Source organism: Nonomuraea sp. NPDC001699 (genome assembly GCF_053596455.1).
The window spans coordinates 485533-538520 of the sequence record NZ_JBSFGF010000004.1 but is presented as its reverse complement, the minus strand read 5'-3'; the positions used below and the strand labels follow the sequence as shown (position 1 = coordinate 538520).

Sequence of the window (52988 nt, the reverse complement as noted above, 5' to 3'; positions counted from 1 at the left end):
TTCACTCTCACGGGGTGCTTCGCTACCCGATCGCCGGCGATTATGCGCCGGCTTTACGAATGACCAGGTCAGGTCGTGGTTCGCCCGCTGCGTCCGCCGCGTCCGATGCCCAGCCGCGTCACCAGGAGCACGCCGACCACCGCCAGCACGAGCTGGAGTATGTGTTCGAGCCAGTCGATGCCCTTGGTGTCGGCCCAGCCGAACGCCTGTGCGATCAGCGTGCCGATCAGCGCGGCCACGATACCCACGATGAGCGTCAGGCCGATGGACATGTTCTGCCTGCCGGGCACTATCAGCCGGGCCAGTGCACCGACGATTGCGCCGATGACTACTGCGGAAACGATCGCGCCGATCATGTGTAGCTCCCCCCGAGACGTTCACATGTCTTAGAGGTGGACATACCCGACACCTGGGAAAACTACCCCCGGAAGGCGGCGGTCCGTACCGCGCCAGTGACGAACCGCCGCCCCCACAGTTGGCGGGTTCGGCGACGACCCGCCGGGACACCCTCACGTATCCCACACATATGACGCGGAACGCCTAGGAAAGGTTGGCCACGACAGCCGTCGCGATGGCGGCGATCCCCTCGCCGCGCCCGGTGAGCCCGAGCCCGTCGGTAGTGGTGGCCGAGACGCTCACAGGCGCCCCCACGGCGCCGCTGAGCGCCAGCTCGGCCTCGGTACGCCGAGGAGCCATCTTGGGACGGTTGCCGATCACCTGGACGGCCACGTTGCCGATCTCGAAGCCCGCCGCGCGCACCTGGCGGGCGGTCTCCTCCAGCAGCGTGACCCCTGAAGCGCCCGCCCAGCGAGGGTCGGACGTGCCGAACAGCCCGCCCAGGTCGCCCAGGCCGGCCGCGGACAGCAGCGCGTCGCAGGCGGCATGCGCGGCGACGTCGCCGTCGGAATGGCCGTCGAGCCCGATCTCCGTCGGCCAGTGAAGGCCGGCGAGGCTGAGCTCACGCCCCGAGTCGGCAGAAGCGAACGGGTGGACGTCGACTCCGACGCCCACCCGTGGAAGATTCGTGTTCAGGAGTTGAGAACCTCGTCGAGCAGGGCCTCAGCCTTGTCCTCGTTGGTCTTCTCGGCGAGCGCGAGCTCGCTGACCAGAATCTGACGAGCCTTCGCGAGCATGCGCTTCTCACCCGCTGACAGGCCGCGCTCGCGGTCGCGACGCCACAGGTCGCGAACCACCTCCGCAACCTTGTTCACATCGCCGGACGCGAGCTTCTCCAGGTTCGCCTTGTAACGGCGCGACCAGTTGGTCGGCTCTTCCGTGTGCGGCATCCGAAGAACATCGAAAACCCGCTCAAGGCCTTCCTGGCCGACGACGTCGCGCACACCGACGAGTTCCGCGTTTTCTGCTGGCACCTGGACGGTAAGGTCGCCCTTGTCGACCTTGAGCACCAGGTAGGTCTTTTCCTCACCCTTGATGGATCGCGTCGTGATTGCTTCGATCCGAGCAGCCCCATGGTGGGGGTAGACGACAGTGTCGCCGACCTGGAAAGTCATGTGACAAGTACCCCTTCCGCTGTACTCCAGGGTACCACGCGTCCACAGGCTCCCGGAACAGTGAAATCCTCATAACTGCAGGTCAAAGCCGCATATTGGGGCTTGACAAGTCCTCGACTGTATGAATCGCATTTCCGGACATAGCGAATGACCTGCAGGGGTGCGGATATGACCATGGATTCAGGTGGATATGGTAGGCGCTGCCCAACACGCATGCGCCTTACCGCGCAAGACCAAGGAGAACCCGCACGTGACCAGCCGTCGCTGGATTGTCGTAGCCGCCGCGTTCTTGGCAGCCCCCGTGCTCGCGGGCTGCGGGGCAGGATTCGACGCCAACACCAACAAGCCGTACGCCCCTAACGAGGCGGTCGCACTCATCGACCAGGGTGCTTATGGCACGCGCGGCATTCACATCCCGCAGGCGTTCATCCTCGGCCCCGACTCCGGCGCCCAGCTCGCCTGGCGTGGTTCGGCCCCGATCTACCTGAACATCCTCAACACCGCGAACGCCGCCGACACCCTCCAGGCCGTCTCCGCGGGCTCGGTCGGGGCCGTGAAGGTCGCCACGCCGATCCAGCTTCCCCCGAACCAGCTCGTCAACACCGGCAAGCCGCAGCCGCAGCTGATGCTGGAGGGCATCTCCACGAGCCTCAGAGGCGGCGAGAGCATCCGCCTGGACCTCCAGTTCGCCAACGCCGGGACAGTGTCCCTGACCGTCCCTGTGGTCACGCGCAGCCGTGAGTTCAAGGACTACCCCGCCGCCCCCAACGCCACCCCGGCTCCGACGCCCTCGGCGTCCGCCACTCCCGAGGCCACCGAAGAGGCCCACTGACGGCATGAAAAAACCCTTGTTCTGGTACGAACCCACGTACCAGAACAAGGGTCGTTCATTCCTCGGCGGCGTCGAACTTGTAGCCCAGACCGCGCACGGTGAGGATGCAGCGCGGGTTGGACGGGTCCGCCTCGATCTTGGCGCGCAGGCGCTTGACGTGGACGTCGAGGGTCTTGGTGTCGCCCACGTAGTCGGCGCCCCAGACGCGGTCGATGAGCTGGCCGCGGGTGAGCACCCGGCCGGCGTTGCGCAGCAGCACCTCCAGCAGCTCGAACTCCTTCAGCGGCAGCTGCACCTGCTCGCCGCGGACCGCGACGACGTGCCGGTCGACGTCCATACGCACCGGGCCGACGGCCAGGACGGCCGTCTCCAGCTCCTCCACCACGTCGCCCTGACGGCGCAGCACCGCGCGGATGCGCGCCACCAGCTCCCGCGAGGAGAACGGCTTCGTGACGTAGTCGTCGGCGCCCAGCTCCAGGCCCACGACCTTGTCGATCTCGCTGTCCTTGGCGGTCAGCATGATGACCGGCACCTTCGAGCGCTGCCGCAGCGAGCGGCACACCTCGGTGCCCGGCAGGCCGGGCAGCATCAGGTCGAGCAGGACGAGGTCGGCGCCGTTGCGGTCGAAGGTGTCGAGCGCCTCGGGCCCGGTCGCCGCGACCGACACCTCGAAGCCCTCCTTGCGCAGCATGTAGGACAAGGCGTCGGAGAAGGACTCCTCATCCTCAACCACTAGGACTCTGGTCATTTTGCGGCCTCCAGGGGAATCGAGGGTGGTACTGCCACCGCCGTGCCGCCGAAGGCGGGCAGACGGAGGGTGAAGGTGGAGCCGGAGCCTTCCTTGCTCCAGACGGACACCTCGCCCGCGTGGGCCGCGGCGACGTGCTTGACGATGGCCAGGCCGAGCCCGGTGCCGCCGGTCGCCCGTGATCTGGCCGCGTCTACGCGGAAGAAGCGCTCGAAGATGCGCTCCAGAGACTCCTCGGGGATGCCGATGCCCTGGTCGCTGACGCTGATCTCGACCGAGTCGCCGGCCGGACGGACGCTGACCACGACCCGCGTGTGCTCGGGACTGTAGGCGACGGCGTTGTCGATGAGGTTGCGCAGGGCGGTGACGAGCAGCTCGTCGTCCCCCCAGATGCGCAGCCCCTCGGTGCCGCCGGTGACCAGCGTGATGTCCTTGGCCACCGCCTTGGTGTTGCAGTGGTCTATGGCGTCGTGGATGGCCTCGTCGATGGCGACCTGGCCCGGGGTGGGGATGGGTTCGGCGCCCTGGATCCTGCTCAGCGTGATCAGGTCCTGGACCAGGTAGGTGAGCCGGGCGGCCTCGTGCTGCATGCGCCCGGCGAAGCGGGTGACCGCCTCGGGGTCGTCGGCGGCGTCCTGGATGGTCTCGGCCAGCAGGCTCAGCGCGCCCACGGGCGTCTTCAGCTCGTGGCTGACGTTGGCGACGAAGTCGCGGCGCACGGCCTCGACCCTGCGCCGTTCGGTCTGGTCCTCGGCCAGCACCAGCACCTGGCCGTAGGAGCCGAGGGGGGCGACGCGGACGGCGAAGTTCGTCGTCTCCTGGCCGAACTTGTGACCGGCGACGTCGATCTCGCTCTCGCGGATCTCGCCGTCGCGGCGTACCTGTCTCGCCAGTGCGAGCAGCTCCGCGGCCATCAGCCTGTCGCCCTTGACCAGCCCGAACGCGCGCGCGGCCGAGCTGGCGCGCAGCACGCGGTCGTGCGCGTCGAGCACGACGGCGGACGAGGGGAGCACGGCGAGCACGGAGGCCACGCCCTGCGGCAGCGCCGCTCCGGTCTCGACGCCGTCGGCTGGATCGGTCCTCTTCGGAGCCTCGATCTGGTTCCTGTAGAACAGGACCGCCAGGGCTCCCACGACGAACCCGGCCAGGGCCGCGAAGCTCATGGCCATCTCACTCATGCCTCCGATGGTAGGTGGCGAAGTCCAAGGGACAGACCTCTCACCTGCGGATGAACGGCCCTTTCCTGGAAAGTTCATCTCGCAGTAGAGGTTCGTTCATCAAGCGCCACGTACGGTGACGACATGCGCGACGCGTACCATGAAGAACTTGATCTCCTGACGGGCAAGCTGGTCGAGATGACGAGGCTGGTCCGCTCAGCCATCTCCCGTGCCACCACGGCCCTCCTCGACGCCGACCTCCAGCTCGCCGAGAGCGTCATCTCCCGCGACCAGGAGGTGAACGCCATCTTCGCCGACATCGAGACGTCGATCTTCGAGCTGATGGCCAGGCAGCAGCCGGTGGCGGTGGACCTGCGAATGGTCATCACGGCGCTGCGCATGGGCACCGACCTCGAACGCATGGGCGACCTCGCCGTCCATGTGGCCAAGGTGGCCCGGCTGCGGCACCCCGACTCGGCGATTCCGCCCGAGACGCGCTCGACCATCGTGGAAATGGGGCAGATCGCCGAGAACCTGGTCACCAAGGCCGGCAGCTGCGTGGCGTCCAGGGACGTCGAGTCGGCCCTTGAGCTGGAGCAGGACGACGACGCGATGGACCGGCTGCACCGGCGGCTGTTCCGCAACATCCTGGCCAAGGACTGGCAGCACGGGGTGGAGCCCGCGATCGACATCACGCTGATCGGCCGGTACTACGAGCGGTACGCCGACCACGCGGTGCGCGTGGCGGGGGACGTCGTCTACATGGTCACCGGCGCCCGTCCCAGCTAGCCGCTTCCCGAAGCCGGGCGGCACCATCCGGGGGGGTGCCGCCCGGCTTCGCCTGCCCTTCGGCGTGGGAGTCACGGGACGCGCGATCCGGCTGGACAAACAGCGGCGAGCGCGCTCAGATACCTGTGAAACGCCCCGCGTCCTGGGGAAAAGCGGGTGCGGCGTGGTCTCCGCCTGTGGCAGGCTCCGCCGGTGAATCGTGAACAGATCTCCCGACTCGCCCATGCGGATCATCCGATCGCGGCTCCGCTCGACGACGACTCGGTGCGCCGCCTTCTGGACCGCGCCCTCCCCCAGGGCGACTCACGCGTGCTCGACCTCGGCTGCGGCGGCGGCGAGTGGCTGCTGCGCGCGCTGGGGGCGTACCCCAAACTGCAGGCGGAGGGCGTGGACGTCGCCGAGGGCGCGCTGGCCCACGCCGCGGAGAGCGCGGAGGCGCTCGGCGTCCGGGACCGTCTCGTCCTCCATCGTGAAGACGCCGCCGAGTTCAGCTCCCCGCACGCGTTCGACCTGGTGATCAGCGTCGGGGCGACGCACGCGTTCGGCGGCCTGCTGCCCACGCTCGCGGCGGCGCGCGAGCACCTGGCTCCCGGCGGACGCGTCCTGGTCGGGGACGGTTTCTGGGCCCGTGAGCCCTCGCCCGAGGCGGTGGAGATGCTGGGCGAGCTCACCGACCTGCCGACCCTGATGGACCGCGTCACCGCCGACGGCTGGATGCCGGTGCACGGCCACATCAGCACGCGCCAGGAGCTCGACGACTACGAATGGGCCTGGACGGGGTCGCTGGCTTCATGGGCTCTGGACAATCCCGACCATCCAGACCGGTGCGAGGCGATCACAACGGCCAACACCCACCGCGCCGAATGGCTGCGCGTCTACCGGGACGTCTTCGGGTTCGTCAGCCTGGTCCTGCGCCCGACGTTCTGATCCCGCGTCCGACGTTCTGGTTGACGAGCGTCTCGCCCTGATCACGTCACGAGACCGCCTGCCCGGCTCCTGCACACATGCCGCCGCGCCAGTTCACCCCAAACCGCGGCGGCCCGGGCGTACGGCCCCCTGGCGGTCTCCTCGTAATCCCCTCGCTCGGCGACCCGCCGTACGAAGAACTGCGCCGCTTCGAAGCACAGGACGTACTCCTCACAACAGGACGCTTCGACCACGCGTACGAGTCCGCGCGAGACGTGGGGCTCCCACATGGGCACGGTCAGACCGTCCCGCCTGGAACGCCGGCTTCACCGGGGGAAGGAAGAGGGCAGGAGCGCTCAGCCCTGGCAGAGGTGCTCACATCCCCGAAAGCATAGGCACCTTGGCGCAGAACGTCCCACACATTTCACTGTCCGGCATCAGTGACATAGCTTCCCGCTCCGACGGCCCACTCGCCCACAGCTTCGAGCCCTGCCCTGGATCGGACGTCCGGGCACGTCAAGCCGGCCGTGGCAGCCTGATCCGTCCTGACCCGGCCGACGGGCGCACCCAGGCCAACGCCGGGGAACGCGAGGGGACGGGAGTCCCCTCGCACGGGGGTGCGGGGCTTGCCCTCGTAGAAGAGTGCCGCGCAGCGCCCCAGGGCGAAGCCCCTGGCTTGAGGGCCGGGGGCTTGCCCTCGGGACGTGTCAGCGGCCTTGGTTGGCGACTGCTTCGATGGCGGACTTGGCGGCCTCCGGGTCGAGGTAGCGGCCGCCCCGCACCTTCGGCCGGAAGTCGGCGTCCAGCTCGTACGCCAGCGGAATCCCCGTAGGGATGTTGAGCCCCGCGATCTCCTCGTCGCCGATGCCGTCGAGGTGCTTGACCAGCGCCCTGAGGGAGTTGCCGTGCGCGGCCACCAGCACGGTGCGCCCGGCCGCCAGATCGGGCACGATCTCGTCGTACCAGTACGGGAGCATGCGGTCGACGACGTCCTTCAGGCACTCCGTGCGCGGCATGAGCTCCGGCGGAAGGAGGGCGTAGCGGGGGTCGCCGACCTGGGAGTATTCGTCGTCGTCCGCGATGGGCGGCGGCGGCACGTCGTACGAGCGGCGCCAGAGCATGAACTGCTCGTCGCCGAACTCCTCGCGCGTCTGGGCCTTGTTCTTGCCCTGCAGGGCCCCGTAGTGGCGTTCGTTCAGCCGCCAGCTGCGCTTGACCGGGAGCCAGAGCAGGTCGGCCTCGCCGAGGGCGAGCTGGGCCGTCTGGATGGCCCGGGTCATGAGGCTGGTGTGCAGGACGTCCGGCCGCAGACCGGCCTCCTGCAGGAGCCGGCCGCCGCGCCGGGCCTCGTCCTCGCCCTTGGCCGACAGGCTGACGTCCACCCAACCGGTGAACAGGCCCTTCGCGTTCCAGTCGCTCTCACCATGCCGTAGCAGCACCAAAGTCGCCATGCGGCAATCCTATGGCCGCCGTGCCGGGCGGCAGGAGGTCACCGTCCGGGGTCGGCGAAACGGGCGAAGGCCTGCAGGTTGGCCAGGGATTCGCCGCGTTTGGCGCGCCACTCCCACTCCCGCCTGATGGACGAGGCGAAACCCAGCTCCAGCGCCCGGTCGAACCAGTCGTCGGAGTACGTCAGCACGCAGCCGAGCAGCCGGTCGACCTCCTCCTCGCTGACGGCGGCCAGCGGCACCCGGCCGACGAGGTAGACGTCGCCGACGGGGTCGAGGGAGAAGTGCACGCCGTACATGCCGCCGTTCTTGCCTAGGAGCCAGCGGTAGAACTCCTCGTGGTTCTCGTCCGGCTGGCGGCAGAAGAACGCCTCGACGTGCAGCACCCGCTCGCCGACGATCAGCCAGGTCATGGTGGCGAGCTTGTGCTGTCCGGGCAGTTTGACCAGGAACGCCCCAGGCCGCGGCTCGTCGTAGGAGACGTCCGCGGCCTTGAGCGCGGCTTCGACGACATCGCGCATGGGATACAGCTTAGGAGCGCGCGCCGTACGGCCATGAGGCCCGCTAGAAGTTGAGCGCCACGGGCACCTTGTGCAGATTCGCGACGGCGCCCGCGTACACCTCCATGAGCCGTCCCGCCGTCGCCTGCCAGCCGAAGGCGGCCGCGTGCGTACGGGCCCCCCTCGACAACTGCTCCCGCCATTCCGGCGTGGTGACCAGACGATGCAGGACACGGGCCCATTCGTCCGGATCGTGCCCGTCCACCAGCACCCCGGAGACACCGTCGTCCACCGCGGTGCGCAGTCCGCCCACCGCCGCCGCGGCGACCGGCGTCCCGCACGCCTGCGACTCCAGGGCCACCAGCCCGAACGACTCGCTGTACGACGGCACCACGGTCACGTCCGCCGCCCGGTACCAGTCGGCCAGTTCCTCCTGCGGAGCCGGCGGCACGAGCCGGACGACGTCGGAGATGCCCAGCTCGCCGGCCAGTTCCGTGAGGATGGACGGCCGGGCGAGCCCGTTGCCGGACGGCCCGCCGACGCACGCCACGACCAGGCGGCCGCGCAGCGAGGGGTCGTCGATGAGCATGCGCGAGGCCGCGCGCAGCAGCACGTCGGGGGCCTTGAGCGGCTGGATGCGGCCCACGAACAGCAGGACGCGGGCGTCCTGCGGCAGGTCCAGCCGCTGCCGGGCGGCGCCCTGTGAGGCGGGCTGGAAGACGGTGAGGTTGACGCCGGGGTTCACGACGGCCACGCGCTGCTTGGAGGCGCCGTACAGGTCCATGAGCTCGCGGGCCTCGTCGGCGGTGTTGGCCACGAGGCGGTCGGCGATCTCGACGACCTGTTCCTCGCCCACCACGCGGGCCTGGGGCTCCGGCTTGTCGTCCTGGGCGAGCAGCAGGTTCTTGACCTTGGCCATGGTGTGCATGGTGTGCACGAGCGGCACGCCCCAGCGCTCCTTGGCCAGCCAGCCGACCTGCCCGGACAGCCAGTAGTGGGAGTGGATGACGTCGTAGCGGCCGGGGTCGTACATGGCCTCGGTGCGCAGCACCTCGGACAGGAACGCGCAGAGCTGCCCGGGCAGGTCGGCGCGGTCCATCTCCTCGTACGGCCCGGCCGTCAGGTGGCGCACCAGCACGCCGGGGGCGAGTTCGGCCACGGGCGGCTGGTCGCGGGCGGTGGCCCTGGTGAAGATCTCCACCTCCACGCCGAGTTGCGCCAGTCTCCTGGCCGACTCGACGATGTACACGTTCATGCCACCGGCGTCGCCCGTGCCGGGCTGGTCCAATGGCGATGTGTGCATGCTGATGGTCGCGACCCGGCTGACCCGTCGTCGCCTCACTCGACATCACCTCCAAGCGGAATACAACTATCCAGATTTTTTCGACATTCCCTGCCGCGGTTCGCACCGCGTTCGCCCTGGCAGGATGAGGGCATGCAGAGAACGGCAGTGGTGACCGGGGCGAGCGGCGGGATCGGCGAGGCGACCGCGCGGCGGCTCGCCGCTGAAGGCTATGCGGTGGTGGCGGGCGCACGGCGCCGCGACCGGCTGGACAAGCTGGCCGCGGAGGTGCCCTCGATCAGGCCGGTGACGCTTGACGTGACCTCTCAGGAGTCGGTTGACGCGCTGGTCGGCTCGCTCGACCGCTGCGACGTGCTGGTCAACAACGCCGGTGGCGCGCTCGGCATGGAATCGGTCACGGACGGCCTTCTCGACGACTGGCAGCAGATGTACGACACGAACGTACTCGGCTCCCTACGCATGACCCAGGCGCTGATCCCCAAACTCGTGGCGTCCGGCGACGGCGTCCTGGTGATGCTGACCTCGACCGCGGCCCTGGTCTCGTACGAGGGCGGCGGCGGCTATGTCGCGGCCAAGCACGCCCAGTCCGCGATGGCCGAGACGCTCCGCCTTGAGCTGGTCGGGCAGCCGGTCCGGGTGGTCGAGATCGCGCCGGGCATGGTGAGGAGCGAGGGCTTCGCGGTCACCCGCTTCCGCGGCGACGAGACGGCCGCCGCCCGCGTGTACGAGGGCGTCCCCGGCCCGCTGACCTCCGAGGACGTGGCCGATGCCATCGCCTGGTGCGTGACGCGCCCGTCCCACGTCAACATCGACCGCCTGGTGATCAGGCCGCGCGCCCAGGCCGCCCAGCACAAGGTGCACCGCGTCAGCGGTGGCTGAGCCGGATGGCCAGACCGGTCGGCGCGATCACGCGCGGCACGACGTGGCACAACCGGCTGCGCCGGGTCGACCGCTGGACGGCCGCCGTGCACGGCCCGGCCCTGCGCGCCGCCGTCCGCCCGCTCGTCGTCGACCTCGGCTACGGCGCCTCGCACACGACCACGCTTGAGCTGTTCACCCGGCTGCGCGCGGTCGCGCCCGACGTCGAGGTGGTCGGCATCGAGATCGACCCGGCCAGGGTGGCCCTGGCCAAGCCGTACGAGCGGGAGGGGCTGAGCTTCGCGCTCGGCGGCTTCGAGCTGCCCGTCCCCCGCCCGCCGACGCTGGTACGCGCCTTCAACGTGCTGCGCCAGTACGGCGAGGCGGAGGCGTGGCACTACTGGGACGTGCTCTGCGGCAGGCTGGCCCCCGGCGGCGTCCTGGTCGAGGGCACCTCCTCCGAGACCGGACGGCGGGCGATCTGGGTGGGCCTGTCCCCCGACGGCCCGCACACCCTGACGTTCTCCGCCCGTTTCGACGCCTTCGAGCGGCCTTCGGACCTGGCCGACCGCCTGCCGAAGACGCTCATCCACCGGAACGTGCCGGGTGAGCGCATCCATGCGTTCCTGCGCGACTTCGACCACGCGTGGGCGGTCAGCGCCCCTTATGGGGTGCACGGGCTGCGGCAGCGCTGGCTGGCGTCCGTACGGCTGCTGGCCGGGCAGTGGCCGGTGGCGGTGCGCCCGCCGCTCGGCGGCCCAGCGAGGTGGCGGCTCGGCGAGCTCACCCTGCCCTGGTCGGCGGTGGACCCGCGCTAAGAGGAGAGCTGCCCGCGGCGGACCCGCGCTGAAGACGGAGAGCCGGGCGCGGAACACCTCGGCTATGAGGAGAGCTCCCCGCGGAACACTTCGTAGGCCGCGGCGTCGAACAGCACGAACCTGACCTCCTCGACCGACGTCCCGGCCGCGCGCACGGCGGTCACGGCGATGCGCGCGGCGTCGGCGAGCGGCCAGCCGTAGATGCCGGTGGAGATCGCGGGGAAGGCCACCGTCCTGGCGCCCAGCGCGTCCGCCACCCGCAGCGACTCGCGGTGGCAGGAGGCCAGCAGCTCGGAGCGGTCCTGCGACCTGGAGTAGACCGGCCCCACCGTGTGGATCACCCAGTGGGCCGGCAGCAGCCCGGCGGTGGTGGCGACGGCCTGGCCGGTCGGCAGGCCCCCGCCGAGGTGCCCGGCGCGCAACTGCCTGCACTCCGCCAGGATCTCCGGCCCGCCGCGCCGGTGGATGGCGCCGTCGACGCCTCCGCCGCCGAGCAGGGAGGAGTTGGCCGCGTTCACAATCGCGTCGGTCCGCTGCTCGGTGATGTCTCCCTGCACCAACGTGACATTCATCTCACCCAGCCTGCCAGCCGCGGTTCCGCGTCGCCACTTGCCGCTCCCGGATGCCAGCTCGACGCTTTGTAGAGCTACCCTGAAGGGCGTGAAGGGTCTTGGCGAGCTTGAGCGCAGCATCATGGACATCCTCTGGGCGGAGCACAGCGCGTTGACCGCCCGCGAGGTCGGCAGGCTCATTGCCGATCGCGACCTCGCCCCCACGACGGTGATGACCGTACTCGACCGCCTCACGCGCAAGGGCTTCCTGGATCGGACCAGGGACGGCCGCGCGTGGCGTTACGAACCGGCCGCGAGCCGTGACGCCTACATCGCCGAGCTTATGCTTGAGGCGTTGGACCTGACGGGCGACCGCTCGGCCGCCCTGACCCGCTTCGCCCAGGCCGTGTCGGGCCCGGAGGCGGAGATCCTGCGGAGAGCTCTCACGGAGCTGGAGGAAGAGTGATCACGGCAGCGGTGCTAGCGGCGCTCGCCACGGCGTGCGCGCTCGGCTCCTGGCGTTTCACGACGGCCCGGTGGACCTCCCGCGCCCCGAAACTCGCCATCATCGTCTGGCAGTCCCTGGGCGTGGCCTGGGGCCTGGCCACCACCGGCGCCATGCTGGCCTACGCGGTCACGCCCTACGACGTGGGCGTGCTGCCGGGGCTGATCGCCTTCGCGCGCGGGGAGACGCCGTCCGAGGCGTGGGACCCGCTGCACGTGCTGGCCATGATCGCCGGTCTCACCTCGCTGGCGGTGCTGGTCGTGGTGCTGCTGACGGCCGGCGTGCAGGCGTTGCGCGCGCGGCGGCGGCATCGTGTGCTGCTCGCGCTCATCTCCCGCGACGATCCCGGCGTTCCCGGGGTGCGGGTGCTCGACCATCCGAGCGCGGCGGCGTACTGCGTGCCGGGGTTGCGCTCGCAGGTCGTGGTCAGCGCGGGCGCGCTGGAGCTGCTGTCGTCTGACGAGATGGCGGCCGTGCTGGCGCACGAGGCCGCCCACGTGCGCGAGCGGCACGACCTGGTGCTGCTGCCGTTCGCCGCGCTGCGCCGGGCGCTGCCCTGGTCGAAGGTGGTGGCCGACGCGCAGGCGCAGGTGGAGCTGCTGATCGAGATGGCCGCCGACGACCGTGCCCGCCGCTACTGCTCACCGCGCAGGCTGGCCACGGCGCTGCTCAGGTTCGGTACGGCCGGCGCCATGCCGACCCCGCAGGGCATGCTCGGCGTGCACGCGCACCACGTCATGGCCCGGGTGGACCGCCTGATCAAGCCGGCGCCGGAATTGTCAGCATCTGTCCGGTACGGCTACCTCGCCCTCTCTGTGAGCTTGCTCACCGCCACACCCTTCCTGTGGGTCTACCAGCTCTGACTGCTTGCTGGTGTTAGCCATTCCGTTTGCAATTGCAAGCACGGGACGGCAGACTGTCGGTATGGCACTACCGAAGGTCGGCTCGATCGGCGAATACATCCGCGAGCAACGGCAACAGGCGAAGATCTCGCTTCGCCAGCTCGCGCAGGCGGCAGGGGTCTCCAACCCCTACCTCAGCCAGATCGAGCGCGGGCTGCGCAAGCCGAGCGCGGAGATCCTCAACCAGATCGCCAAGGGTCTGCGGATCTCCTCGCAGGCGCTCTACGTGCAGGCCGGCCTCATCGAGGACCGGGAGCCGCCGAGCGACGTGATCACCGCGATCAACGCCGACACCTTGCTCACCGAGCGCCAGCGCCAGGTGCTGATCGACATCTATGAATCGTTCCGCAAGGAGAACCGCACCGAGGGCGAGCAGACCTCCCAGAACGCCCGCCCTCAGCACGACTCCACCGCGGACGACGAGCCGCCGCTGCCCGAGGAGTATCTCGCCGCGCTTGAGCCCTACGCGGCCTCCCCCGGCAACGGGACCGTCACCCAGGAAACCAAGGAAGGTTAACCCATGACGCTCGCCACCGAGGTCAAGAAGCTCACCGACTCCAAGCCCTTCTACGCGTTCGCGGGCGCCGGCGACTTCGCCGTGGAGAAGCTGCGCGAGCTGCCCGAGCAGCTCCGCCAGCTCCAGTCCCGCCGCTCGGAGCTGGCCAAGGACCTGCCGGAGAAGACCCGCGCGTACGCCGACAAGGCCGAGGGCTTCGTCCGCGAGTTCCCCGAGAAGGCCCGCGAGTACGCCGACCAGCTGAGCAACAAGGCCACCGAGGTCTACGAGGACTTCGCCAGCCGTGGCCGCAAGGTCGTCAGCAAGACGACCGGCGAGGCCGCCCTTGAGCTGGAGGAGGTGTCGGAGGCCGCCGAGCCGCCCGTCGCCGAGCCCGTCAAGAAGACGACCCGCGCCCCTCGGGCCAAGGCCTGACCGAGCGAAAGGGCCCGCCTCCCCGGAGGCGGGCCCTTTTCTCTTCCGGTGCCCGATTGTCGGGGACGCCTATTAGGCTGGGGCCGATTTCTTCGCGGCGTTGGGTGGAGCCAGCAACATGAATATGATCAACGGCGTTTTCAACTTCCTCTTCTTGGTGCTCGCCGCCGTCATCTTCGGCATGTCGGTCTACGCGCTGGTCCACGCGGCGCGGGTGCCGACCAACGCGTTCGTCTCGGCGGGCAAGCTGCAGAAGAAGATCTGGCTGCTCATCCTCGCGCTGGCGACGTTGCTCTCCGGCGGCGGCGCGCTGGGTTACTTCAACGACTTCATGCTGGTCGGCGGCTTCAGGTTCATCGGGCTCAACGGCATCGGCCTGTTCTCCATCCTGGCCGTCATCGCCGCCACCATCTACATCGTCGACGTGAAGCCCGCCGTCAAGGGCATGGGCCGCGGCAACAGCGGCCCCTACGGCCCCTGGTAGATCAGGCCAGCTCGCCCGCCAGCCACGCGGCGATGCGCTCGTGCCCGGCGAACGTGGGATGCACGCCGTCGGGCAACACCGTCTCCGACGGCCTGCCGGTCACCCATTTGCGGCGCATCGGGTCGAGGAACGGCACCCCCGCGGCGTCCGCCACCTCCGCCAGGGCGTCGCGCACGCGATAGGCCTTGGCCGGGGTGTCCTCCAGCCAGATAGGGCCGACCATGACGACCTTGGTGACCGGCCAGCGGCGGCGCACCTCGGCGAGCAGGCCGGCGGCCGCCTCGCGCACCTGCCCGGTGCTCCAGCGCTGGTCGTTGTGGCCGCCGGAGATGACCAGCACGTCGGGGGCCGGCCGCCAGGCCAGTTCCTCCTCGAACGACCGCCGGAACGTGCGGCCCACCTTGCCCTCGTTGAGGTAGCCGGTGCCACCGGCGCCGGCGATCACCGGCTGCCAGCCGAGCAGGCGCGCCGACTCCGAGGCGTAGGTCCGCCAGGGCGGCACGGGCCCTGAGCCGACCGTGAAGCTGTCACCCACGAACATCATCACCGGGACCGCCGGGCGGGCCGGAGGGACGGCCTCGGGCGCCCGCTGCGGCGGCGTACCGGCCACTGCACTACTACATGCCGAAACTCCAGCAAAAATCCCCATTATCGCGACGACCGGGGCGATTCTTCCTCGAAGCATCAGGCCACGCATTATCACCCCGGGGCACTAGGCTGCCGATATGACCGCCGACCTCCACGGACGCACGCAGCGGCTCGAACTGTCCGACCAGAGCCTGCGGGACTTCGAAGCCGTCGTGCTGGACGCGACGCCTGAGGGGATCGTGCTGAGCAGGTCGGCATTCTATCCAGGCGGGGGCGGCCAGCCGGCCGATCACGGAGTTCTGGTCTGGCAGGGTGTGGAGACGCGCATCGTCGGGGTGCGCAAAGGCGACGACCTCTTCCTGATCCCCGCCGAGGGCGACCCGATCCCGCCCGCCGGCACGGTGGTGGAGGCGGCCGTGGCCGACGCCCGCCGGTCGGCGCTCATGCGTACGCACTCGGGGCTCCACGTGCTGTGCGGCGTGGTGTTCAGGGACTACGGCTGCCTGGTCACCGGCGGCAACATGGACGAGCTGAGCGCCCGCATGGACTTCAACCTGCCCGAGGTGCCGCCCGGCTTCAAGGAGGCCGTCGAGGACGCCTGCAACGCCGAGATCGTCGCCGACCGGCGCATCGACGTGCGCGTGCTGCCCAGGCGGGAGGCGTTCGAGATCCCCGACATCATCCGCACGGCCACGAACCTGGTGCCCGAGGCCGTCCAGGACGTGCGCATCGTCGACATCGTGGGCCTCGACACGCAGGCCGACGGCGGCACCCACGTGGCCTCGACCAAGCAGATCGGCCGCATCAAGGTGGCCAAGATCGAGAGCAAGGGGCGCGGCTTCCGCCGGCTGCGCATCGCGATCTCCGACTAGCGCCCTTCGACCAGCCCGGCGAGCCCGTCGAGCAGCGCGTCGAGGCCGAAGGCGAAGAGCCGGTCGAGGTCGAGGTCGAACTCGCCGCCCAGCTCCTCGACGACGCCGGTGAAGGCGGTCAGCCGCCCCGACTCCGCCAGCGCCTGGAGCTCCCCTTCCCTGCTGGTCATCCATTCGTCGGCGGTCAGGCCGGTCGCGGCCTGGGCCTGCTGCTCCATCTCGATGTTGGCGGCCAGGCCCTGGACGAAGCTGAACAGCAGGGTGTGCACGTGCATCTTGCTCATGGGGTCGAGGGGCGAGCCCTCCAGCGTGCGCATGACCCACTCGGTGTGGGCGATCAGGCTGGCCGAGGGCAGCGGCCTGGTCAGTGACGTGACCCTGGCCATCCACGGGTGGGTGCGGTAGCCCGCCCACTGCACCCGGGCGGCGGTCTCCAGCCTGGCCCGCCATCCGTCGGGCGGCGGGTCGGGCAGCGGGAACTCGCGGATCACGTAGTCGATCATGAGCATGACCAGGTCGTCCTTGCCGCCGACGTGCCGGTAGAGGGACATGGTGGCCACGCCGAGCCGGCCCGCCACGCCGCGCATGGTCAGCTCGGCGAGCCCGTCGGCGTCGGCGATCTCGACGGCGGCGGCCACGATGCGGTCGCGGGTCAGGTCGTCGCCGGACGGGACGGGGGCCCGCCGCGCCCCGCCGCCGCGGATCTCGGCCACGACCGTGCCGACGCGCGGCTCGGCCACCACCACGCCCTGCTGGGCCAGCACCGTCAGCGCCTTGGCCGCCGTGGCGAGCGCGACCTCCCAGTCGCGGGCGAGCTGCCTGGTGGAGGGCACCCGGTCGCCGGGCCGCAGGCGGCCGTCGGCGATGCGCCGCCTGATGTCCTCGACGATGCGCGCGTAAGGCGGAGCGGTCATCTCGTCCCTCTCTCTGTACTAGTACAGATCTTATCAGCGCAGTCTTGTGAGCTGCTGTATGTACGTCGTACATTCAGTTCTGCGTACAACGTCAACAGCAAGGAGCGCATCATGAAGGTTCTCGTCTCGGGGGCGAGCGTCGGGGGTCCCGCCCTGGCCCACTGGCTGCGGCGGCGCGGCTTCGAGGTCACGCTCGTCGAGCGCGCCCCGCGCCCGCGCAAGGGCGGCCAGGCCGTCGACCTCCGGGGCGCCGCCCTGGTCGTGGCCGACCGCATGGGCATCCTGGAGCAGGTCAGGGCGGCCCGGACGACCATGCGCGGCATGTCCATGTACGACGGCGACGGCAACGAGATCATGCGCAGCACCGAGGAGACCGTCAGCGGCGGCCGGCTCGACAGCCCGGACGTCGAGATCGCCCGCGACGACCTCACCGCCATCCTCGACGCCGTCACCGACGCCCCCTGCCGGTACGGCGACTCCGTCGCCACCCTCAACCAGGACGACGAAGGCGTGGACGTGACCTTCGACAGCGGCGTCCGGGAACGCTACGACTACGTGATCGGCGCCGACGGCCTGCACTCCAACGTCAGGAAGCTGACCTTCGGCCCGGAGCAGCCCTTCCTCAAGCACCTCGGCATGTACGTCTCCATCTACACCGCCGACAACTTCCTCGGCCTGGACCACTGGCAGGTCTGGCACCGGGAGGGCGAGGCCGGGTTCGGCCTGTTCAGCGACCGGGACACGGCGGTGATGAAGGTCAACATGGGCTTCGCCGCGGGCCCGCTCGACTACGACCACCGCGACGTCGAGCAGCAGAGGCGCCTGGTCCAGGAGCACTGCTCGGGGCTGCGCTGGCAGGCGCCCAAGCTGCTGGAGGCCATGTGGCGGGCCGACGACTTCTACTTCGACGCCATGGCCCAGGTCGAGATGGACCGCTGGTCGAAGGGCAGGGTTGCGCTGATCGGCGACGCCGGCTACTGCCCCTCACCGCTGTCGGGGCAGGGCACCAGTCTGGCCCTGGTGGGGGCGTACGTGCTGGCCGAGGAGCTGGGCCGGGCCCCCGAGGGGGCGTTCGACCGGTACGAGCGGCGCATGCGGCCCTACGTCGCCCTCAACCAGGCTCTCGCCCTGGAGAACCCCGGCATGGCCGCCTCGCCCGAGAGCGTGCGCCGGGCGGCCGACGGCATCACCCTGGATTGACACCCGCAACCGCTACGATGTCCCGCCATGACGGGTTTCAGACTCACGTTGGCCGCCCTGGGAGCCACCGCGCTGACGTTGCTGGCCACCCCCGCCCTGGCGGAGGCCGGGATCACGGACCAGGTGACGATGACGCTCGCCAAGGACGGCACGCTCCACGTGGTCGAGAAGATCACCGGAGGGTCCGGCGGCCTCAAGCGCACCCTCCTCACCAGGACCCGCTACGACGACGGCAACGACCGCGTCTACCAGGTCGCCAACGTCAAGGGCGGCAAGCTCGACGGCGACGTCCTGACGGTGACGGGCCAGACCGTCGAGTACGACGTCAAGGGCGCGGTGACCACCTCCGGCGGCGTCGAGGAGCTGCGCTGGTTCGCCGTCAGCGGCTGGAACGTCGCCGTGGCCAAGGCGACCGTCCAGGTCCACGGGCCCGGCCAGGTGCAGAACCTGTCGTGCTTCGCCGGCGACCTGACCTCGGCCATCGGCTGCACCGCGGCCACGATGGACCACACCGGCACGCAGGCCGACTTCGAGCAGGAGAACCTCGCGCCGGGCCAGGCCCTGACGGTGGTCGTCGGCTACCCCAAGGGCTCCAGCTCCGGGGCGCCCATCCTGGAGAGGCGCTTCTCGCTGGCCTCGGCGTTCACCCTCGACCTGGTCACCGGCGGCGCCCTGGCCGGCCTGCTGGTGCTGCTGCTCGGCGGCGTCGGCCTGCTCTACTGGACGCGCGGCCGGGACGCCCGGGTCGCGGGCCACGAGAAGGGCACGGTCGATCCCATCCAGAACGGGCACTTCACCCCGCCGGACGGCGTGCGTCCCGGCCAGATCGGCACGCTGGTGGACGAGCAGGCCGACGTGGTCGACGTCACCGCCACCATCGTCGACCTGGCCGTCCGCGGCTACCTGCGGATCGACGAGCAGCCCCGCCAGGCCTACGACGCTCCCGACTGGATGCTGGTCAGGCTGCCGAACGCGCCGGTCAACGCGCTGCTGCCGTACGAGCGGGCCCTGTACGACGCCGTCTTCGACGGGCGCGACACGGTGCTGCTGTCACAGCTGTCCGGCTCGTTCACCGGCCATCTGGGCAAGGTGCGCGACGCGCTCTACACCGACGTGGTCGCGCAGGGCTGGTTCGCCCGCCGTCCCGACACCGAGCGCACCCGGTGGACGACGATCGGCGTCGTGCTGATCGGGCTGGGCCTGCTGGCCACGGTCGGGCTGGCCTGGTTCACCACGTACGGGCTGCTGGGGCTGGCCCTGGTCATCGCGGGCGGCGCGCTGGCCGTCGGCGGCCAGTACATGCCGGCCAAGACCGCCAAGGGCTCGGCCGCGCTCGCGCACACGATGGGCTTCCGCGAGTACCTGTTCTCCGGCGACCTGGGCGAGGTGCCCGAGCAGCACCGGGTGGAGCTGTTCTCGCGCTACCTGCCGTACGCGGTGATCTTCGACGGGGTCGAGCACTGGGCGCGGGTGGTGGCCTCGGTGACCGGCAACGGCCACCAGGCCGACAACCTCTACTGGTACCACGGGCCGGCGGAGTGGGACCTGTCCAAGTTCGCCGGGTCGATGCGCACGTTCACCACGACGACCTCGGGGGCCATCTCCGCCAGCCGCCAGTTCCGCAGCCTCTAGCGGATCCGCAGCTCGCCCACCGGCCGGCCGCCGCCCAGCAGCGCCGGCCGGGCCAGCTCGGCCAGCTCGGGGGCGTCCAGGCCGAGCGAGCGCAGGGCCGCCACGGTGACGGGCACGCGGGCCCGCGTGGAGCCGTCCTCGACCTTGATCGTGCCGGCCCGGCCGTCCTCGAACGCGAACGCGTCGAACGCCTCCGCGCCCGCCTTCAGCATCAGCCCGGGGATCGCCCGCATGATCCTGGCCTCGGGCCGGTCGGTGCCGGACGTCCACTCGGGGTAGGTCCGCATGGCGTCGAAGATCCGCCGCTCGTGCGAGCCCTCCGCGGCCAGCGGGAACGCCCTGAACGCCTTGGTGACGCCGAGCATCGACACGAAGAACAGCGGCGCGCCGCAGCCGTCCACGCCGGAGGCGGCCACGCGCTCTCCGGTCAGGTCCTCGACCGTCGCGCGGATCGCACGCTGGAGCGGGTGCGCGGGCTCCAGGTACGTCGTGAGCGGCCAGTCGTTGAGCACACAGGTGGCCAGCATGGCGGCGTGCTTGCCGGAGCAGTTCATGTAGACCCTGCCGAACTCGATCGAGGTGCGCTCGAACGGGTGGTCCTCCGGACACAGCAGGGCGGACTCATCCAGGCCCGCTCCGGCCAGGATGTTCCGCACGCCGTCCACGTGGAACGCCTCACCGGAGTGCGAGGCGCAGGCCAGCGCCAGCAGCTCCCCCTCCAGCTGGAGGCCGTTGCGCATCATGCCGAGCGCCTGCAGCGGCTTCATCGACGATCGCGGCGAGGCCGGCACGTGCACCGCTCCCCGCGTCTCCACGGGCACGCCTCGCGCGTCCACGGTCAACATGCGGGCCTGATGCGTGGACTCCACGAACCCCGACCGGACAACCTCGACAATCAGCGACATAACGCGCCCCCTTTCGGCACGAGTCTACGAACAGTTCTTTCTGCGCCAGAATGGGATGCCATGCGAGCAGTCGTACAACGAGTGAGCTCGGCCTCCGTCGAGGTCGAGGGGCAGACGGTCGGCGCGGTCGACGAGCCTGGGCTGCTGGTCCTGGTCGGCGTGACGCACACCGACACCCGCGCCGAGGCCGCCAAACTCGCCGCCAAGCTGTGGGGCCTGCGCGTCCTGCACGGCGAGAAGTCCTGCTCCGACGTCTCCGCCCCACTCCTGGTGATCAGCCAGTTCACCCTCTACGGCGACGCGCGCAAGGGCAGGCGCCCCACCTGGCAGGCCGCGGCCCCTGGGCCGGTCGCCGAGCCGCTGGTGGAGGCCGTGGTCGAGGAGCTGAGGACGCTCGGCGCCCATGTGGAGACCGGCCGTTTCGGCGCCGACATGAAGGTCTCGCTGGTCAACGACGGGCCGATCACGCTCGTCCTCGACATCGACGCCTGACGGGTCAGCGGATGCGGCGGCGCAGCGAGGGGTCGATGGCGACGTTGCGGCCGGCGTCGGGGGGCACGACGACTTCCTGGGCGGCGGCCACGCCACCGGCCAGCAGCGGCGCGTCGACCGGAACCGTGCGCTTGACCACGGCCAGCGCGATCGGGCCCAGCTCGTGGTGGCGGGCGGCCGAACCGACGACGCCGACCTCCTGGCTCTCGAAGATCACCGGGTCGCCGTGCACCGGCAGGGTGTCGACGCTGCCGTCGAGGTGCAGGAACACCAGGCGGCGCGGCGGGTGGCCCAGGTTGTGGACGCGGGCGACCGTCTCCTGGCCCCGGTAGCAGCCCTTGCTCAGGTGGACCGCCGAGCCGATCCAGTCGACCTCGTGGGGGATCGTCTTGTGGTCGGTCTCGAAGCCGAGCCGCGGCCGGTGCGCCTCGATGCGCAGCGCCTCGTACGCCCACAGCCCCGCCAGGGGCCGGCCCAGATGGTCGGCCAGCTCCGCGCGCGGCACCAGGAAGTCTTCGGTGGCCGTGGAGAGCACCGCCAGGTCGTCGGCCCGCGACACCTCCACGCGCAGCATGAACCGCATGCGGTCGAGGTAGTCGATCAGGCTCTGGGCCGTGCCGGGCTCGACGTGCGCCAGCACGCTCTCGCCGTCGTCGACCAGCGTGAGGTGGTGCAGCACGCGGCCCTGGAGGTCGAGGTCGAGCGTCTGCGTCCACTGGCCGGGCGGCAGCGCGTCGAGCTTCTGCGAGGTCAGGTCGTTGAGCCATTTCAGCCGGTCGACGCCGGAGATGCGGACCACCTCGCGGTTGCTGCGGTCGACGACCGCCTCACCCTTGGCCAGCGCGCGCTGTTCGGCGAACAGGTCGCCATAGTGCGCGGCTACGTCGGCGTCCGGCCCGTCGGCCGCGACGGCGCCGGGGAGATCGAGCAGAGGGCTACGCATGCCCTCAAGGCTATCCGCCCGCGCGACGGCGCCCGACGCCGGTGCCGCGGGTCAGCGGCAGTTGCTGCACCGGCCGAACACCGTGAGGTGATGGACGTCGGCCGCGAACCCCAGCTCCTCGTCGAGCCCCTTCACCAGCCCCTCGGCCAGCTCGGGACGCACCTCGAAGACCTCGTCGCACCCCCGGCACACCAGATGGACGTGGTCGGCCTCGGCCGCCAGGTGGTAGGTCGGCGCGCCGTGGCCGAGATGGGTGTGGGTGACCATGCCGAGCTCTTCGAGCAGCTCCAGCGTGCGGTAGACGGTCGAGATGTTGACCCCGCGCGCCGTCTCGCGGACCTTGGTGCAGATCTCCTCGGGCGTCGCGTGCTCCAGATCCTTGACCGCTTCGAGCACGAGCTGCCGCTGCGGGGTGACCCGGTAGCCCTTGGCGCGGAGTTCCTCGTGCCACTGCGTCTCGGTCATGCCCCGAGTGTAAAGCGCACGATCGCCTGTTCGCGGCCGTCCGATAATTACTTGCCCCCGGCGCGCGCGACCGCATAGCTTCATGAGTACGCGGAAAGGAGGTGGTCCGAATAATGGATAGTCATAGTCGGGCTAGCGAGGTGGTTGTCCGCTAGCGCTGCGGACTGTTGTCTCGTGTCGCAAGCGAATCCGAGGCAACCACCGGGGCCCCTGGCAGCCGGAGGGCGGGATGACGCATCCCGGCCATGGTCCATCCGGCCCGTCTGCTCGGCAGGCGGAGTGTTGCCCGGGGCCCTCTTTGTTTCTCCGATCGATTCTTCCCTCAGTGTTCGCCGTGCGGCTCGATGCCCAGCTCGGCGCAGGCCGCCCGGTAGAGGCGCACCACCGCCTTGCGCACCTGGGCGCGCTCGGTCAGCGTCTCGCCCCACGGCACGCGCACCCGCTCGCCGCCGTCGACCGTGAACTCCATCGCCTCGGCGTCGACGTCGCTGGTCACCGCCGAGGTGGCCCCCGGCCGGCCGCCGAGCCCTCGGACGATGACCAGGGCGTCGCCGGTGTGGTCGTCGTTCATGTGGCGCTTGATCGCCTCGACGGCCTCGGGGGGAAAGGGCGAGGTCATGCTCAGGACACCTTCTTCAGCTCGGCCGACATGTGGTCGGTGAGCGGGTGGCCCATGGCCGCCATCTCGTAGGCCCACATCAGGTTGCCGTTGACCAGGCCGTAGAGGCGGTGGCCCGCGGTGTACTCCTTGGACGTGGAGGTGCGGGCCACGACGTCGGTGCGCAGCTCGATCTTGTGGAAGACGACCTCGCCGATGTAGATCTCGACGATGCCGGTCGGGTGCGCGAGCACCACCTCGATCTGCCGGTCGGGCTGCGCCCGCCAGTAGCCGGACTCGGTGGCCAGCGGCCTGACCCGGTTGCCGTCGTTGTCGAGCAGCCAGGTGCGGCTGACGTACGTCAGGAACGGCTTGCCGTTGTGGCCGAACTCGATCTCCTGGCCGAAGTTGAAGCTCTCGATCGTCGGATAGCCGCCCACGCCGGCGCCCTCCCAGCGGCCGAGCAGGAACGCGATCTGCTCCAGAGCGGGATGCACCTCAGGTTCTTCCATGCTCACCAAGCCTAGCGCCGGTGGCTAACCTTCTGGATCGGGGAGACGTTCCGTCGGGGGGAGCCGCGATGCTGGATGCCTGGGCCGTGCCGCCGCACGTCGACGTGCTGTTCGTGGGCGCCCATCCGGACGACGAGTACCAGTCGCTGTCCACGTTCGGGCAGTGGCGCGAACGCCTGGGGCTGACCACCGGCGTCGTGACGGTCACCCGCGGCGAGGGCGGCGGCAACGCCGCCGGGCCGGAGAAGGGCGCGGCGCTCGGCCGGATCAGGGAGGCCGAGGAGCGCGAGGCGGTCGCGCACGCGGGCATCCGCGACGTCTTCTACCTGGACAGACCGGACTTCTGGTACACGCTGTCGGCGCCCCTGACCGCCCGCGCGTGGGGGCCGGACACCCTCAGGCGCATGGTCGAGACGATCAGAGCCACCACGCCCACGACCGTCGTCACGATGGACCCGCGGCCCTTCAACCAGCACGGCGGGCACCAGCTCGCCGCCCGGCTGGCCGTCGAGGCGTTCCGGCTGGCCGCCGACCCCGCCGCGTTCCCGGGGACGGGCGCGCCCTGGCGGGCCTCCCGGCTGCTGACCCAGAACTGGGGGCTGCGCGGCCCCGTGGGCCCCGGCTGCGCGACGGCCGGCCTCCGCGACCTGGCCACCGGGCTGCCGCAGCTCGGCGTCTGGGAGGGCGTCCGATCGCCGCGCCACCGCGGCACGTGGGCCCAGCGGGAGCGCGACGCCGAGCGCGCGTACCGCACGCAGGGGTTCGCCTCCCGGCCGGCGAAAGTGGCCGGGCCGTTCGGGTGCGACTGGTTCTCGGTCGTCTTCGACGGCGGGCGGCCGGTGCCCGCCCCCGTCGTCGAGCAGGCCGGTCTTCGCCCCCTGTACGCCGAGTTCCGCGACTGGGCGCGCGCGGTCGGCCTGCCCTGGCTGGCCAACAGGGCACAGCCGGACTATCCCGAGCCGCCCGCCACCACGCTGCCGGTCGCCGGGCGCGCTCCCGTGCTCGACGGCGTCGCCTCCCCCGGCGAGTACGCCGGCCCCGCCCTGCGCCTGGCGCACTGGGAGGGCGAACGCTGCGCGGCGGCCGACTGCGCCGCGACCGCCCGGCTGGCCCGCCACGGCGACGACCTCTACGTCCAGGTCGAGGTCACCGACGAGGCCCGCGGCGCCGCCCTCGGGGAGTGCGAGCGCCACTGGCGCACCGACGCGGTCGAGATCGCCCTCGACCCGCGCGGCGACTCCGACGACACCTCGACCACGTTCAAGCTGGGCGTCCTGCCCTACACCGCCCGGGGCGGGCCGTGCGCCGCCCGCGACGCCGACGCCCGCCAGGGCCCCGCCCCGCGGGTACGCGTGGCCGCGGCGGCCCACCACGGCGGCTACGGCGTCGAGGTGCGCATCCCGCTCGCGCTGCTGCCCGCCCCGCCCACCGCGCTGAGAGCGAACGTGCTCGTCTACGACTCCGACACCAAGGACAGGACCGGGCAGACGCGGCTCGCCTGGTCGCCGTTCGGCAGCGCCCAGGCCGATCCGTACGTGTGGGGTCAGGTGCGGCGGGGTTAGGGTGACGGCATGGCACGTTCATTGGTGATCAAGGTGACCGCGGGGGCGGACGCCCCTGAGCGATGTAACCAGGCCTTCACGGTGGCGGCGGCCGCGCTGGCGAGCGGCGTGCCGGTCTCGCTCTGGTTGACCGGCGAGTCGTCCTGGTTCGCCCTGCCGGGCCGGGCCAAGGAGTTCAGCCTGCCGCACGCCGCGCCGCTGGCCGACCTGCTGGAAGCCGTCCTGGCGGCGGGCCGGGTGACGCTGTGCACGCAGTGCGCCGCCCGCCGGGACATCACGGTCGACGACGTGATCGAGGGCGTGCGCATCGCCGGCGCGCCCGCGTTCGTCGAGGAGGCGGTCAGCGAAGGCGCCCAGGCCCTGATCTACTAGGCCGTCAGCCGGACAGCACGGTGTTGAGCCGCTCCTGGCGCAGGGCCTCGTAGCGGGAGTCGTCGAGGGGCGTCAGGTCGCCCACGCGCCACGACAGCAGCAGGTCGGCCAGGGCGGGGTTGCGCGCCAGCGCGGGGCCGTGCAGGTACGTGCCCACCACGTGGCCCGCGTAGCAGCCCTCGAAGCCGTCGCCGTTGCCCACCCCGGCGACCGTCTTGGACAGCGGCCGCACGCCCTGGCCCAGGTGCGTGACGCCCATGTGGTTCTCGAAGCCGGTCAGCGTGGGCAGGTTGAGCGCGGCGTCGACCTCGGCGACCAGCTCGCCCACGGCCCGCGCCGGGCCGCGCGAGCTGGCGATGTCGAGCAGGCCGATGCCGTCGACCGGCTGGCCCTCCTCGCCGCCGAACGTGCTGCCCATGATCTGGTAGCCGGCGCACACCGCCAGCATCGCCGCGCCCCGGGCGATGGCCCGCTGGAGCCCGCCGTCGCGGCGCAGGCGCTGGGCGGCCAGGATCTGCGGGCGGTCCTCGCCGCCGCCGATGAGGTAGATGTCGCCGCTCTCCGGCACGGGGTCGGCCGAGCGGACGTAGACGGTCTCGACCTCGATGCCCCTGCGCTGCGCACGCTGCTCCAGGACGAGCACGTTGCCCTGGTCGCCGTACGTGCTCAGCAGGTCGGGGTAGATCCAGACGATGCTGAGGGCGCTGTCAGAGGGCACGTCCGAACTCCGATCGGATCAGCTGGAAGGCGGTGTAGTTGGCGATCACGTCGACCCGGCCGGGCGGCTGCATGGCCAGCGCCTCGGAGAACGAGCTGCACAACGTGAACGGCACGTCGGCCACGTCGAGCCGGAGCGCCAGGTCGAGCCGTCGCTCACCGGTGACGAAGACCGGACGGCCGCGCAGAATGCGGTAGTCGACGTCCCACAACCACGAGGTGTCGCGGCCGTCGGGGCCCTGCGCGTTGACCGAGAGGATGATCGGCAGCTGCGGGTCGGCGACGTCGAACGCCTCCAGCCAGCCCGCCGGGTTCTTGGCCAGCAGCAGCCGCGCGTGGCGGCCGTCGCGCTCGACCGTGGTGTAGCGGCCGGCCACCGAGGTGACCTCGCGCAGCCGGGGCAGCGCCCGGTCGACCGGCAGCCCGAACGCGTCGGCCACGGCCAGCGCCATCACCGCGTTGGAGCGGTTGGCCAGGCCGGGAAGCTGGATGTCGAGCAGCCAGCGCTGCCCGCGCGGGTCGACGGCGACGTCGTCGTCGAGCATCCACTGCGGCTCGGGACGGTGGAAGGTGCACTCACGGCAGGACCAGTCGGCGTCTTTGCGGTCGAGGGGGCCGCCGCACTCGGGGCAGCACCAGGAGTCCTCCTTCCAGCGCTGCCCGCCCGCGACCCAGGTGACCTTGGCGGCCGTGGAGGCCCCCCAGGTGACGAGGGGGTCGTCGCAGTTGGCGATGACGTGGGTGGGCCTGCCGGACAGCGCCCTGCGCCACTTCTGCGCGAGCAGCCAGATCTCGGCCGCGCGGTCCATCTGGTCGCGGCTGAGGTTCATCAGGCAGACGACGCCCGCGCCGGTGGTGTCGAGCACCTCCGGCAGGTACTTCTCGTCGACCTCCAGCACGCCGTAGGGGGCGCCCTTTTGCTGGGAGAGCGCCGAGACGTGGCCCGCCGGCATGTTGGCGCCGAAGGCGTTGGTGGCCACCTCGCCCATCTCCAGCAGCGCGGAGGTGATCAGCCTGGTCGTGGTGGTCTTGCCGTTGGTGGCGCTGACCAGGGCCAGCTTGCGGTCGCGGGCCAGCTTGCGCAGGAGGTCGGGCTCAAGCAGCAGGCCGACCCTGCCGCCGATCACCGAGCCGTCACCGCGCCCGGTCATCCGCGAGAGCGTGGCGGCGCTGCGTCCCAGGGCGCTGGCGAGCTGAGCCCGCAGAGGAAGCTGGGTCATGCCCAAGGATCCTAGTCGCCGTTGAGTCGTACTCTGGAGTTGCACACGAAAACGCGGCCCGGTTGGTAGCCCGGGCGAAGCCTCACGTATCCGCCCTTCCAGGGATGTCCGGTGTGCCGGAAGCGGCCTGTCCAGGTCGTTTTCCCGGCATGTCTGGATGAAGGGCGGAGAAGATGGTCACGTTGTCGGTCTACCTGGACGGCCCGTTCTGGGTCGGGGTGCTGGAGGTCGCCGAAGGCGGGCGGCTGCGGGCGACCCGGTTCACCCTCGGGTCCGAGCCCACCGATCCCGAGCTGCACGCGTTCCTGATGCGCCATGGCGTCCCCCTGCTGGAGCAGGCCCATGCCGCGCCCGCCGTGGCCGCCGGGGAGCGGGTGCGGCGGGTCAACCCCAAGCGGGCGGCCAAGCTGGCGGCGCGGGCCGCGGCGCAGGTGTCCGTGCGGAGCACGACCTCCCAGGAGGCGATGCGGCTGGAGCTGGAGAGCCGCAGGCAGGAGGCCGCGCAGGGGCGGCGGGAACGGCGGCGCGAGCTGGCCGGGCACAAGCGCGAGGTGGCCCGGCGCAAACGCCTCGAACGCCGCCGCGACCGCTAGCCGTGGCGCCCCGGGGCGTCAGGACGAGGGCGCCTCGACGAAGGCGATCTCCGGGGCTCCCCCGTGCTCGAACGGCAGGACGAACCGCTGCGGCCACGACAGCACGCCCTCCAGCCAGCCCGCGCCCATCGTCTGGCCCACGTGCCTGATCCTGGCCGACGCCTCGATGCCGATCGCCACGTTCGTGATGTCGCGCTGCACGTTCTCGTTCTCGTCGTCGCCCAGGATCACCCGCCAGGCCAGGGCCCGGTTGTGGTCCACCTCCATGGACAGCGGGTGGTGGCGCAGGGCCTTGGCGCGGTGGCCGAGCAGCTCGGCGTGCACCAGGTCGGCGCCGCCGTTGCCGTTGGCCCCGCGGAACAGGGCGTACTCCATGGGCGGGGCCGGGCTGCGCAGGTTGGGGGCGGGCTGGCCGTACGGGAAGAGCCGGTCGACCTCGTGCAGCCAGCGCACCTGCGGGATCACCCACGACGCCCCGGGACGGTCGCCGCCGGCCTCGGCCCCGGACAGCAGCCGCGCGGCGACCTCGGCGGCCTTCTCGGTGAGCAGCGCCGGGTCGAACCAGCTCCGCAGCGACCAGGCCCGCCGCTGGACGGCGCGTTCGACCAGGGTGGCGAGCAGGCACTCGCGGCGGCGGGCGGGCAGCTCGGCCCAGGACGCCGACAGGGCGCGCGGCACGCCGGGCAGCGGCCGGTTGCTGACGAAGGCGAGCACGACCGTGTCGCACCAGATGCGCAGCCACGCCCAGTCCGGCCCGTCGGCGAGGACGTCGGCCTCCCTCAGCTCCACCAGGGTGCACGCCTGGCCGGTACGGCACTGCGCCCCGCAGGCGGCCGACCTGCGCCCGCGGATGGGCGGCTGTGGGCCCGGCAGCGGCTTCTCCCGCGACTCGCCCAGCGGGACGCGCACACGCAGCGGCCGGTCCATGCCGTCGGCGAACACCGCGGCCGAGCCCGGCTGGAGCGACACGACGTGCCTGGACTGCTCGTCGCTGAGGTTCATGGCCGCGCCGACGAGCTTCCTGTCGTCCTCGGCGGGCAGCCGGTGGACGACCTTCAGCGCGGTGTTCTTCACGACGTCGGAGACGAGTTTGGTCGGGATCTGCTCGGCCACCACGATGCCCTCGCCGTACGCCCTGATCTCGGCGAGCAGGCCGGCCAGCAGCTCCACGGCGTGGGTGGAGGCCCGCCCGTGGCCGCGGTCGCGCAGCAGCCGGTGGGCCTCCTCGATCACGATGACGTGCCGCAGCCCGGCCGACTTCTCCTTCCTGGCCCGCATGCGCAGGTGCTCGACGATCCGGATGATCAGCGTGCCCATGAGGAACGCCTTGTCCTCGTCGTTGGCGACGTCCTCGATGGCGAGGACGACGTTGCGCTCCAGCAGGCCGCCGATGTCGGCCGGGTGGCCGCCCTCGAAGAAGCGCCCGGCCGAGCCGACCCGCAACGACCGCAGCCTGAGCGAGATGAAGCCCTCGACGTCGGCCTGGACCTCGCGGCCGTAGCCGATCTCCTTGATGACGTCCATGGCGTGCTGCTGAAGCTGTTCGAGCGTCGGCACGCTGGGCGGGACGTTCGAGCCGGGCACGGCGCCGCCGGTGACGACGTCCCAGCCGGTGGCCTCGTAGACCCGTTGCAGGGACAGCGACATGATCTGCGGGAACGGCTCCTCGGCGTCGAACGCCGCCATGAACAGCGCCCTGATCATGTCGATGTGCGCCTGGACGGGATAACCGGGCTCGGGTTCGAGCGGGTTGACGCTGAGCGGCACGCCCTCGGGCGCCGAGGGATTGATCACCGTCACCGGATCGGCGATGCGGCCGGCCATGGCCGCGTACTCGGACTTGGCCGGCTCGATGGCCAGCCAGGGGATGCGCGCCTCGCTGAGCTGCTCCAGCAGGTGCCGGACGGTCTGGGACTTGCCCGAGCCGGTCGCGCCGGTGACGAACGCGTGCCTGTTGAGCGTGGCCAGGGGCACCCGGAAGCTGCCCACCCCCCTGTCCTGGCCGTCGAGGATCTCGCCCAGCTCCAGCTCGCCGCCGTCGGCCTCGGAGGTCACGTCGAAGAAGCCGGAGTCGAGCACGCGTACGCCGGGGACCTCGCGCCGGGGCAGCCCGGCCAGCGCGGCGAGCGCGCCCGCGGTGGCGGCGAAGGGCGCGGCGGCGCTGTCGGCCGGGTCCTGCATGGTGATGGCCAGGGCCTCCGACAGCGCGTAGACCGCGCCGTGCGCGCTGCGCAGCCGGTAGGGGTGGTGGCTCATCTCGACGGACCCGACGAGCACGGGCGCGATCTGCCGCAGCTCCTCGGCGGTGGCGCCGCCGGCCAGCACCCGCACGTTCCACAGGCCGGCCTCGCGGAAGGCGTCGAGCTCCTGCATGCGGCGCTCGGCCCGTTCGGCGTCGAACCGGGAGCGCTCGGAGGCGTCGCCGTACTGCCGCAGGACGTTGAGCTGGGTGCGCAGGTGCGCCACCTCGGCGTCGAGCAGGTCGGTCGGCTCGGCCACGACCAGCCAGGCGAACGGCCGCGACATGAGCGTGACCAGCGTCGACTCGAACAGCGTGGGCCGCCTCAGCTCGTCGGGGTCGGACCCGGCGAACTCGCGTCCCCGCCCGCCCAATGGCGGCGCCTGGCGGCCGGGGCACGGCGTCCAGACCAGGTCGGCCAGGTCGGCCAGGTACTCCTCGTCCAGCTCGATGCCCCGCGCGCCGCCGGGGAACAGCAGTGGCTGCGGCCCGGTCGGCAGGCCGGGCACGTCGGTCGCCCGGCGTGGCTGGCGCGGCGGCGAGAGCGGGCCGGCGTTGGTGATCAGTTCGAGCGGCGCGCCGGAACCTCGCGACAGCCACCCGATGACGAACGGCCGGTCACGCTGCGCCGCCGACAGCACGGCGGGCAGCACCGTGACGAAATCCCATTCCGCCGACGAGCTTCGCGAGGGTGCGGCGATCGACTGGATCCGATACCAGGGCCCGCTCAGCGAGACACTCGGCTGCATCTTTCAATTCCCCCACAGTCGGTTCTCAGTAAAGTCCCGCCGATCGTCAGCTCCTCACCACGCCCTTGACCAGGTCATTGCCTGCCCTTGCGCCAGTCAAGGCGTGGCGGTGGTGGCCCGAGGTTGGGTGGCGGCTCTCCGTCGGCGCCCTCGTCGCCCGCCTCAAGGGCCAGCACGGCCTCGCGCACCTCCTCCAGATCGCCCAGCGTGGTCTTGGGGAAGGTCAGGATGGCCGGGTTGGCGTCGGCCAGCCGCACCCGCCGGCCCTCGGCGGTCGCGTCGGTGACGATCACGGACGTCGTGGGGAGCTGCTGGAGCTGGTGCGGCTCGACCAGGAACTCGCGCGAACGGTGCAGCACGCGCTCGGTCTCGGAGATCTTGTCCGCGGTCCTGCCCCACTCGGTGGACTCGGTGATGTCCTCGACCAGGTCGGCGTGGCCGTCGCCGCGGTCGTGCCGGTCGTCGTCGACCTGGGAGATGGTGGAGGTGTAGCCGCCGTCGAGGCCCGGCAGGGCGTCGCTGATCGTCTCGGTGAGCTGGGCCAGCTCCAGCCGGTGCTCGGTGCCGACGTGCTCGCTGGCGACCCGGGCGTCCTCGGCGTTGCCGAGGCGCATGAACGCCACCGCCGCGTGGCCGCGCCCCAGGCGCTCCTTCACGGTGGGGGTCAGGCTCCGGTACGTCAGCACCAGCCCCGTACGGGAGGTCTCGCACGCGTCCATGAGCCGGTCGAGCACGTCGCCGCGGAGCTTGTCGGCGCCCGCCACGATGATCGTGTGGTACCAGGGCCGGTCGGAGGCGGGCGACTGGCGCAGGATGTGGGTGAGCGCGGTGGCCACGTACGTGCCGAGCACGCGGTTGCCGAACACGCCGGCCTGCCGGTCCATGCTCACCACCCGCAGCCGGGCGGGCGGCAGGCGCACGGCCTGGGTACCGAGCGTCTCCAGCTTGCGCAGCTGCGACTCCAGGGCCCAGGCGCGCTCGATCACCACCCGGTCGCTCACGCCGCGGCCGAACAGCGTGCCGATGCGTTCGAGCTGGGTCGCGGTGATCAGGCCGAAGCGCAGGTCGTCCCGCGGGTCGCCGACCTGCGCCAGGGCCCGCAGGGCGGCGGTGACCTGGCTGATGGTGGCGTTCTCGCCGAGCACTTCGAGCACCCGCTCCAGGATGGCGTTGTCGAAGCTGAGGTCGCGCGTGGTGCGCTGCTCCTCGCTCACGCTGACCACGTGGGCCAGCACGTCGGCGAACGCCTCCGGCTTCAGCGTGGCCCCGAGGTCGAGCTTGGGCAGGTCGACCGGCAGCACCCAGACCAGCGGGTCGTCGCCGCCCTTGCGGGCCAGCTCGATCAGGTCCTTGGCGATCGCGCCCTCCGACAGGTCGAGCACGGTGAGGTGGCCGCCGCTGTAGAGCCGGGTGGCGCCGAGCAGCGTGATCAGCGCGGACCAGCCCGGCAGCGTGCCGCCGGCCACGTCGATGCGGTCGATCTCGTCGGGGACGGCGACGGCGTACCAGGTGAGCTGGCGTTCGTGGCGCTCCTTGGACTCCTGCCACTCGCGGTAGCGCCGGGCGTGCTCCTCCTGGGCACGGAACAGTTCTTTGTCACGTTCCTGACGTTGCCGGTCGTCCCTGGCCTGCTGTTCGAGCACCCTGAAGCGCACCGCCCGGTCACCCTGGAGCAGGGCGTAGGTGCAGATGCCCGCCACGCCTCCGGCCGCGACCAGCCCGAGGATCGCGAACGACCACCCCAGGTAGCCGCTGAACGCGGCCACGAGGATCAGCACGGACACGGTCAGGCTGATGGCCCGGATGACGCGTACGGGCCGGTTGAGCATGTCCTCCTGGAGCCGCTCGCGGCGCAGCGCCTCGGCCGCCGCGCGCTCGGACGACTCCGCGGCCGGCGCGGGCTCCTGGACCGGCGAGGGCCGCTTGGGCGGCGGTCCGGGGTCGGGATGCAGCAGCATGTACTGCCACCCCAGGTAGATGCGGTCCGCCTGGAGCTGGGCATGCTCGGGATGCACGTCCGCCACGTGACCCTCCGGCCGCGATATGTCGTTAGTTGCAGGGGCCAGCCCTTTTCCGCTCCGTGACAGCGTATGAGCTTCCACCCCCGTAGCGGCAGGGTTCGCGGCAATTCCACCCACCAGAAGGGAGCATTGCGGCAGATGGGGCAAGCGTGACCTATTACCATCCATACCCATGACGGAACCCTCCGGCGACACGAGGCCCAGACGCCCGGTGGCGGTGCCCATCGTGGCTCTCGTGGCGGTCACGGCCGTCGGCATCACCGCCTTGCTGGGCGGGCTGAACGAGGCCCCCGACAAGGGCCCGGACCTGCTCGCCCAGGGCGCGACCCTGGACCAGGGCCGTTACTCCACGCGCTTCGTCGAGTCGCGGGTCAAGGTGGAGAAGGCCGAGACCCAGTTCGACGAGGACAAGCGGTTCGTGGAGCTGGTCTTCGAGGTCACCAACAAGGGGGACGAGACGTCCAGCGTCGGCCTGCCTCCCGACCCCGCCAAGCCGGAACAGGCGTGGCTCGGCGAGTCCTTCGCCGACTCGCTCGTGGCCATCAGCCCCAAGTTCCCCAAGGAGTCGGGGCCCTTCGTCTACGCGGTGAACAAGGGCGACGAGACCCGGCAGCTCCATCCGGGCGTGACCAGCCAGGTCCTCGTCCGCTACCGGCTCGGCGCGACCGAACGGCCGCCGGACAAGGTCACCGTCGACGTGGCCACCTTCGAGTACGTCCCCGGCTTCGAGGACCAGCGGCTGCGCTGGCAGATGATCGCCGAGGAGAAGGACGACAAGTTCTTCCCCGAGGTGAAGGCCCGCGTGACGATGCCGGTCAAGGCGGGTGAGGGGGCATGACCGCCACCCAGCCGCGTTCCTCCGCCGTCCCGGACCGCCCCGGCCGTCCCGACCGCCACGCCGGACACGGGCGCAAGCGGGGCTCGACGCTGCTCAACGCGTGCGCCGGGCTGCTGCTGGCGGCCGCCGCCGTCGGGCTCCAGACGTTCCACCTGTCCGCCAACGAGGCGAGCGCCAAGGTGACGTACAAGGGCGTCAAGGGCGAGAGCGTGGACGCCCGGCGGTTCACCGTACGGCTCGACTCGTTCGTGGCCGCCAAGACGATCCAGAACAGCGACCAGACCATCGCGACGGACAACCTGTTCCTGGTGGTCACCGCCTCGGCCAAGTCGAGTCTCAAGCCGTACCACCTGGGCCAGCCGGAGCTGCTGACCACGGACGGCAAGAAGTTCGACGCCACCGACCGCGTGGCGAGCCCTCTGACGCTGGCCAACACGTGGGTGCAGCCCGACATCTGGGTCAGCGGGCGGTTCTTCTTCGAGGTTCCTCCATCGGCGTTGCCGGGGGCGCGGGTGGTCTTCGGGCTGCCGGCCGAGGTGGTGGTGGAGCCGTTCCAGCCGGAGGTCGAGGTCGACCTCGGGCTCGACGAGGAGGCCGCGCGCAAGCTCGCGGCCTCGCCGCAGGCCGTCTACTCCACCGTCAAGAAGTGATCGCACTGTGAGCACGAACGAGCGCGACTGGTTCGCCCCCAGGAACGACCAGCAGGCCGAGGACCCTTCTCCTTCGGCCTTCCCGCCTCCTCCGCCGCCACCGGGCCCGGCGACGCCTCCGGGACCGCCTGCGGCTCCGGCGTCCCCGGCGTTCCCCGCGCCCGGGCAGGCGTCCGCGCCGGAGCCGCAGGCGCCCCTGCCGGCCAGGCCGCCCAGGCCCCGCCGCCGCCGTACGGCCTCGCCGCCCCCGAACCACCCCACGCCGCCCCCTGGGTACGGCATGTCCGGCGCGGGAGCGCCCGGTGGCCCCCGGATGCCCGAAGCACCGCAGAACCCCGCACAGGGGCCTTTCGGGCAGGGCACGCCCGCGGCGGGTGCCGGGTTCGGGCAAGGGGCGTCAGGGGCCGGGTTCGGGGGGCAGCCGTCCGCCGGGCACGGGTTCGGGCAGCAGGGGCCGGAACGCGGCCGGTACGTGCACCCCGATCAGCAGGTCTGGCCGCCCGCCCCCCGGGAGTCCTCCGGAGGCCGCAGCACGCAGCCGTTGCCCGCCATCCGCCCCGGCATGACCATGCCGTCCCCGCAGCGGGCCCCCGGCGCGGCTCCCGGCCCGGCTCCCGGCGCGGGCTCCGTGCCGCCGGAGCAGCCGCCGGCGCCGCAGGAGCCCCCGCAGCCCAGCCGCGGCCGGCTGGTCCTGGTCGCCGTGGGCGCCGTCGTGGCGTCCGTCGTCGCCATGGGCCTCACCACGTACGACGGTTACGTCTTCTACGACACGACCATCACCGACGGCATCACGGTCAGGGAGATCTCCGTCGCCCCCGGCCAGTCGGGCAAGCTCCACGACATCGAGTGGAAGGCCGCGCTGAGCACCGTCCCGGCCCCTCAGGGCAGCAAGCACGGCCCCGAGGTCACCTGGCTGAAGGTGGACATCACCCAGAAGCTGCTCGACGAGGGCAGCGCGACCATGACCGCCGCGCCGGGCAAGGTCAAGCTGGAGGACCGCGCCGGCCGGAGCTGGACGGTGGAGTTCGAGCCGGGCGATCGCCCGACGGACCGGCTGGAGCTGGGCAAGGAGTACAAGATCGAAGGCATGGCCATCGTCCCGACGCCGGTCGCGAACGAGGTCGAGCTCTCCTTCACGCCCAGCGACTACCGCTCCGACACCCCCACGGCGGACTTCTTCAAGCGCGAGAAGGCGGGCAAGCCGGAAGCGGACGTGCTGCGGTTCAGACGTCGGTGAGCGGCTCGCCCTTGAGCCTGGCCCGCGTGGCGGCCAGGTCGTACGTGGCCGCCAGCAGCGCCATGGTGAGCACGGTGACGACCATCTCGCGCACGAACGTCACCGGCCCCTGCTTGTACGTCCAGGCCCACTCGGCCTGCGAGCCGACGAGCGTCACCACGGCGCGCTCGGCGTACTCGGCGCCCACGGTGAGGATGACGTAGCACAGGCACATCATGCCGAACAGCGGCGCGCCACCCTTGATGATCATCCGCAGGGAGTTGGCCAGCGGCAGCCAGCGGTCCCGGAAGCCGCCGGTGAGCTGGTCGAACGACCTCTTGGTGAGGTCGTGGCTGCCCTCCAGCCGGTCCACGCCCCGTTCGAACCGGGTGCCCTTGAGCAGGCTGCGGGTCTCGTCGGAGTAGGCGCCGAACACGAGCATCGCGATGGTCAGCCAGGCCAGCGGGACGGCGACGCCGTCGATGAAGTACGGCCAGAAGTCGCCCACCGCGTCCGTGACCGTCTTCCACAGCGGCACGCTCTTCTCCGCCTGCTCCACCAGGTCCTCGGTGCCGGCGACCACGCTGCGGTGCTCCACCCAGTCCGAGCGCAGCCCGGCGATGGCGACGGTGGCGTTCAGGCCGTAGAAGACGAAGGCGAACTCGGAGAAGGCGGCGCCGAAGCCGAACAGTTTGCCCTTGCCCTGCTCCACGAACTTGGCGAACAGCCACTTCAGGCCGAACAGCACGACCATCGCGCCCAGCGACACCCGCCAGTCGAGGTCGGTCAGCCCCTTGCCGACCTGGGTCTTCTCACCGAACCAGGCCGCCGACGTCATGTCGTAGAAGTGGTGGTTCAGGTCCATCCGCTGGAGGGCGCGCGCGTCCTCCACGTGCCAGCCCCATGAGAGGTAGAGCACCGCGAAGGCGGGGGCCACCCGGTCGAGCACCCTGAAGAAGCGCTCGTCCTCGACGCCCTCGCTCCTCCGGGCACGCATCTCCCACAGCGCGCCGCGCAGGGTGTAGAGCATGCCCGTGGTGACCGTCATCACCGCGAGGACGATCATGGTCAGGAACGTGACCGTGCCCACCAGCCGGACCTGCCGGAAGTCGCCGTAGGCGAGCTCGGTGGCGGCGTACAGCAAGGCGAAGCGCACGACCTGGCCCGCCGCGTACCAGAGGATCAGCGGCAGCGCGCATCTCCCCGCGAGGCGCAGCGCGTGCAGGGGCAGCGAGTACGGCGACGGCATCCGCTGAGCCGGCGCTGACCCAGGTCGGGGCGGCGCCATCACACCTGTCGATCCGGACATCTGCTGAATCGTAGCGGTCTGTCCCTTACGCCGCAGCCGCAACTCGCGGACACCCGGTGACCAGCGTGTTCGCGGACCATTTCCGAGCAGTGACAAATCCGGGAGCCGAAGGATCGGCGGTCCACATCGGACGAACCGTGCGGCACGATGGCGTCATGGACCCGCTGCCCGCGTTCGACCAGGACCCCGCCGTCGTCGGTGATCGGCTGCGACGGCTGCGACAGGCGCGCGGAGTCTCGCTGTCCGAGCTCGCCAAACGGGCGGGCATCGGCAAGGCCACGCTGTCCGGCGTCGAGACCGGCACCCGCAACCCCACGCTGGAGACGCTCTGGGCGATCACCGCGCAGCTCGGCGTGCCCATCGGAGCGATACTCGACTCCCCGCCCGAACCGCGGACCATGCGCGGCGCCGCCATCGAGGCCGACCTGCTGGAGGTCTTCGAGGACGACAGCGTCACCTACGAGCTCTACCGCGTCCGCGTGCCGCCGGGCATCACCCAGACCTCCCCCGCCCACCACAAGGGCGTCAGCGAGCACGTCACGGTCTTCAGCGGCACGCTCAGCGCCGGCCCGATCCACGAACCGCTCACGGCCGGGCCCGGCGACCACATCTCCTGGCTGGCCGACGTCCCCCACGGCTACCGCGCGCACGGCCCCGACGTCGTGCGCGCGACCCTTCTGATGCGTTACCCGGCCAAGCCTTCCACCTGAGCGGGCCGGCAGGTGCGGCACGGCCGGTAGCCGGCCGCCCTGGCCTGGGCCAGGCTGCGGAAGCCGTGGCGGTGGGCGGGGGTGATCCGGCGGGCGTTGTGGCAGGTCGGGAAGCACACCACGCCGGTGGTGTCGCTGGCCAGGTAGAACACCCGCTCCCCGGCCAGCGAGCGCACCCGGTCGAGATCGACGCCCTCGGCCAGCAGCAGCCGTTCCTTGGCCGCCGGGCCGAACACGTAGTCGCCGGTCACACCGTCGGACCTGACGACCCGGTGGCAGGGCACGAGCAGCGGCACCGGGTTGGCGCCGAGCGCCGTCCCCACCGCCCGTACGGCCCGCGGCCGCCCGATCTGCGCGGCCACCCACGCGTACGGCCTGACCTCGCCCCTCGGGATCGTCCTGACCGCGTCGAGCACGTCGCGCTGGAAGCCGCTGACGCCGCGCAGGTCCAGCGGCAGCTTGCCCAGGCGGCCGGTGCGCAGCGCGGGCAGCAGCCCGGCGGGCGGCCGTTCGGCGGCCAGCAGCGGCCGGCCGAAGCGTTTCCTGAAGGAGGCGGCGAAGTCGTCGCCGGCGTGCACGTACGCCACGCCCTGGTCGGTGAAGGCCACGCGCAGCTCGCCGATCGGCGCGGGCACGCTCACCCAGCGGGCGGCGATCCGGTCGAGCAGCCCGTCGGGCGCGTCGGTGGCCAGCCCGGCCAGCCCGGCCAGTAGCGAATCGTTGTTCATCGGGCACCTCCCAGTTCACGGAGCCGCCGCAGCCCTCGCGACACGTGTGACTTGACCGTGCCCTGCGGAATCCTGAGCACGGTGGCGATCTCGCTGACCGGCAGGTCGACGACGTGCCGGAGCACCACCGCGGCCCGCTGCTCGTCGGGCAGCAGGCCGAGCAGCTCCGACAGCTCGTCGCCGGTCTCCTTGCGGACCGCCGCCTCCTCGACGTTCTGGGCGGGGTCGGGCTCGTCCACGGGTTCGTCACGCAGGTCGGGCGGCGGTTTGCGGGATTTGGCCCTGGCGCAGTTGCGCCAGATGTTCATGAGGATCGTCATCAGCCAGGCCCGCGGCTGCAACGCGGCCACGCGGTCGGGCCCGTAACCCGCCAGCGCCCGGTACGCCCGCAGGAACGCCTCGGCGGTGAGATCCTCGGCGTCGGCCCAGCGCCCGCTCAGCCGCAGCGCGGTCGAGAAGACCAGGCCGCGGTGGGCGGCGTACAGCTCGGCGAAGCCCTCGTCGAGGTCGTCGAGGAGCGCCTTGCGCACCGGGTCGAGGCAGTCGGTTCCACTCACAATCTCTCCAACACCGCCGCGCCGGTTTCGGTTGCGTCCGCCCGGAACGGGGACGGGGCCCGTGTCCGATGTGGACACGGGCCCCGCCTTGACGCTGTCGGGCTCAGACGGCGACCGCGAGCTGGGAGACCTCACCCAGCCTGGCCTCCACCTGAACGTCCCGGGTGACGCCGCCGCCCGCGATGATGCGGACGGTCCAGTCGCCGGGAGCGGCGAAGAAGCGGAAGACGCCGTCGTCGGAGACGACGACCTCACCGGTGAACTCGCCGGAGTGGTCGAGCAGCCGCGCGTAGGCGGTGGTGGCGCCCGTCACCACGCCCTGGATGACGGCCTGGTTGGACAGATCGATCCCGGCCGGCAGCGCGATGGTCTGCTCCGGCGCTCCGCAACCCTGTGCAGTGGTCATCAGCGGGCCTCTCCCAGCTCGATCGGCACGCCCACGAGCGAGCCGTACTCGGTCCACGAACCGTCGTAGTTCTTCACGTTGGCCTGGTCGAGGAGCTCGTGCAGCACGAACCAGGTGTGCGCCGAACGCTCGCCGATGCGGCAGTAGGCGATGGTGTCCTTGCCGAAGTCGACGCCGGCCTCGCCGTAGAGGGCGCGCAGCGCGTCGTCGGACTTGAAGGTGCCGTCGTCGTTGGCGGCCTTGGACCACGGGATGTTGCGGGCCGTGGGCACGTGGCCGCCGCGCTGGGCCTGCTCCTGCGGGAGGTGGGCCGGGGCGAGCAGCTTGCCGGTGAACTCGTCGGGCGAGCGCACGTCGACCAGGTTGAGCTTGCCGATCGCGGAGACCACGTCGTCGCGGAAGGCGCGGATCGCGGAGTCCTGCTCCTGGGCGACGTACTGGGTCTTGGCGCGCTCGGGCACGTCGCGGACCAGCTCGCGGGAGTCGAGCTCCCACTTCTTGCGCCCGCCGTCGAGCAGCTTGACGTCCTGGTGGCCGTAGAGCTTGAAGTACCAGTAGGCGTAGGACGCGAACCAGTTGTTGTTGCCGCCGTAGAGCACGACGGTGTCATCGTTGGAAATGCCGCGGTCCGACAGCAGGGCCTCGAAACCGGTCTTGTCCACGAAGTCGCGGCGGACCGGGTCCTGCAGGTCCTGCCGCCAGTCGACCTTCACGGCGCCACGGATGTGGCCCTTGTCATAGGCGCTGACGTCTTCGTCGACCTCGACGAGTACGACGCCAGGGGTGTCGAGGTTGGCCTCGACCCAGTCGGCGTCCACCAGGGCGGCGGAGCGGCTCATTCGGAAACCTCCATGTTGGCGGCGGGCAGTAGACGGCGGGTGAGCAGGTACGTTTCGCAGCCGAGGCAGAATCCGAAGGCTGCGTTGAGGAAGGCGGCGAGGAGAGCCGCGGCCGTGGCCCCGAGGGCCAGCGATGTGATCCCGGCGGCGAACCCGGCCAGCCCCACGACCGCGAAGAGCAGCCCGACCCCCTGCGCGAACCGCGGCGGGCGAGCGTCCTCCGTCTCCTTCGGGGCGCTTTTGACGAGCGCCTTGAAGAGCATCGTGTACGGCGAGAGCCGCGCGACTCCGAGTGCGAAGACCACAGCCTGGGCGGCAAGCAGCCACGCGCTGCCCGTCACGAGGACGAGAGCGAGGACCAGGGTGGTGATGGCCGCGGCGAAGCGCAGGGCTCTGGGATCAGCACGCATCACAGGATGCTCCTGAAGGGGGCGATGGGGCGGACCAGATGTCCGCGGTGACCGTCCTCAGGCAGCGCGACAGAGCGCGGTGGCGACGCGGCAGAAATCAACTGCGCGCCGCTTCGTGAGCAGCTCTGTCGACGGGTTCATGGCGTCGACACTACTCGTCGTCTCGCCATCTGTCACATCTCGTCCGAGTTCTGAGACAGTTCGTGAGACGGCGATGACTCCCCGGAGGGGATCGCGGCCCCCAGCGCGGCCAGCACGTCGGCCTTCCGCGGCAGGCCAGACGCCTTCTTGACGACGTTCCCTGACGGATCCAGCACAAGCACTGTGGGCGTGCGCATGATGTCGAGCCGGCGCACCAGGTCGAGCCGGGACTCGGCGTCGATCTCGACGTGCGCCACCCCGGGCACGAGCGCGCTCACGTCGGCCAGCACCCGCCTGGTCGCCCGGCAGGGCTGGCAGAACGCGGTCGAGAACTGCACCAGCGTGGCCCGCTCGCCCATGGCGGCGCCCAGCATGTCCGCGGTCAGCCGTTCTCCGGCCGCCGCGCGCACCCGTCCGTCGCGGCGCAGACGTACCACCCCGATCACCGTACCGAGCGCCAGCGTCGCCAGCGCGATCCACAGGCCCGTCACCTCAGGCTGCAACCATGACGGCCCGCGATTACTTCCGCGCCGGGCCGGCGACCTCGACCAGGACGCGTCCTGCCTGGTCGACGACCTCGAAGCGGGTGATGTTCCGCATGAGGACCGGCGTCTCCATCTGGAAGACGGTCTCCTTGCGATAGCTCTCGCGGCTGACGGTCCAGCTCCCGGCGATCTCGCGCCGCCCTCCGTCGTCGTAGACGGCCAGGCTGCACTCGGTGCCGACCGGCACGTTCCGCACGGTCACCAGCAGCTCGGTGGTCGCGCCGCCGGGCAGGGCGTAGACCGTGGCGTAGTAGTCCTTGGCCGGGTTCTCGCCCTTGAACGCCCGGCCATCGGCGGTTCTCCCCGTTTTCGTGGGCATCGTGCTCGGTGACGGGACGGCCTTCTTGAGCCGGGTGTCGGGGGCGGCGTCACTGGCGACGTAGGACTCGCTCTTCAGCGAGTCGTCGGCCGCCGAGGACCCGGAGGCGGCCGCGGGCGCGGCGGCCGACTGCTGCGCGGTGTCCTGGCGGGTGACGGTCCAGACCGTGCCGCCGACGGCGATCACCGCGACGGAGGCGGCCACGGCCAGCACGAGCCGCCCGCGCCGGTACCGCCGGGCGCGGGCGTTGAGCAGCCGGTCGAGCACCTGGCGCGGCGGGCTGGCCACCAGCTCGACGTCGCGCTCGGACACCTTGCCGAGGAAGGCGGCGACGCCTTCGAGTTCGAGCAGCTCGGCGCCGCAGGTCTCGCAGGTGGCCAGGTGGTTGTCGATCTCCAGCGCCTCGTCGGGTTCGAGCGCGCCCAAGGCGTGCGCGCCCATCGCGATGCGCACTTCTTCACAGGTCATCACGGCGCCAGCCCCCGCTCCTCAAGTGCCAGCTTGAGCGCGCGCAGCGCGTAGTAGGTGCGCGACTTGACCGTGCCCGGCGGAATGCCCAGCGTCGCCGACGCCTCCTTCACCGATCGCCCCCGGTAGTAGACCTCCAGCAGCACCTCGCGGTGCTCGGGCCGCAGCGCGGCCAGCGCCTCGGCCACGGCCCACGACTCGACCGCCCGTTCCAGCTCGTCGTCGGCCGGCAGGACCGCGAGCGCCTCGTCGCCGGTCTCCTGCGGCCTCGCCTTCTTGGCGCGGTGCTGGTCGACCACGAGGTTACGCGCCACCGTGAACAACCACGCCCGGATGGGACGGCCGGAGAGGGCGTCGGGGTGCCGCCAGGCCCGCAGCAGCGTCTCCTGCACCACGTCCTCCGCACGTCCGGAATCACCCGTGAGTCGCAGCACGTACCCGTAGAGTGGCCCGGCGTGCTCGTCGAAGAGGGTGCGTACGAGCTCCTCGTCCGCGGTGCCTGCTGCGCTCACGCCCTCATCACGTACGGGGGGCCGCAGCGGTTCAGGCTCATCCACGGATGGGCACGTCAGACGCTTCGGCCGAGAACTCCAATCCGTCGGCCACGCTCTTGACCCCGGTGACCTTCACGTCGAAGGGCAGCCCGCCCTTGAACGGGATCGTGTAGGTCACGAAGTGGGCGAGCTGGTCGGGCAGGCCCTGGATCTTCTCCGCCTGGAGCCGGATGCCGCCGTCGGCCACGTCGACCCGCATCTCCGCGTTGAACCGCATCTTCTGCGCCCCCACCGTCACCTCTCCCGACGCCACGAGCCGCCTCCCGTTGCCGCTGATCTTGATGCCCCGGGGCGCGTACTTGTCGATCGTGGCCCGGGTGAGCGTGCCGCTCACGGTGACGCGCCCGGCCCGGACGTCGGCTCGGTTCTGCAGCACGTCGGACAGGGGGGCGGTCACGTCGTAGGCGGCGCCGCGCAGGTTCTGCACCGGCACGCCTCCGTAGGTGAGGGTGCCGAGATCGAACCGTACCTCGGGATAGTGCCCCGAGACGGCCTGAGTGAGAAACGGGATGCCCTCGATGCTCACCTTCGGGGTGTCACCGAGGTCGGAGGCGGCGGCGATGCGGTTGGCGAGGTCGCGCTCCACACCGGCCACGGCGACGCGGTCGACGACGACGAGGAGGACGGCCAGCACGAGCAGAAACATGATCAGCTTGCGCATGGGGCTCCCTGTCGTCGGCGGGGGTTCGAGCCTATCGATCCGGCGGTTCTCCTTCCCCGCCGGAGCCGCGGATCACCCGCCGGCGAAGGGCGGCAGCACCTCGACCGTGACGCCCTCGCCGAGCACGACCGTGTCGTGGGCGCGCCTGCCCACGGGAGCGCCGTCGACGAGGAAGGACGAGCGGCCGACCACCCGGGCGAGCTCGGCCCGGTTTTCTGTGATTTTCGTCATCAGTTCTTCAAGAGTTGTCGCGTCGAACGACTCTTCCGCGACTCCGGCGGCCTCCTTGGCCGCCGCCCAATAACGTACTTTTCCAGTGGCCATGCGCTGCCTCACAATCGACTCGGCTCTATTGTGCGCCGTTCTTAACACGCGTGTTTCAAAGGATCCGCTGTTCACCTGGTGGACGCGCAATGGACGCGACCAGGCCGTGGGATATCCTCGCGTACAGGACCTGGGCGACGTCGCCCCCGGGTCCTTGCGTGTTTGAGGAGGCTGTAATGAGCAACCTGCTGATGCTGACCAACGCCCTCGAGCCGTCCTCCGAGGTGCTGCCGGCGCTCGGGTTGCTGCTCCACTCCGTCCGGGTCTCGCCGGCCGAGGTGTCGGCGCTCATCGACACGCCGCCCGCCGACGCCGTCGTGGTCGACGCGCGCAAGGAGCTCGTCCAGGCGAAGAGCCTGTGCCGGTTGATCCGCACCACGGGCATCGACTGCCCGCTGCTGGTGGTGGTGACCGAGGGGGGTCTGGCCGCCATGACCGCCGAGTGGGGGGTCGACGACGTGCTGCTCGAATCGGCGGGGCCCGCCGAGGTGGAGGCGCGGCTGCGGATGGCGACCGGGCGCAGGTCGCAGGTGTCCGCCGAGGACGTCCCCGACGAGATCCGCAGCGGCGACCTGTCGATCGACGAGGCCACCTACACCGCGCGGCTGCGCGGGAACGTGCTCGACCTGACGTTCAAGGAGTTCGAGCTGCTGAAGTACCTCGCCCAGCATCCCGGCCGGGTCTTCACCCGCGCCCAGCTGCTGCAGGAGGTCTGGGGCTACGACTACTTCGGCGGCACCAGGACGGTCGACGTGCACGTCCGGCGGCTGCGCGCCAAGCTCGGCACCGAGAACGAGTCGCTGATCGGGACCGTGCGCAACGTCGGCTACCGGTTCGTGCCCGACCGGAGCGATTCCGCGCACGTGTGATCCGTTGACCCGTGTTCGCCCGATGTGACACTTTGTCGTTGGGACTGTTTCCAACCTGTCAGGTCGAGGACACCGCCGTCCCCAGATTGGTGGTGGCGGCGTGGGTCTGTTCAGGTCACTCGTGGACGAGGGCGCGAGCCCCCGCCTCTTCCGCCGCGGCGAGCTGATCTGCTCGCCGGTCCGGCCGGTCAGCCGCGTCCACCTGATCGACCACGGGTATGCCCGCGAGCACGTGCCCGGCGGTGACCGGGAGGTCGTGCACGACCTGCGCGGCCCCGGCGACCTCGTGGGCGAGCTGGCCTTCTGGAGCCCGGGGGAACGCGTCAAGGTGGACGCCCTGACCGAGGTCCGGGCCTGGCCGATCGACCTGCGGCGGTTACGCGAGCACGCCTCGGCGGGCCCGGCCGTGGCGACGGCGCTCGTCCAGGAGCTGTTCGCCAGGAACCTGGCGGCCCGCAGGCACGAGGCGCTGGCCCGCGCGCCGGTCGCGGCCCGGCTGGCGGTGTGGCTGCTGCACCTGGAGGAGCGGTACGGGCTGGCCTCCGCCGCGGCGCCGCCGCTGTCCATGGAGACGCTGGCCGACCTCGTGGGCAGCGCGCCGGACGTCGTGCAGCGGCAGCTCGCGCAATGGGTCAGGCGCGGCTGGCTGGTGCGGCCGGCGTACCGGAGGCTGCGGATCGCCGACCCGGTGGCGCTGCGCGAGGCCGCGGGGGCCTGGGAGCACCTGGCGGAGCCTTGGCGCGGCCGGGTGACGCCGTTCCTCACGCGGCCGGGCGCGCAGGCCGGGCCGCTGCCGGTCGGCGAGCTGCCCAAGCCGCGCCAGCTTCCCTCCGACGTGTCCGACTTCACCGGACGGCAGCAGAGCCTCGACCTGCTCACCGCCTGGCTGGACCGGCCACGCCGGACGAACACCATGGTCGTGCAGGGCCTGACCGGCGTGGGCAAGACCGCGCTGGTGACGCACTGGGGCCACCTGCACGCCGACCGGTTCCCCGACGGGCAGATCATGATCGACCTGCGCGGCCAGTCGCCGACCCAGCCGCCGATGAGCTCGGCCGAGGCGCTCGGGCAAATCCTGCGCTCGCTGGGCGTGGGCGAGCACATGCCGGCCGCCGACGAGGCCGAGCTGATGCTGCTGTACCGCAGCAGGATCGCCGGGCGCAGGCTGCTGCTCATCCTGGACAACGCGGCCGACCCGGCCCAGGTGCGGGCGCTGCTGCCGGGCGGCAAGGACTGCGTGGTGCTGGTGACCAGCCGGACGCGGATGGCGCCGCTGCGGGCCACCGGGCACGCCGACCTCATGGACCTGTCGGTGCTCGACCCGGGCAACGCGGTGGCGCTGCTGGTGTCGGTGCTCGGGGCGGGCTCGCCGCGGGCCGCCGACCGGGACGCGCTGGCCGAGCTGGCCCGGGTGTGCTCGTACCATCCGTACGCGTTGCGGATCTCGGCGGCCAAGCTGGCCGAGGATCCGGGGCTGAGCGTGCGGTCGCGGGCGGCGGAGCTGCGTACGCCGGACCGGCCGCTGGCCGGGGACCCGGAGGAGGCGTTCAGGTCGGCCCTGGACCTGGCGTACGAGTCGCTGAGCCACGCGCAGCGGCGGGCCTTCCGGCACGTCGGGCTGCTTCCCGGGCGGGACTTCGCGCCGGAGGTGCTGGCGGCGGCGCTGGGCGTGCCGGTGGGCGAGGCGGTGGCGGCGGTGGAGGGGCTGCACCGGGCGTACCTGGTCGAGCCGCTGCCCGGGTCGCGGTACCGGGTGCACGACCTGGTCAAGTGGCAGGCCAGGGAGCTGGGCCGGCACGCCGAGGCCGGGGTGCGCGAGGCCAGGGTGCGGCTGCTCGACCACTACCTGGCGGTCGCGACCGATCCGGAAACGCCGCGCGAGTGGTTCGAGGCCGAACGGCGTTCGCTGGTCTCGGCGGTGCGGCTGGCCGAGGAGAGCGGCGCGTACGGGATGGCCTGGCAGCTGGCCGAGGCCGTGTTCGAGCCGTTCAGGAGGCTGCGGTACTACGAGAACAATCTGGAGGTCCAGCAGGCCGGGCTGACCTCGGCCATCCAGGTGGGCAACCGGCGGGCCGTCGCGCTCATGCGCAGCCACCTCGGCTCGATCCACCGCGACATCGGGCCCTCCACGCTGGCGGCCAGGTTCATCGGCGAGGCACTGGCCGACTTCACCTCGCTCGGCGACCGCGAGGGGCTGGCCCGCGCGCTCAACGACCTGGCCGAGGTGCACGGCATCGCGGGCAACAGGGACGAGGCCCTGCGCCGCGCGGGCGAGGCGCTGGAGGCGTACCGGGAGATCGGCGACCTGGCCGGCGTGGCCGAGTGCCTGCACACGCTCGCCCTGCTGCACCTGTCGCAGGAACGGCACGACCTGGCCCTCCGGTACGCCGGCCAGGCGCTGCGCGTACGGGTGGAGCTGGGCGACCGCAGGGGCACCGCGCAGAGCCTGATCGTCTCGGCCCGGGTGCGGCAGAGCCTGGGCGAGCCGGACGCGGCGCTGTCGGAGGGCCTGGAGGCGCTGTCGATCTGCCACGAGCTGGGCGACGAGCACGCCGAGTCCGAGACGCTGCTCTGCCTGGCCGAGATCTACGACCGGCTCCGGCTGCAGCAGGACGCCCGGCGCGACGCCGAACGCGCCCTGGCCGGGTACACGGCCACCGGCGACCAGCACGGGTGCGGGCGCGCCCTGGGCGCCCTGGGCCGGATCGCGCGCAACGGCTCGCGCTACGACGAGGCGCTGGCCTGCTACGAGCAGGCGCTCGCGGTGCAGGTCGAGCTCCACCACGAGCAGGGCAAGGCCGAGACGCTGGGCGACATCGGGCTGGTGCACTGGCGGCTGTCGGACTACCTGCGCGCCGACGACTACCTGAACCAGGCGCTCGGCATCAGCAGGGTGATCCGCGACGAGCCCGTCGAGGCCCGCATGCTCAACCGGCTGGCCCGGGTACGACGCCGCCAGGGCCTCCCCCAGGTGGCCTTCGTGTACGCGCTGGAGGCGCTGGACCTGGTGCAGGGGCTGGGCAACCGGCGGGCGGAGGCGGACGTCCAGGAGACGCTGGCGTACACGTACCTGTCGCTGGGGTGGCACGAGCAGGCGCTGTGGGCGGCACGGGCCTCGCTGGCGCTCCGGGAGGAGACGGGCGACGACAGGGCCAGCGCGCTGCTGTCGATCGCGCAGGCGCTGCACACGGGTGGCGAGCCCGCGGCGGCCCTGAAGTACGCCAGGGAGACCGTCGAGCTGCAGAAGGAGAGGGGCACCAGGGACCGGTGGGCGTCGGCGCTGACGACGCTGGCCATGGTGCTGCTCGACCTGGACCGGGCCGAGGAGGCGCTGGCCCACGCCGAGCAGGCCAGGGACGTGCACCTGGAGTGCGGGACGCGGCGCGACCTGGGCTGCGCGCTGCGGGCGCTCGGCCTGATCACCGCCAGGCTCGGGGACCGCGCGGCGGCGGTGGCCCACCTGGCCGAGGCGGTGCGCACGCTGGAGGAGGTGGGGGACGTCTTCGAGAGCCGGCGGGCGGCGCTGGAGCTGCGGGAGCTCTCCTGAAACACCGCTAAAAGTCGGGAAATCTCGGAAGTGAGGTCGCAGATCTGCTCCGGACCTTCTCGTTAGCTGGTGCCACCAGCGACGACACGGAGGTGATCCGGATGCTCAAGAACCATGTGCGTCGAGACCTGCAGTCACTCAAGCGACAGGCGCGCAGGGACCGGCGGGTGACGCTCGGCCTGCTGGCCGGGATGCTGGCCGCCTGGACCCGCCAGCTCTCCCCCGGTGACCCGCCGCCGGGGCCGGGGGTGCTGCTCGCCCTCTCGGTCGGGCTGATCACCGCGTCGGGGGCGGCCTGGCTGATGGCGGCGTACTTCGCGGTGCGGGCGGTCAAGCCGCGGTCCGAACCGGTGGAGGTGCTGGTCTGGGTGGCTCGGGTGGGCAGGAGCAAGGAGTGGGCGTTCTGCTCGCTGGCCGCGTACGTGGCCTGGCACCTGCTCCAGTTCGTCACCGCGCTGCTTCTGGCCTGAGCGGGGGCGCGGCGGGCCGTCACCTGCGCGGTGGCGTCCCGCCGTCTTCGCGCCACGCCCTGACGGCCGCCCGGATCAGCGGCGCGTAACCGGCTTCGAGGTCGCCGGGCAGCCGGTCCACGGGGAAGAAGCGCAGGTCGCTGTGCTCCTCGCTGACACGCGGCTCGACCGGCCCGGCGGGGGTGGCGAGCAGGGCGACGACCAGGACCTTGCCGCCGCGATGAAGTACCGGCCGGTCTCCGCGTCGATCACCAGGGGATCATGACACGGTTCGCGGGCCCTTGGGGGTCAGGGGAAGGCGGATCGGTGGGGGCCGGTGTCGGGGTCGAACTCGTGGCGGATTCTGGCGCAGTCGTCGAGCAGGGCGCCGTACAGGGGCCAGAGGGGGCCCTTGGGGCGGGAGTCGGCCAGCTCGGCGGTCAGGTGGCGCTGCTGGTGCTCGCCCTCGCGCAGGGCTGCGCACAGGTCCGCCATGTCCCTGGACGCGGCCTTGCCCACCTGGATCAGCCCGAAGTTCCGGAAGATGCGCGACAGCGCGCGCAGCTCGTCGGCCAGAGGTTCGGGCAGGTCGGCGGCCTTCTCACCGGGCAGGCCGCGGGCGCCGGCGATCAGGTCCACCAGCCCGCGGGCGATGCTCCTGAGCTGGTGACCGGCGTGGTCGAGGCAGGTCGCCGCCTCGGCCGACTGGCGCAGGCGGCGGTCGTAGCGGCGCCTGCGGCGGAAGGTCAGGCGCAGGGACTCGGCCGCCTGGTCGGCGGTGTCCTTGGTGTTCTCCAGGCGCTGGGACAGCTCGCGAGAGCGGTCCAGCCAGTCGCGGGCCATGTCCTCGGTCCAGTGACCGCTCAGCCCGTCGGCCATGTCCTGGGTCAGGTCGGCCAGCTCGGCCGACATGTCGCACAACTCCCTGGCCGCGTGCTCGACGAAGCGCGGCGGCAGGATGAGCAGGTTCGCCGCGATGCCGATGGCCGCGCCGAGCAGGACGTCGGCCAGGCGCGCGAAGCCGTACAGGCGGCCGAGGGAGAGCACCAGCAGGGCGGTGATCGGGATCTGGACGTTCTGGGCCGGCAGGTTGAGCAGGCGGGTCAGCACGAGCCCGGCCGCGACCAGCACGCCCAGCGTCAGCGCGTTGACGCCCATCAGCCAGATCAGCCCCGTCGCCGCCGCCACCCCGACCACGACCGCCCCGACCTGCTGGAGCCCGCGTACGACCGTGCTGTAGGCGGTCGCCGAGACCGTGAGCAGCACCCCGATCGGCACCAGCACGGGCAGCGGCACCTTCAGCGCGAACGTGGCGAGCCACCACCCGAACACGCAGGCCAGCGTCACCTTGACCGTCTGGGCGAACGCCTCCCGCTCGGCCCCCAGCCACTCGCGGAACCCCTGGGCGCGCAGACGTGCCAGCCCGGCCGCCGCGCCCGAGACGATCCGCCCGAGCGGCGCGCCGGCGCTCTGCTGCTCGCGCCCCGGCTCTTTGCTCATACTCCCAGGTCAATGCCCATTCCGGCGGTGGATAGAGGTCGCCGTGCCTGGGTAGCGGCAAGGTTGTGGCGCAGCGGGGCAGCGCGCCGTCGGAGGTGAAGCATGACCGGCGACCTGGTCGTCCCTGACGCCGCCCGGGGAGTGGTGGTGTTCGCGCACGGCAGCGGCAGCAGCCGGCTCAGCCCGCGCAACCGGTACGTGGCCGAGGTGCTGAACAGAGCCGGCCTCGGGACGTTGCTGTTCGACCTGCTCACACCGGAGGAGGAGGCCGACCGCGCGAACGTCTTCGACATCGCGCTGCTGGCCGGGCGGCTGCTGCGGCGTACCGAGGAGCTGCGCGGGCAGGAGGAGGCGGCGGGGCTGCCGATCGGCTACTTCGGCGCGAGCACGGGCGCGGCGGCGGCGCTGTGGGCGGCGGCCGAGCCGGACAACGCGATCGCCGCGATCGTCTCGCGCGGCGGACGGCCCGACCTGGCCGGCGGGCGGCTGGCCGCGGTACGCGCCCCCACGCTGCTCATCGTCGGCGGCCGGGACCCGATCGTGGTGGACCTGAACGAGGAGGCTCAGCGGCACCTGCGCGCCGACACCCGCCTGACGGTCGTGCCCGGCGCGACCCACCTGTTCGAGGAGCCCGGCGCGCTGGAGAGCGTCGCCGAGCACGCCCGCGACTGGTTCACCACCTACTTCACGGCGCCGTGACGGGCACGGCCCCCTTCACCGCGCCGTGACGGGCACGGCGCCCTTCGCCTGGCCGACCAGGCGTTCGTAGACCTCCTGGGCGGTCGTCTCGCAGCCCAGCCGGTGGCCGGTCAGCTCGCCGTGGTCGTCGCTCGACCCGGTGACCTCCAGCCCGAGCCCGGCGGCGAGGCGGCGCAGGTGGGCGCGGGCCTCGTCGTCGTGGTCGAGGTGGTCGGCCTCCACGCCGAAGAGCCCGGTCTCGGCCAGCTCGGCGATCCACTCGTCGGGCACGGCCTCGCCGCGCCTGACCGCCTTCGGGTGGGCCAGCACGGGCACCCCGCCGGCGGCGCGCACCAGACGGACCGCGCGTACCGGGTCGAGGGCGTAGCGGGTGACGTGCGCGCGGCCGCCCGTGCCGATCCACTCGGCCGTGAACGCCTCCTCGGGCGCGGCCACGGCCCCGGCGGCGACCATGGCGCGGGCGATGTGTGGCCGTCCGACCGGGCTGCCGCCGGCCAGCGTGGACACCTGCTCCCAGGTGATCGGCACGCCCAGCTCGACCAGGCGCTCGACGGTCAGCCTGCCGCGTTCCTCGCGGGCCTGCCGGATGAGCTCGCACTCGGCCAGCAGCTCGGGGTCGGCGGGGTCGAAGAGGTAGGCGAGCAGGTGGATGCTCTGCCCGGCCCGCCGGCACGACAGCTCCATGCCCGGCACCAGCGTCAGGCCCTCGGGCAGTGCCTCGACGGCCGCGCGGTGCCCGGCGACGGTGTCGTGGTCGGTCAGCGCGAGCACGTCGAGGCCACGCTCGCGGGCGCGGCGCACCACGTCGGCCGGCGGCTGCGTGCCGTCGGAGGCGGTGCTGTGGCTGTGCAGGTCGATGCGCATCGCTCGATGGTAGGCGGTCACACCTGGACGGTCGCGAGGATCCGGCCGTCCAGGGTCTCGATGGTGAAGTGGTTCAGGTCGTCCTGGGTCAGGCTGGTGCCGCCGTGCAGCAGCAGGGCGTCGGGGGCGCCGGCGACGCCGTACCCCTTGTCGGGCACGCCCCAGCTCGCCACGGTCTCCGAGCGGCCGTCGTCGCCGAAGGCCACCAGGCGGCACTTCAGCGGCCCCTTGACGCCCTTGAGCTCCAGCGCCACGTGGGTGCCCCAGCCCTTGTCCTCGACGCCGACGACGCCGGACACGCCGGTCGCGGGGTCGCTGACCGGGTAGGTGCGGCCGGTCATGAGCAGCGCGCGGGCGGGGCTGTGCACGCTGTCGGGGTCGGGGCCCGAGGCCGCCGCGTTGACGGCCAGGAAGACGCCGGTCGCGACGAGGAAGCACGCGGCGGCCGCCATGATCCCCCGGTGGAGGGTCCGGCGGCGGCGTTCCACGGCGGCCCGGCGGACGATCAGCGACTCGACCGGGGACTCGTCCGGCTCGGCGCGCAGGTCGTCGGGGTCGACGCCGCGCATCAGCTCCCCCATGGCCGCGAACGCGCCGACCTCGCCGGCGCAGCTCGGGCAGCCGTGCAGGTGGCGCTCGAAGGCGTTGCGCTCGTCGTCGTCCAGGAGGCCCAGCGCGTACGCCGCGACGTCCTCGTGGTGCACCTCGTTCATGGGAGCCCCACGCCCCTTTCCTCCAATGCGATGCGTAACGCCCGCATCGCGTAGTACACGCGGGACTTCACCGTGCCCACGGGCACGCCGATCGTCTCCGCGGCCTCCTGCAACGTGCGATCACGCAGGAAGGTCTCCGTGAGCACCTGGCGGTGCGCCGGCGAGAGCGAGAGCATGGCGTCGGTCACCACGATCTCGCGCAGCAGGCGGTCGTCCTCGGCGGCCACGGCGTTCGCGCGTTCGGGGACCTCCTCCACGGTGTCGAGGGGACGCGTGCCGGCCCGGCGCCGGTCATCGATCACGACCCGGCGGGCCACGGTGGCCAGCCAGGGCATCAACGAGCCGTTGTCGGTCCGCAGGTCCCCGAGGTTGCGCCAGGCGCGCACCAGCGTCTCCTGGACGACGTCCTCCGCCCAGCGCCGGTCGCCGCCCGTCAGCCGGACGGCGAAGGCCATCAATGGGGACCCGTATTCGCGGTACAGGGCCCGGACCATGGCTTCGTCGGTCACACGATGATTCACGCGGCGACTCCTCGCGCTGCGTACATCATGAAATGTCGCCCAGACAACTACTGATATTGAATTATTGCCCTAGTCACGGGCGAGGAACAAGATACGGGATTTGCATAAATCACCAGGTTTGCCGATTCGGCAGTAAAAGATGATCATTCAGCTGATGACACGCGGCCGTGCCGGCCCGCCGCTCGCGGCCGGGCCTCCGGACGCGCCGGCTCGTACGGACCGGCCCACGCCTCGGCCTCGCGCAGCAGCTCGCGCACCGAGGCGTGCCGGGCGGAGGCCGAATGCCCGAGCAGCACGCGCACCAGCTCCATCGC

General features: G+C 71.5%; 62 protein-coding genes (1 of these 62 running past the window's edge). 26 read left to right on the top strand and 36 right to left on the bottom strand.

Features of this window, described 5'->3' with window-relative positions; genetic code table 11:
• Window positions 1–68: 68 nt before the first annotated feature.
• The 3 genes from ACWCSU_RS16155 to ACWCSU_RS16145 form a co-directional block, all read right to left on the bottom strand.
• Window positions 69–356, bottom strand: coding sequence for a GlsB/YeaQ/YmgE family stress response membrane protein (locus tag ACWCSU_RS16155; protein ID WP_357706245.1), 288 nt, complete (start codon window positions 354–356; stop codon window positions 69–71).
• 184 nt (window positions 357–540) lie between these two features.
• Window positions 541–1011, bottom strand: coding sequence for a 2-C-methyl-D-erythritol 2,4-cyclodiphosphate synthase (ispF, locus tag ACWCSU_RS16150; RefSeq protein ID WP_357706244.1), 471 nt, complete (start codon window positions 1009–1011; stop codon window positions 541–543).
• 17 nt (window positions 1012–1028) lie between these two features.
• Window positions 1029–1511 carry a CarD family transcriptional regulator gene (locus ACWCSU_RS16145; RefSeq protein ID WP_020544658.1) on the bottom strand — a complete coding sequence of 161 codons (483 nt, stop codon included), beginning with the start codon at window positions 1509–1511 and terminating at the stop codon, window positions 1029–1031.
• A gap of 250 nt (window positions 1512–1761) precedes the next feature.
• Between ACWCSU_RS16145 and ACWCSU_RS16140 the strand changes: the two genes are divergently transcribed.
• On the top strand, window positions 1762–2343 hold the full coding sequence (locus ACWCSU_RS16140) for a copper chaperone PCu(A)C (RefSeq protein ID WP_357706243.1): 582 nt from the start codon (window positions 1762–1764) through the stop codon (window positions 2341–2343).
• A 55-nt stretch (window positions 2344–2398) separates the two neighbouring features.
• Here the strand turns inward: ACWCSU_RS16140 and ACWCSU_RS16135 are convergent, their stop codons facing one another.
• A complete protein-coding gene (locus tag ACWCSU_RS16135) occupies window positions 2399–3091 on the bottom strand; it encodes a response regulator transcription factor (protein ID WP_357706242.1) in 693 nt (230 codons plus the stop codon).
• Window positions 3088–4260 carry a sensor histidine kinase gene (locus ACWCSU_RS16130; RefSeq protein WP_449935788.1) on the bottom strand — a complete coding sequence of 391 codons (1173 nt, stop codon included), beginning with the start codon at window positions 4258–4260 and terminating at the stop codon, window positions 3088–3090. The genes ACWCSU_RS16135 and ACWCSU_RS16130 overlap by 4 nt, the downstream gene beginning before the upstream one ends.
• 132 nt (window positions 4261–4392) lie before the next feature.
• Here ACWCSU_RS16130 and phoU point away from each other — a divergent pair, with 132 nt between their 5' ends.
• Both phoU and ACWCSU_RS16120 read left to right on the top strand, forming a co-directional pair.
• Window positions 4393–5037 (top strand): phosphate signaling complex protein PhoU, encoded by a 645-nt coding sequence (phoU, locus tag ACWCSU_RS16125; RefSeq protein WP_357706240.1) that lies wholly within the window; start codon window positions 4393–4395, stop codon window positions 5035–5037.
• A gap of 192 nt (window positions 5038–5229) precedes the next feature.
• Window positions 5230–5964: an SAM-dependent methyltransferase gene (locus ACWCSU_RS16120; RefSeq protein ID WP_357706239.1), complete on the top strand. Its 735-nt coding sequence runs from the start codon at window positions 5230–5232 to the stop codon at window positions 5962–5964.
• Between the two features lie 686 nt (window positions 5965–6650).
• Here ACWCSU_RS16120 and ACWCSU_RS16115 read toward each other — a convergent pair.
• From ACWCSU_RS16115 to mshA, 3 genes are read right to left on the bottom strand one after another with little or no spacing between them, the layout of a single operon-like run.
• Complete coding sequence (locus ACWCSU_RS16115) at window positions 6651–7394, bottom strand: phosphoglyceromutase (RefSeq protein ID WP_357706238.1); 744 nt, start codon at window positions 7392–7394, stop codon at window positions 6651–6653.
• Window positions 7395–7432: 38 nt separating this feature from the next.
• Window positions 7433–7912 carry a type III secretion system chaperone family protein gene (locus tag ACWCSU_RS16110; protein WP_357706237.1) on the bottom strand — a complete coding sequence of 160 codons (480 nt, stop codon included), beginning with the start codon at window positions 7910–7912 and terminating at the stop codon, window positions 7433–7435.
• A 43-nt stretch (window positions 7913–7955) separates the two neighbouring features.
• Window positions 7956–9233, bottom strand: a complete 1278-nt coding sequence (mshA, locus tag ACWCSU_RS16105; protein ID WP_357706236.1) for a D-inositol-3-phosphate glycosyltransferase — start codon at window positions 9231–9233, stop codon at window positions 7956–7958.
• A 93-nt stretch (window positions 9234–9326) separates the two neighbouring features.
• On the opposite strand from mshA, the gene ACWCSU_RS16100 reads away from it, so the two are divergent.
• Together ACWCSU_RS16100 and ACWCSU_RS16095 are read left to right on the top strand one after the other, a co-directional pair.
• Window positions 9327–10073 (top strand): SDR family NAD(P)-dependent oxidoreductase, encoded by a 747-nt coding sequence (locus ACWCSU_RS16100; protein WP_357706235.1) that lies wholly within the window; start codon window positions 9327–9329, stop codon window positions 10071–10073.
• 5 nt (window positions 10074–10078) lie between these two features.
• Window positions 10079–10870: a class I SAM-dependent methyltransferase gene (locus ACWCSU_RS16095; RefSeq protein WP_357706234.1), complete on the top strand. Its 792-nt coding sequence runs from the start codon at window positions 10079–10081 to the stop codon at window positions 10868–10870.
• Window positions 10871–10932: 62 nt separating this feature from the next.
• Here the strand turns inward: ACWCSU_RS16095 and ACWCSU_RS16090 are convergent, their stop codons facing one another.
• Window positions 10933–11442 carry an O-acetyl-ADP-ribose deacetylase gene (locus tag ACWCSU_RS16090; protein WP_449935683.1) on the bottom strand — a complete coding sequence of 170 codons (510 nt, stop codon included), beginning with the start codon at window positions 11440–11442 and terminating at the stop codon, window positions 10933–10935.
• Window positions 11443–11530: 88 nt separating this feature from the next.
• Here ACWCSU_RS16090 and ACWCSU_RS16085 point away from each other — a divergent pair, with 88 nt between their 5' ends.
• From ACWCSU_RS16085 to ACWCSU_RS16065, 5 genes are all read left to right on the top strand, one after another.
• Window positions 11531–11887 (top strand): BlaI/MecI/CopY family transcriptional regulator, encoded by a 357-nt coding sequence (locus ACWCSU_RS16085; protein ID WP_357706232.1) that lies wholly within the window; start codon window positions 11531–11533, stop codon window positions 11885–11887.
• Entirely contained in the window at window positions 11884–12789 is a 906-nt protein-coding gene (locus ACWCSU_RS16080; protein WP_449935682.1) for a M56 family metallopeptidase, read from the top strand. Before ACWCSU_RS16085 ends, ACWCSU_RS16080 begins: the two co-directional genes overlap by 4 nt.
• Window positions 12790–12850: 61 nt before the next feature.
• On the top strand, window positions 12851–13345 hold the full coding sequence (locus ACWCSU_RS16075) for a helix-turn-helix domain-containing protein (RefSeq protein ID WP_357706230.1): 495 nt from the start codon (window positions 12851–12853) through the stop codon (window positions 13343–13345).
• 3 nt (window positions 13346–13348) lie between these two features.
• On the top strand, window positions 13349–13759 hold the full coding sequence (locus tag ACWCSU_RS16070) for a hypothetical protein (RefSeq protein WP_357706229.1): 411 nt from the start codon (window positions 13349–13351) through the stop codon (window positions 13757–13759).
• 118 nt (window positions 13760–13877) lie between these two features.
• Window positions 13878–14243 (top strand): DUF2516 family protein, encoded by a 366-nt coding sequence (locus ACWCSU_RS16065; RefSeq protein ID WP_449935681.1) that lies wholly within the window; start codon window positions 13878–13880, stop codon window positions 14241–14243.
• Between the two features lies 1 nt (window position 14244).
• On the opposite strand, the gene ACWCSU_RS16060 is transcribed toward ACWCSU_RS16065, so the two are convergent.
• On the bottom strand, window positions 14245–14853 hold the full coding sequence (locus tag ACWCSU_RS16060) for an SGNH/GDSL hydrolase family protein (RefSeq protein WP_449935678.1): 609 nt from the start codon (window positions 14851–14853) through the stop codon (window positions 14245–14247).
• A 115-nt stretch (window positions 14854–14968) separates the two neighbouring features.
• On the opposite strand from ACWCSU_RS16060, the gene ACWCSU_RS16055 reads away from it, so the two are divergent.
• Window positions 14969–15703: an alanyl-tRNA editing protein gene (locus tag ACWCSU_RS16055; RefSeq protein WP_357706226.1), complete on the top strand. Its 735-nt coding sequence runs from the start codon at window positions 14969–14971 to the stop codon at window positions 15701–15703.
• Here ACWCSU_RS16055 and ACWCSU_RS16050 read toward each other — a convergent pair.
• On the bottom strand, window positions 15700–16617 hold the full coding sequence (locus ACWCSU_RS16050) for a TetR/AcrR family transcriptional regulator C-terminal domain-containing protein (protein ID WP_449935676.1): 918 nt from the start codon (window positions 16615–16617) through the stop codon (window positions 15700–15702). The two genes, ACWCSU_RS16055 and ACWCSU_RS16050, sit on opposite strands and share 4 nt — an antisense overlap.
• Window positions 16618–16728: 111 nt before the next feature.
• On the opposite strand from ACWCSU_RS16050, the gene ACWCSU_RS16045 reads away from it, so the two are divergent.
• On the top strand, window positions 16729–17817 hold the full coding sequence (locus ACWCSU_RS16045; RefSeq protein WP_449935675.1) for an FAD-dependent monooxygenase: 1089 nt from the start codon (window positions 16729–16731) through the stop codon (window positions 17815–17817).
• A gap of 27 nt (window positions 17818–17844) precedes the next feature.
• Window positions 17845–19449: a DUF2207 domain-containing protein gene (locus tag ACWCSU_RS16040; RefSeq protein ID WP_357706223.1), complete on the top strand. Its 1605-nt coding sequence runs from the start codon at window positions 17845–17847 to the stop codon at window positions 19447–19449.
• Here ACWCSU_RS16040 and ACWCSU_RS16035 read toward each other — a convergent pair.
• Complete coding sequence (locus ACWCSU_RS16035; RefSeq protein ID WP_357706222.1) at window positions 19446–20354, bottom strand: asparaginase; 909 nt, start codon at window positions 20352–20354, stop codon at window positions 19446–19448. The genes ACWCSU_RS16040 and ACWCSU_RS16035 overlap by 4 nt on opposite strands.
• Window positions 20355–20414: 60 nt before the next feature.
• Here ACWCSU_RS16035 and dtd point away from each other — a divergent pair, with 60 nt between their 5' ends.
• Window positions 20415–20846, top strand: a complete 432-nt coding sequence (gene dtd, locus ACWCSU_RS16030) for a D-aminoacyl-tRNA deacylase (RefSeq protein WP_357706221.1) — start codon at window positions 20415–20417, stop codon at window positions 20844–20846.
• A gap of 4 nt (window positions 20847–20850) precedes the next feature.
• Here dtd and ygfZ read toward each other — a convergent pair whose 3' ends face one another.
• The 4 genes from ygfZ to ACWCSU_RS16010 all read right to left on the bottom strand — a co-directional run bounded on the left by ygfZ (window position 20851) and on the right by ACWCSU_RS16010 (window position 23364).
• Window positions 20851–21789 carry a CAF17-like 4Fe-4S cluster assembly/insertion protein YgfZ gene (gene ygfZ / locus ACWCSU_RS16025; RefSeq protein ID WP_357706220.1) on the bottom strand — a complete coding sequence of 313 codons (939 nt, stop codon included), beginning with the start codon at window positions 21787–21789 and terminating at the stop codon, window positions 20851–20853.
• Window positions 21790–21840: 51 nt separating this feature from the next.
• Window positions 21841–22254: a Fur family transcriptional regulator gene (locus tag ACWCSU_RS16020; protein WP_352319736.1), complete on the bottom strand. Its 414-nt coding sequence runs from the start codon at window positions 22252–22254 to the stop codon at window positions 21841–21843.
• 322 nt (window positions 22255–22576) lie between these two features.
• Window positions 22577–22873 carry a DUF2470 domain-containing protein gene (locus tag ACWCSU_RS16015; RefSeq protein ID WP_364096056.1) on the bottom strand — a complete coding sequence of 99 codons (297 nt, stop codon included), beginning with the start codon at window positions 22871–22873 and terminating at the stop codon, window positions 22577–22579.
• Window positions 22874–22875: 2 nt separating this feature from the next.
• Entirely contained in the window at window positions 22876–23364 is a 489-nt protein-coding gene (locus ACWCSU_RS16010; protein ID WP_357706218.1) for an FABP family protein, read from the bottom strand.
• 68 nt (window positions 23365–23432) lie between these two features.
• On the opposite strand from ACWCSU_RS16010, the gene ACWCSU_RS16005 reads away from it, so the two are divergent.
• Window positions 23433–24926: a sugar-binding protein gene (locus tag ACWCSU_RS16005; protein ID WP_449935672.1), complete on the top strand. Its 1494-nt coding sequence runs from the start codon at window positions 23433–23435 to the stop codon at window positions 24924–24926.
• Window positions 24927–24935: 9 nt separating this feature from the next.
• Window positions 24936–25298 (top strand): DsrE family protein, encoded by a 363-nt coding sequence (locus ACWCSU_RS16000; RefSeq protein ID WP_449935670.1) that lies wholly within the window; start codon window positions 24936–24938, stop codon window positions 25296–25298.
• Window positions 25299–25302: 4 nt separating this feature from the next.
• Here the strand turns inward: ACWCSU_RS16000 and ACWCSU_RS15995 are convergent, their stop codons facing one another.
• Together ACWCSU_RS15995 and ACWCSU_RS15990 are read right to left on the bottom strand one after the other, a co-directional pair.
• Entirely contained in the window at window positions 25303–26016 is a 714-nt protein-coding gene (locus ACWCSU_RS15995; protein ID WP_357706215.1) for a type 1 glutamine amidotransferase, read from the bottom strand.
• Window positions 26006–27235, bottom strand: coding sequence for a MurT ligase domain-containing protein (locus tag ACWCSU_RS15990; protein WP_357706214.1), 1230 nt, complete (start codon window positions 27233–27235; stop codon window positions 26006–26008). Before ACWCSU_RS15990 ends, ACWCSU_RS15995 begins: the two co-directional genes overlap by 11 nt.
• Window positions 27236–27408: 173 nt before the next feature.
• Between ACWCSU_RS15990 and ACWCSU_RS15985 the strand changes: the two genes are divergently transcribed.
• Window positions 27409–27828, top strand: coding sequence for a YjdF family protein (locus tag ACWCSU_RS15985; RefSeq protein ID WP_449935668.1), 420 nt, complete (start codon window positions 27409–27411; stop codon window positions 27826–27828).
• Between the two features lie 18 nt (window positions 27829–27846).
• On the opposite strand, the gene ACWCSU_RS15980 is transcribed toward ACWCSU_RS15985, so the two are convergent.
• Together ACWCSU_RS15980 and ACWCSU_RS15975 are read right to left on the bottom strand one after the other, a co-directional pair.
• Window positions 27847–30816: an ATP-binding protein gene (locus ACWCSU_RS15980; RefSeq protein WP_357706212.1), complete on the bottom strand. Its 2970-nt coding sequence runs from the start codon at window positions 30814–30816 to the stop codon at window positions 27847–27849.
• A gap of 74 nt (window positions 30817–30890) precedes the next feature.
• On the bottom strand, window positions 30891–32840 hold the full coding sequence (locus tag ACWCSU_RS15975) for a hypothetical protein (protein WP_357706211.1): 1950 nt from the start codon (window positions 32838–32840) through the stop codon (window positions 30891–30893).
• Window positions 32841–33009: 169 nt separating this feature from the next.
• On the opposite strand from ACWCSU_RS15975, the gene ACWCSU_RS15970 reads away from it, so the two are divergent.
• The 3 genes from ACWCSU_RS15970 to ACWCSU_RS15960 are packed head-to-tail and all read left to right on the top strand — an operon-like array spanning window position 33010 to window position 35562.
• Entirely contained in the window at window positions 33010–33675 is a 666-nt protein-coding gene (locus tag ACWCSU_RS15970) for a hypothetical protein (RefSeq protein WP_364096075.1), read from the top strand.
• Entirely contained in the window at window positions 33672–34325 is a 654-nt protein-coding gene (locus ACWCSU_RS15965) for a hypothetical protein (RefSeq protein ID WP_364096078.1), read from the top strand. Before ACWCSU_RS15970 ends, ACWCSU_RS15965 begins: the two co-directional genes overlap by 4 nt.
• Before the next feature lie 7 nt (window positions 34326–34332).
• The gene (locus tag ACWCSU_RS15960; RefSeq protein ID WP_449935665.1) at window positions 34333–35562 is read left to right on the top strand and encodes a hypothetical protein; all 1230 of its coding nucleotides are present in this window, start codon (window positions 34333–34335) and stop codon (window positions 35560–35562) included.
• Here ACWCSU_RS15960 and ACWCSU_RS15955 read toward each other — a convergent pair.
• Entirely contained in the window at window positions 35549–36790 is a 1242-nt protein-coding gene (locus ACWCSU_RS15955) for a hypothetical protein (protein ID WP_449935664.1), read from the bottom strand. The genes ACWCSU_RS15960 and ACWCSU_RS15955 overlap by 14 nt on opposite strands.
• 215 nt (window positions 36791–37005) lie before the next feature.
• Between ACWCSU_RS15955 and ACWCSU_RS15950 the strand changes: the two genes are divergently transcribed.
• Entirely contained in the window at window positions 37006–37560 is a 555-nt protein-coding gene (locus ACWCSU_RS15950) for a helix-turn-helix domain-containing protein (protein WP_357706206.1), read from the top strand.
• Here ACWCSU_RS15950 and ACWCSU_RS15945 read toward each other — a convergent pair.
• From ACWCSU_RS15945 to ACWCSU_RS15900, 10 genes are all read right to left on the bottom strand, one after another.
• Window positions 37536–38288 carry a methylated-DNA--[protein]-cysteine S-methyltransferase gene (locus tag ACWCSU_RS15945; protein WP_357706205.1) on the bottom strand — a complete coding sequence of 251 codons (753 nt, stop codon included), beginning with the start codon at window positions 38286–38288 and terminating at the stop codon, window positions 37536–37538. The two genes, ACWCSU_RS15950 and ACWCSU_RS15945, sit on opposite strands and share 25 nt — an antisense overlap.
• Window positions 38285–38845 carry an RNA polymerase sigma factor gene (locus ACWCSU_RS15940; protein WP_357706204.1) on the bottom strand — a complete coding sequence of 187 codons (561 nt, stop codon included), beginning with the start codon at window positions 38843–38845 and terminating at the stop codon, window positions 38285–38287. The genes ACWCSU_RS15945 and ACWCSU_RS15940 overlap by 4 nt, the downstream gene beginning before the upstream one ends.
• 103 nt (window positions 38846–38948) lie before the next feature.
• Entirely contained in the window at window positions 38949–39251 is a 303-nt protein-coding gene (locus ACWCSU_RS15935; protein ID WP_357706203.1) for a DUF1416 domain-containing protein, read from the bottom strand.
• Entirely contained in the window at window positions 39251–40090 is an 840-nt protein-coding gene (locus ACWCSU_RS15930) for a sulfurtransferase (protein ID WP_357706202.1), read from the bottom strand. The genes ACWCSU_RS15935 and ACWCSU_RS15930 overlap by 1 nt, the downstream gene beginning before the upstream one ends.
• Window positions 40087–40500, bottom strand: coding sequence for a DUF4395 domain-containing protein (locus tag ACWCSU_RS15925; protein WP_357706201.1), 414 nt, complete (start codon window positions 40498–40500; stop codon window positions 40087–40089). Before ACWCSU_RS15925 ends, ACWCSU_RS15930 begins: the two co-directional genes overlap by 4 nt.
• A 173-nt stretch (window positions 40501–40673) precedes the next feature.
• Window positions 40674–41132 (bottom strand): thioredoxin family protein, encoded by a 459-nt coding sequence (locus tag ACWCSU_RS15920; protein ID WP_357706200.1) that lies wholly within the window; start codon window positions 41130–41132, stop codon window positions 40674–40676.
• A 28-nt stretch (window positions 41133–41160) separates the two neighbouring features.
• Window positions 41161–41973, bottom strand: a complete 813-nt coding sequence (locus ACWCSU_RS15915) for an anti-sigma factor family protein (RefSeq protein ID WP_449935662.1) — start codon at window positions 41971–41973, stop codon at window positions 41161–41163.
• Window positions 41973–42485 carry a sigma-70 family RNA polymerase sigma factor gene (locus ACWCSU_RS15910; RefSeq protein WP_125643242.1) on the bottom strand — a complete coding sequence of 171 codons (513 nt, stop codon included), beginning with the start codon at window positions 42483–42485 and terminating at the stop codon, window positions 41973–41975. The genes ACWCSU_RS15915 and ACWCSU_RS15910 overlap by 1 nt, the downstream gene beginning before the upstream one ends.
• 37 nt (window positions 42486–42522) lie before the next feature.
• Window positions 42523–43188 (bottom strand): LmeA family phospholipid-binding protein, encoded by a 666-nt coding sequence (locus ACWCSU_RS15905; protein ID WP_357706197.1) that lies wholly within the window; start codon window positions 43186–43188, stop codon window positions 42523–42525.
• Between the two features lie 72 nt (window positions 43189–43260).
• Window positions 43261–43512 carry a MoaD/ThiS family protein gene (locus ACWCSU_RS15900; protein WP_357706196.1) on the bottom strand — a complete coding sequence of 84 codons (252 nt, stop codon included), beginning with the start codon at window positions 43510–43512 and terminating at the stop codon, window positions 43261–43263.
• Window positions 43513–43688: 176 nt separating this feature from the next.
• Here ACWCSU_RS15900 and ACWCSU_RS15895 point away from each other — a divergent pair, with 176 nt between their 5' ends.
• From ACWCSU_RS15895 to ACWCSU_RS15880, 4 genes are all read left to right on the top strand, one after another.
• Window positions 43689–44381 (top strand): winged helix-turn-helix transcriptional regulator, encoded by a 693-nt coding sequence (locus tag ACWCSU_RS15895; protein WP_449935660.1) that lies wholly within the window; start codon window positions 43689–43691, stop codon window positions 44379–44381.
• 100 nt (window positions 44382–44481) lie between these two features.
• Window positions 44482–47928, top strand: coding sequence for a tetratricopeptide repeat protein (locus ACWCSU_RS15890; RefSeq protein ID WP_364096099.1), 3447 nt, complete (start codon window positions 44482–44484; stop codon window positions 47926–47928).
• 101 nt (window positions 47929–48029) lie between these two features.
• Window positions 48030–48398 carry a hypothetical protein gene (locus tag ACWCSU_RS15885; protein WP_357706193.1) on the top strand — a complete coding sequence of 123 codons (369 nt, stop codon included), beginning with the start codon at window positions 48030–48032 and terminating at the stop codon, window positions 48396–48398.
• Between the two features lie 142 nt (window positions 48399–48540).
• Complete coding sequence (locus ACWCSU_RS15880) at window positions 48541–48663, top strand: hypothetical protein (RefSeq protein ID WP_449935658.1); 123 nt, start codon at window positions 48541–48543, stop codon at window positions 48661–48663.
• A gap of 23 nt (window positions 48664–48686) precedes the next feature.
• On the opposite strand, the gene ACWCSU_RS15875 is transcribed toward ACWCSU_RS15880, so the two are convergent.
• Complete coding sequence (locus tag ACWCSU_RS15875) at window positions 48687–49877, bottom strand: FUSC family protein (protein WP_449935657.1); 1191 nt, start codon at window positions 49875–49877, stop codon at window positions 48687–48689.
• A gap of 102 nt (window positions 49878–49979) precedes the next feature.
• Here ACWCSU_RS15875 and ACWCSU_RS15870 point away from each other — a divergent pair, with 102 nt between their 5' ends.
• Window positions 49980–50576: a dienelactone hydrolase family protein gene (locus tag ACWCSU_RS15870; RefSeq protein ID WP_357706190.1), complete on the top strand. Its 597-nt coding sequence runs from the start codon at window positions 49980–49982 to the stop codon at window positions 50574–50576.
• Window positions 50577–50591: 15 nt separating this feature from the next.
• Here the strand turns inward: ACWCSU_RS15870 and ACWCSU_RS15865 are convergent, their stop codons facing one another.
• From ACWCSU_RS15865 to ACWCSU_RS15850, 4 genes are all read right to left on the bottom strand, one after another.
• The gene (locus ACWCSU_RS15865) at window positions 50592–51440 is read right to left on the bottom strand and encodes a PHP domain-containing protein (RefSeq protein ID WP_357706189.1); all 849 of its coding nucleotides are present in this window, start codon (window positions 51438–51440) and stop codon (window positions 50592–50594) included.
• Window positions 51441–51457: 17 nt separating this feature from the next.
• Window positions 51458–52153: an anti-sigma factor family protein gene (locus ACWCSU_RS15860; RefSeq protein WP_449935654.1), complete on the bottom strand. Its 696-nt coding sequence runs from the start codon at window positions 52151–52153 to the stop codon at window positions 51458–51460.
• Window positions 52150–52674 carry a sigma-70 family RNA polymerase sigma factor gene (locus ACWCSU_RS15855; protein ID WP_357706187.1) on the bottom strand — a complete coding sequence of 175 codons (525 nt, stop codon included), beginning with the start codon at window positions 52672–52674 and terminating at the stop codon, window positions 52150–52152. Before ACWCSU_RS15855 ends, ACWCSU_RS15860 begins: the two co-directional genes overlap by 4 nt.
• A gap of 143 nt (window positions 52675–52817) precedes the next feature.
• Window positions 52818–52988, bottom strand: partial view of a hypothetical protein gene (locus ACWCSU_RS15850; protein WP_449935652.1) — the final stretch only. Its footprint extends 411 nt past the window's final position; only the last 171 of its 582 coding nucleotides appear in the window; its start codon lies beyond the right edge, outside the window — the gene reads right to left on this strand; it ends in the stop codon at window positions 52818–52820.

Coding starts and splice junctions, on each gene's coding strand:
- ACWCSU_RS16155 (WP_357706245.1), bottom strand. CDS start 356: ATGATCGGCGCGATCGTTTCCGCAGTAGTCATCGGCGCAATCGTCGGT.
- ACWCSU_RS16145 (WP_020544658.1), bottom strand. CDS start 1,511: ATGACTTTCCAGGTCGGCGACACTGTCGTCTACCCCCACCATGGGGCT.
- ACWCSU_RS16135 (WP_357706242.1), bottom strand. CDS start 3,091: ATGACCAGAGTCCTAGTGGTTGAGGATGAGGAGTCCTTCTCCGACGCC.
- ACWCSU_RS16130 (WP_449935788.1), bottom strand. CDS start 4,260: ATGGCCATGAGCTTCGCGGCCCTGGCCGGGTTCGTCGTGGGAGCCCTG.
- phoU (WP_357706240.1), top strand. CDS start 4,393: ATGCGCGACGCGTACCATGAAGAACTTGATCTCCTGACGGGCAAGCTG.
- ACWCSU_RS16115 (WP_357706238.1), bottom strand. CDS start 7,394: ATGGCGACTTTGGTGCTGCTACGGCATGGTGAGAGCGACTGGAACGCG.
- ACWCSU_RS16110 (WP_357706237.1), bottom strand. CDS start 7,912: ATGCGCGATGTCGTCGAAGCCGCGCTCAAGGCCGCGGACGTCTCCTAC.
- ACWCSU_RS16100 (WP_357706235.1), top strand. CDS start 9,327: ATGCAGAGAACGGCAGTGGTGACCGGGGCGAGCGGCGGGATCGGCGAG.
- ACWCSU_RS16095 (WP_357706234.1), top strand. CDS start 10,079: ATGGCCAGACCGGTCGGCGCGATCACGCGCGGCACGACGTGGCACAAC.
- ACWCSU_RS16090 (WP_449935683.1), bottom strand. CDS start 11,442: ATGAATGTCACGTTGGTGCAGGGAGACATCACCGAGCAGCGGACCGAC.
- ACWCSU_RS16075 (WP_357706230.1), top strand. CDS start 12,851: ATGGCACTACCGAAGGTCGGCTCGATCGGCGAATACATCCGCGAGCAA.
- ACWCSU_RS16070 (WP_357706229.1), top strand. CDS start 13,349: ATGACGCTCGCCACCGAGGTCAAGAAGCTCACCGACTCCAAGCCCTTC.
- ACWCSU_RS16065 (WP_449935681.1), top strand. CDS start 13,878: ATGAATATGATCAACGGCGTTTTCAACTTCCTCTTCTTGGTGCTCGCC.
- ACWCSU_RS16055 (WP_357706226.1), top strand. CDS start 14,969: ATGACCGCCGACCTCCACGGACGCACGCAGCGGCTCGAACTGTCCGAC.
- ACWCSU_RS16050 (WP_449935676.1), bottom strand. CDS start 16,617: ATGACCGCTCCGCCTTACGCGCGCATCGTCGAGGACATCAGGCGGCGC.
- ACWCSU_RS16045 (WP_449935675.1), top strand. CDS start 16,729: ATGAAGGTTCTCGTCTCGGGGGCGAGCGTCGGGGGTCCCGCCCTGGCC.
- ACWCSU_RS16040 (WP_357706223.1), top strand. CDS start 17,845: ATGACGGGTTTCAGACTCACGTTGGCCGCCCTGGGAGCCACCGCGCTG.
- ACWCSU_RS16035 (WP_357706222.1), bottom strand. CDS start 20,354: ATGTCGCTGATTGTCGAGGTTGTCCGGTCGGGGTTCGTGGAGTCCACG.
- dtd (WP_357706221.1), top strand. CDS start 20,415: ATGCGAGCAGTCGTACAACGAGTGAGCTCGGCCTCCGTCGAGGTCGAG.
- ygfZ (WP_357706220.1), bottom strand. CDS start 21,789: ATGCGTAGCCCTCTGCTCGATCTCCCCGGCGCCGTCGCGGCCGACGGG.
- ACWCSU_RS16020 (WP_352319736.1), bottom strand. CDS start 22,254: ATGACCGAGACGCAGTGGCACGAGGAACTCCGCGCCAAGGGCTACCGG.
- ACWCSU_RS16015 (WP_364096056.1), bottom strand. CDS start 22,873: ATGACCTCGCCCTTTCCCCCCGAGGCCGTCGAGGCGATCAAGCGCCAC.
- ACWCSU_RS16010 (WP_357706218.1), bottom strand. CDS start 23,364: ATGGAAGAACCTGAGGTGCATCCCGCTCTGGAGCAGATCGCGTTCCTG.
- ACWCSU_RS16005 (WP_449935672.1), top strand. CDS start 23,433: ATGCTGGATGCCTGGGCCGTGCCGCCGCACGTCGACGTGCTGTTCGTG.
- ACWCSU_RS16000 (WP_449935670.1), top strand. CDS start 24,936: ATGGCACGTTCATTGGTGATCAAGGTGACCGCGGGGGCGGACGCCCCT.
- ACWCSU_RS15990 (WP_357706214.1), bottom strand. CDS start 27,235: ATGACCCAGCTTCCTCTGCGGGCTCAGCTCGCCAGCGCCCTGGGACGC.
- ACWCSU_RS15985 (WP_449935668.1), top strand. CDS start 27,409: ATGGTCACGTTGTCGGTCTACCTGGACGGCCCGTTCTGGGTCGGGGTG.
- ACWCSU_RS15980 (WP_357706212.1), bottom strand. CDS start 30,816: ATGCAGCCGAGTGTCTCGCTGAGCGGGCCCTGGTATCGGATCCAGTCG.
- ACWCSU_RS15970 (WP_364096075.1), top strand. CDS start 33,010: ATGACGGAACCCTCCGGCGACACGAGGCCCAGACGCCCGGTGGCGGTG.
- ACWCSU_RS15965 (WP_364096078.1), top strand. CDS start 33,672: ATGACCGCCACCCAGCCGCGTTCCTCCGCCGTCCCGGACCGCCCCGGC.
- ACWCSU_RS15955 (WP_449935664.1), bottom strand. CDS start 36,790: ATGCCGTCGCCGTACTCGCTGCCCCTGCACGCGCTGCGCCTCGCGGGG.
- ACWCSU_RS15950 (WP_357706206.1), top strand. CDS start 37,006: ATGGACCCGCTGCCCGCGTTCGACCAGGACCCCGCCGTCGTCGGTGAT.
- ACWCSU_RS15945 (WP_357706205.1), bottom strand. CDS start 38,288: ATGAACAACGATTCGCTACTGGCCGGGCTGGCCGGGCTGGCCACCGAC.
- ACWCSU_RS15935 (WP_357706203.1), bottom strand. CDS start 39,251: ATGACCACTGCACAGGGTTGCGGAGCGCCGGAGCAGACCATCGCGCTG.
- ACWCSU_RS15930 (WP_357706202.1), bottom strand. CDS start 40,090: ATGAGCCGCTCCGCCGCCCTGGTGGACGCCGACTGGGTCGAGGCCAAC.
- ACWCSU_RS15925 (WP_357706201.1), bottom strand. CDS start 40,500: ATGCGTGCTGATCCCAGAGCCCTGCGCTTCGCCGCGGCCATCACCACC.
- ACWCSU_RS15915 (WP_449935662.1), bottom strand. CDS start 41,973: ATGACCTGTGAAGAAGTGCGCATCGCGATGGGCGCGCACGCCTTGGGC.
- ACWCSU_RS15905 (WP_357706197.1), bottom strand. CDS start 43,188: ATGCGCAAGCTGATCATGTTTCTGCTCGTGCTGGCCGTCCTCCTCGTC.
- ACWCSU_RS15900 (WP_357706196.1), bottom strand. CDS start 43,512: ATGGCCACTGGAAAAGTACGTTATTGGGCGGCGGCCAAGGAGGCCGCC.
- ACWCSU_RS15895 (WP_449935660.1), top strand. CDS start 43,689: ATGAGCAACCTGCTGATGCTGACCAACGCCCTCGAGCCGTCCTCCGAG.
- ACWCSU_RS15885 (WP_357706193.1), top strand. CDS start 48,030: ATGCTCAAGAACCATGTGCGTCGAGACCTGCAGTCACTCAAGCGACAG.
- ACWCSU_RS15875 (WP_449935657.1), bottom strand. CDS start 49,877: ATGAGCAAAGAGCCGGGGCGCGAGCAGCAGAGCGCCGGCGCGCCGCTC.
- ACWCSU_RS15870 (WP_357706190.1), top strand. CDS start 49,980: ATGACCGGCGACCTGGTCGTCCCTGACGCCGCCCGGGGAGTGGTGGTG.
- ACWCSU_RS15865 (WP_357706189.1), bottom strand. CDS start 51,440: ATGCGCATCGACCTGCACAGCCACAGCACCGCCTCCGACGGCACGCAG.
- ACWCSU_RS15860 (WP_449935654.1), bottom strand. CDS start 52,153: ATGAACGAGGTGCACCACGAGGACGTCGCGGCGTACGCGCTGGGCCTC.